This window comes from Pyruvatibacter sp. (assembly GCF_040219635.1).
Lineage (GTDB): Bacteria > Pseudomonadota > Alphaproteobacteria > CGMCC-115125 > CGMCC-115125 > Pyruvatibacter.
Window position 1 is genome coordinate 1 of sequence record NZ_JAVJSC010000006.1, and the last position, 54,752, is coordinate 54,752.

The 54,752-nt window shown below is 61.3% G+C and carries 60 protein-coding genes and 2 tRNA genes (1 of these 62 running past the window's edge); 49 read left to right on the forward strand and 13 right to left on the reverse strand.

The window, feature by feature from the left end; genetic code table 11:
* The first annotated feature begins 312 nt into the window (after nucleotides 1-312).
* The 12 genes from coxB (at nucleotide 313) to RIB87_RS11170 (ending at nucleotide 13,464) form a co-directional block, all read left to right on the forward strand.
* On the forward strand, nucleotides 313-1,230 hold the full coding sequence (gene coxB, locus RIB87_RS11115; RefSeq protein WP_350146589.1) for a cytochrome c oxidase subunit II: 918 nt from the start codon (nucleotides 313-315) through the stop codon (nucleotides 1,228-1,230).
* 45 nt (nucleotides 1,231-1,275) lie between these two features.
* On the forward strand, nucleotides 1,276-2,862 hold the full coding sequence (ctaD, locus tag RIB87_RS11120; protein WP_350146591.1) for a cytochrome c oxidase subunit I: 1,587 nt from the start codon (nucleotides 1,276-1,278) through the stop codon (nucleotides 2,860-2,862).
* 31 nt (nucleotides 2,863-2,893) lie between these two features.
* Nucleotides 2,894-3,874: a heme o synthase gene (locus RIB87_RS11125; protein WP_350146593.1), complete on the forward strand. Its 981-nt coding sequence runs from the start codon at nucleotides 2,894-2,896 to the stop codon at nucleotides 3,872-3,874.
* 13 nt (nucleotides 3,875-3,887) lie between these two features.
* Nucleotides 3,888-4,073, forward strand: a complete 186-nt coding sequence (locus tag RIB87_RS11130; protein WP_350146595.1) for a cytochrome c oxidase system small membrane protein — start codon at nucleotides 3,888-3,890, stop codon at nucleotides 4,071-4,073.
* A 17-nt stretch (nucleotides 4,074-4,090) separates the two neighbouring features.
* A complete protein-coding gene (locus RIB87_RS11135; protein WP_350146597.1) occupies nucleotides 4,091-4,684 on the forward strand; it encodes a cytochrome c oxidase assembly protein in 594 nt (197 codons plus the stop codon).
* Nucleotides 4,685-4,704: 20 nt separating this feature from the next.
* Nucleotides 4,705-5,556 carry a cytochrome c oxidase subunit 3 gene (locus RIB87_RS11140; protein ID WP_350146599.1) on the forward strand — a complete coding sequence of 284 codons (852 nt, stop codon included), beginning with the start codon at nucleotides 4,705-4,707 and terminating at the stop codon, nucleotides 5,554-5,556.
* A gap of 47 nt (nucleotides 5,557-5,603) precedes the next feature.
* Nucleotides 5,604-5,957 carry a DUF983 domain-containing protein gene (locus tag RIB87_RS11145; protein WP_350146779.1) on the forward strand — a complete coding sequence of 118 codons (354 nt, stop codon included), beginning with the start codon at nucleotides 5,604-5,606 and terminating at the stop codon, nucleotides 5,955-5,957.
* Nucleotides 5,954-6,679, forward strand: coding sequence for an SURF1 family protein (locus RIB87_RS11150; RefSeq protein WP_350146601.1), 726 nt, complete (start codon nucleotides 5,954-5,956; stop codon nucleotides 6,677-6,679). The genes RIB87_RS11145 and RIB87_RS11150 overlap by 4 nt, the downstream gene beginning before the upstream one ends.
* A 111-nt stretch (nucleotides 6,680-6,790) precedes the next feature.
* A complete protein-coding gene (thrC, locus tag RIB87_RS11155; protein ID WP_350146603.1) occupies nucleotides 6,791-8,182 on the forward strand; it encodes a threonine synthase in 1,392 nt (463 codons plus the stop codon).
* A complete protein-coding gene (locus tag RIB87_RS11160) occupies nucleotides 8,179-9,444 on the forward strand; it encodes a M16 family metallopeptidase (protein WP_350146605.1) in 1,266 nt (421 codons plus the stop codon). The genes thrC and RIB87_RS11160 overlap by 4 nt, the downstream gene beginning before the upstream one ends.
* A gap of 49 nt (nucleotides 9,445-9,493) precedes the next feature.
* Nucleotides 9,494-10,081: a GNAT family N-acetyltransferase gene (locus tag RIB87_RS11165; protein WP_350146607.1), complete on the forward strand. Its 588-nt coding sequence runs from the start codon at nucleotides 9,494-9,496 to the stop codon at nucleotides 10,079-10,081.
* Nucleotides 10,082-10,143: 62 nt separating this feature from the next.
* Entirely contained in the window at nucleotides 10,144-13,464 is a 3,321-nt protein-coding gene (locus RIB87_RS11170; protein ID WP_350146609.1) for a putative bifunctional diguanylate cyclase/phosphodiesterase, read from the forward strand.
* 75 nt (nucleotides 13,465-13,539) lie between these two features.
* Here RIB87_RS11170 and sppA read toward each other — a convergent pair whose 3' ends face one another.
* Both sppA and pip read right to left on the reverse strand, forming a co-directional pair.
* The gene (sppA, locus tag RIB87_RS11175; RefSeq protein ID WP_350146611.1) at nucleotides 13,540-15,318 is read right to left on the reverse strand and encodes a signal peptide peptidase SppA; all 1,779 of its coding nucleotides are present in this window, start codon (nucleotides 15,316-15,318) and stop codon (nucleotides 13,540-13,542) included.
* A 115-nt stretch (nucleotides 15,319-15,433) separates the two neighbouring features.
* Nucleotides 15,434-16,426, reverse strand: a complete 993-nt coding sequence (gene pip, locus RIB87_RS11180; RefSeq protein WP_350146613.1) for a prolyl aminopeptidase — start codon at nucleotides 16,424-16,426, stop codon at nucleotides 15,434-15,436.
* A 712-nt stretch (nucleotides 16,427-17,138) separates the two neighbouring features.
* On the opposite strand from pip, the gene RIB87_RS11185 reads away from it, so the two are divergent.
* Together RIB87_RS11185 and RIB87_RS11190 are read left to right on the forward strand one after the other, a co-directional pair.
* Nucleotides 17,139-19,052, forward strand: coding sequence for a ribonucleoside-diphosphate reductase subunit alpha (locus tag RIB87_RS11185; RefSeq protein WP_350146615.1), 1,914 nt, complete (start codon nucleotides 17,139-17,141; stop codon nucleotides 19,050-19,052).
* Nucleotides 19,053-19,089: 37 nt separating this feature from the next.
* A complete protein-coding gene (locus RIB87_RS11190) occupies nucleotides 19,090-20,052 on the forward strand; it encodes a ribonucleotide-diphosphate reductase subunit beta (protein ID WP_350146617.1) in 963 nt (320 codons plus the stop codon).
* A gap of 65 nt (nucleotides 20,053-20,117) precedes the next feature.
* On the opposite strand, the gene RIB87_RS11195 is transcribed toward RIB87_RS11190, so the two are convergent.
* Nucleotides 20,118-20,735: an NAD(P)H-dependent oxidoreductase gene (locus RIB87_RS11195; RefSeq protein ID WP_350146619.1), complete on the reverse strand. Its 618-nt coding sequence runs from the start codon at nucleotides 20,733-20,735 to the stop codon at nucleotides 20,118-20,120.
* An 82-nt stretch (nucleotides 20,736-20,817) separates the two neighbouring features.
* Between RIB87_RS11195 and RIB87_RS11200 the strand changes: the two genes are divergently transcribed.
* Nucleotides 20,818-21,417 carry a TetR/AcrR family transcriptional regulator gene (locus RIB87_RS11200; RefSeq protein WP_350146621.1) on the forward strand — a complete coding sequence of 200 codons (600 nt, stop codon included), beginning with the start codon at nucleotides 20,818-20,820 and terminating at the stop codon, nucleotides 21,415-21,417.
* A 58-nt stretch (nucleotides 21,418-21,475) separates the two neighbouring features.
* On the opposite strand, the gene RIB87_RS11205 is transcribed toward RIB87_RS11200, so the two are convergent.
* Nucleotides 21,476-22,372 (reverse strand): hydrogen peroxide-inducible genes activator, encoded by an 897-nt coding sequence (locus RIB87_RS11205; RefSeq protein ID WP_350146623.1) that lies wholly within the window; start codon nucleotides 22,370-22,372, stop codon nucleotides 21,476-21,478.
* Nucleotides 22,373-22,495: 123 nt separating this feature from the next.
* Here RIB87_RS11205 and katG point away from each other — a divergent pair, with 123 nt between their 5' ends.
* Nucleotides 22,496-24,745: a catalase/peroxidase HPI gene (gene katG, locus RIB87_RS11210; protein WP_350146625.1), complete on the forward strand. Its 2,250-nt coding sequence runs from the start codon at nucleotides 22,496-22,498 to the stop codon at nucleotides 24,743-24,745.
* Nucleotides 24,746-24,798: 53 nt separating this feature from the next.
* Here katG and RIB87_RS11215 read toward each other — a convergent pair whose 3' ends face one another.
* Nucleotides 24,799-25,872: a Gfo/Idh/MocA family protein gene (locus RIB87_RS11215; protein WP_350146627.1), complete on the reverse strand. Its 1,074-nt coding sequence runs from the start codon at nucleotides 25,870-25,872 to the stop codon at nucleotides 24,799-24,801.
* An 84-nt stretch (nucleotides 25,873-25,956) separates the two neighbouring features.
* On the opposite strand from RIB87_RS11215, the gene RIB87_RS11220 reads away from it, so the two are divergent.
* Nucleotides 25,957-26,877, forward strand: a complete 921-nt coding sequence (locus RIB87_RS11220; protein WP_350146629.1) for an aldo/keto reductase — start codon at nucleotides 25,957-25,959, stop codon at nucleotides 26,875-26,877.
* Nucleotides 26,878-26,890: 13 nt separating this feature from the next.
* On the forward strand, nucleotides 26,891-27,964 hold the full coding sequence (locus tag RIB87_RS11225; RefSeq protein ID WP_350146631.1) for an LLM class flavin-dependent oxidoreductase: 1,074 nt from the start codon (nucleotides 26,891-26,893) through the stop codon (nucleotides 27,962-27,964).
* On the opposite strand, the gene RIB87_RS11230 is transcribed toward RIB87_RS11225, so the two are convergent.
* Genes RIB87_RS11230 through RIB87_RS11240 form a run of 3 tightly spaced genes read right to left on the reverse strand, consistent with a single transcriptional unit; the run spans nucleotide 27,965 to nucleotide 30,712 of the window.
* Nucleotides 27,965-28,528 carry a cytochrome b gene (locus RIB87_RS11230; protein WP_350146633.1) on the reverse strand — a complete coding sequence of 188 codons (564 nt, stop codon included), beginning with the start codon at nucleotides 28,526-28,528 and terminating at the stop codon, nucleotides 27,965-27,967.
* Nucleotides 28,529-28,586: 58 nt separating this feature from the next.
* A complete protein-coding gene (locus tag RIB87_RS11235) occupies nucleotides 28,587-28,943 on the reverse strand; it encodes a rhodanese-like domain-containing protein (protein ID WP_350146635.1) in 357 nt (118 codons plus the stop codon).
* An 11-nt stretch (nucleotides 28,944-28,954) separates the two neighbouring features.
* Nucleotides 28,955-30,712, reverse strand: a complete 1,758-nt coding sequence (locus tag RIB87_RS11240) for an N-acyl-D-amino-acid deacylase family protein (protein WP_350146637.1) — start codon at nucleotides 30,710-30,712, stop codon at nucleotides 28,955-28,957.
* A 199-nt stretch (nucleotides 30,713-30,911) separates the two neighbouring features.
* Between RIB87_RS11240 and RIB87_RS11245 the strand changes: the two genes are divergently transcribed.
* The 3 genes from RIB87_RS11245 (at nucleotide 30,912) to RIB87_RS11255 (ending at nucleotide 34,187) form a co-directional block, all read left to right on the forward strand.
* On the forward strand, nucleotides 30,912-31,877 hold the full coding sequence (locus tag RIB87_RS11245; protein ID WP_350146639.1) for a haloalkane dehalogenase: 966 nt from the start codon (nucleotides 30,912-30,914) through the stop codon (nucleotides 31,875-31,877).
* Between the two features lie 432 nt (nucleotides 31,878-32,309).
* Nucleotides 32,310-33,740, forward strand: coding sequence for an aldehyde dehydrogenase family protein (locus tag RIB87_RS11250; RefSeq protein WP_350146641.1), 1,431 nt, complete (start codon nucleotides 32,310-32,312; stop codon nucleotides 33,738-33,740).
* 138 nt (nucleotides 33,741-33,878) lie between these two features.
* Nucleotides 33,879-34,187 carry a YXWGXW repeat-containing protein gene (locus tag RIB87_RS11255; RefSeq protein WP_350146643.1) on the forward strand — a complete coding sequence of 103 codons (309 nt, stop codon included), beginning with the start codon at nucleotides 33,879-33,881 and terminating at the stop codon, nucleotides 34,185-34,187.
* Nucleotides 34,188-34,344: 157 nt separating this feature from the next.
* Here RIB87_RS11255 and RIB87_RS11260 read toward each other — a convergent pair.
* Nucleotides 34,345-34,419: transfer RNA gene (locus RIB87_RS11260), tRNA-Thr, on the reverse strand.
* A 272-nt stretch (nucleotides 34,420-34,691) separates the two neighbouring features.
* Between RIB87_RS11260 and RIB87_RS11265 the strand changes: the two genes are divergently transcribed.
* The 6 genes from RIB87_RS11265 (at nucleotide 34,692) to RIB87_RS11290 (ending at nucleotide 39,229) form a co-directional block, all read left to right on the forward strand.
* The gene (locus RIB87_RS11265) at nucleotides 34,692-34,862 is read left to right on the forward strand and encodes a hypothetical protein (RefSeq protein ID WP_350146646.1); all 171 of its coding nucleotides are present in this window, start codon (nucleotides 34,692-34,694) and stop codon (nucleotides 34,860-34,862) included.
* Between the two features lie 87 nt (nucleotides 34,863-34,949).
* Nucleotides 34,950-36,326 (forward strand): UDP-N-acetylglucosamine 1-carboxyvinyltransferase, encoded by a 1,377-nt coding sequence (murA, locus tag RIB87_RS11270; protein WP_350146648.1) that lies wholly within the window; start codon nucleotides 34,950-34,952, stop codon nucleotides 36,324-36,326.
* A 17-nt stretch (nucleotides 36,327-36,343) separates the two neighbouring features.
* Nucleotides 36,344-36,778, forward strand: a complete 435-nt coding sequence (locus tag RIB87_RS11275) for a DUF2948 family protein (RefSeq protein WP_350146650.1) — start codon at nucleotides 36,344-36,346, stop codon at nucleotides 36,776-36,778.
* A gap of 25 nt (nucleotides 36,779-36,803) precedes the next feature.
* Complete coding sequence (hisD, locus tag RIB87_RS11280; protein WP_350146652.1) at nucleotides 36,804-38,114, forward strand: histidinol dehydrogenase; 1,311 nt, start codon at nucleotides 36,804-36,806, stop codon at nucleotides 38,112-38,114.
* 153 nt (nucleotides 38,115-38,267) lie between these two features.
* Entirely contained in the window at nucleotides 38,268-38,765 is a 498-nt protein-coding gene (locus RIB87_RS11285; protein ID WP_350146654.1) for a UPF0262 family protein, read from the forward strand.
* 5 nt (nucleotides 38,766-38,770) lie between these two features.
* The gene (locus RIB87_RS11290) at nucleotides 38,771-39,229 is read left to right on the forward strand and encodes an arsenate-mycothiol transferase ArsC (protein WP_350146656.1); all 459 of its coding nucleotides are present in this window, start codon (nucleotides 38,771-38,773) and stop codon (nucleotides 39,227-39,229) included.
* Between the two features lie 20 nt (nucleotides 39,230-39,249).
* On the opposite strand, the gene RIB87_RS11295 is transcribed toward RIB87_RS11290, so the two are convergent.
* On the reverse strand, nucleotides 39,250-39,645 hold the full coding sequence (locus RIB87_RS11295; RefSeq protein WP_350146658.1) for a GFA family protein: 396 nt from the start codon (nucleotides 39,643-39,645) through the stop codon (nucleotides 39,250-39,252).
* Between the two features lie 209 nt (nucleotides 39,646-39,854).
* Between RIB87_RS11295 and infA the strand changes: the two genes are divergently transcribed.
* The 5 genes from infA to RIB87_RS11320 all read left to right on the forward strand — a co-directional run bounded on the left by infA (nucleotide 39,855) and on the right by RIB87_RS11320 (nucleotide 42,781).
* Nucleotides 39,855-40,073 (forward strand): translation initiation factor IF-1, encoded by a 219-nt coding sequence (infA, locus tag RIB87_RS11300; RefSeq protein WP_043948365.1) that lies wholly within the window; start codon nucleotides 39,855-39,857, stop codon nucleotides 40,071-40,073.
* Between the two features lie 15 nt (nucleotides 40,074-40,088).
* A complete protein-coding gene (locus RIB87_RS11305) occupies nucleotides 40,089-40,685 on the forward strand; it encodes a Maf family protein (RefSeq protein ID WP_350146661.1) in 597 nt (198 codons plus the stop codon).
* Nucleotides 40,686-40,792: 107 nt separating this feature from the next.
* Entirely contained in the window at nucleotides 40,793-42,361 is a 1,569-nt protein-coding gene (locus tag RIB87_RS11310) for an Rne/Rng family ribonuclease (protein WP_350146663.1), read from the forward strand.
* Nucleotides 42,358-42,570 (forward strand): DNA gyrase inhibitor YacG, encoded by a 213-nt coding sequence (locus RIB87_RS11315; RefSeq protein ID WP_350146665.1) that lies wholly within the window; start codon nucleotides 42,358-42,360, stop codon nucleotides 42,568-42,570. Before RIB87_RS11310 ends, RIB87_RS11315 begins: the two co-directional genes overlap by 4 nt.
* Nucleotides 42,571-42,705: 135 nt before the next feature.
* Nucleotides 42,706-42,781, forward strand: a tRNA-Phe gene (locus RIB87_RS11320).
* A gap of 416 nt (nucleotides 42,782-43,197) precedes the next feature.
* Here RIB87_RS11320 and RIB87_RS11325 read toward each other — a convergent pair.
* On the reverse strand, nucleotides 43,198-43,626 hold the full coding sequence (locus RIB87_RS11325) for a hypothetical protein (protein ID WP_350146667.1): 429 nt from the start codon (nucleotides 43,624-43,626) through the stop codon (nucleotides 43,198-43,200).
* Between the two features lie 9 nt (nucleotides 43,627-43,635).
* On the reverse strand, nucleotides 43,636-44,346 hold the full coding sequence (locus tag RIB87_RS11330) for an XRE family transcriptional regulator (RefSeq protein ID WP_350146669.1): 711 nt from the start codon (nucleotides 44,344-44,346) through the stop codon (nucleotides 43,636-43,638).
* 77 nt (nucleotides 44,347-44,423) lie between these two features.
* Between RIB87_RS11330 and RIB87_RS11335 the strand changes: the two genes are divergently transcribed.
* From RIB87_RS11335 to RIB87_RS11395, 13 genes are read left to right on the forward strand one after another with little or no spacing between them, the layout of a single operon-like run.
* Nucleotides 44,424-44,723: a helix-turn-helix domain-containing protein gene (locus RIB87_RS11335; protein WP_350146671.1), complete on the forward strand. Its 300-nt coding sequence runs from the start codon at nucleotides 44,424-44,426 to the stop codon at nucleotides 44,721-44,723.
* Entirely contained in the window at nucleotides 44,720-46,864 is a 2,145-nt protein-coding gene (locus RIB87_RS11340; RefSeq protein ID WP_350146673.1) for a TnsB C-terminal domain-containing protein, read from the forward strand. The genes RIB87_RS11335 and RIB87_RS11340 overlap by 4 nt, the downstream gene beginning before the upstream one ends.
* A gap of 51 nt (nucleotides 46,865-46,915) precedes the next feature.
* Nucleotides 46,916-47,644: an AAA family ATPase gene (locus tag RIB87_RS11345; RefSeq protein ID WP_350146675.1), complete on the forward strand. Its 729-nt coding sequence runs from the start codon at nucleotides 46,916-46,918 to the stop codon at nucleotides 47,642-47,644.
* Entirely contained in the window at nucleotides 47,644-48,288 is a 645-nt protein-coding gene (locus RIB87_RS11350; RefSeq protein ID WP_350146677.1) for a hypothetical protein, read from the forward strand. Before RIB87_RS11345 ends, RIB87_RS11350 begins: the two co-directional genes overlap by 1 nt.
* A complete protein-coding gene (locus RIB87_RS11355; RefSeq protein WP_350146679.1) occupies nucleotides 48,285-48,671 on the forward strand; it encodes a transcriptional regulator in 387 nt (128 codons plus the stop codon). Before RIB87_RS11350 ends, RIB87_RS11355 begins: the two co-directional genes overlap by 4 nt.
* Nucleotides 48,661-48,894, forward strand: coding sequence for a hypothetical protein (locus RIB87_RS11360; protein WP_350146681.1), 234 nt, complete (start codon nucleotides 48,661-48,663; stop codon nucleotides 48,892-48,894). The genes RIB87_RS11355 and RIB87_RS11360 overlap by 11 nt, the downstream gene beginning before the upstream one ends.
* Nucleotides 48,891-49,280: a hypothetical protein gene (locus tag RIB87_RS11365; RefSeq protein ID WP_350146683.1), complete on the forward strand. Its 390-nt coding sequence runs from the start codon at nucleotides 48,891-48,893 to the stop codon at nucleotides 49,278-49,280. The genes RIB87_RS11360 and RIB87_RS11365 overlap by 4 nt, the downstream gene beginning before the upstream one ends.
* Nucleotides 49,277-49,891: a DUF3164 family protein gene (locus tag RIB87_RS11370; RefSeq protein WP_350146685.1), complete on the forward strand. Its 615-nt coding sequence runs from the start codon at nucleotides 49,277-49,279 to the stop codon at nucleotides 49,889-49,891. Before RIB87_RS11365 ends, RIB87_RS11370 begins: the two co-directional genes overlap by 4 nt.
* A complete protein-coding gene (locus tag RIB87_RS11375) occupies nucleotides 49,891-50,160 on the forward strand; it encodes a DUF2312 domain-containing protein (RefSeq protein ID WP_350146687.1) in 270 nt (89 codons plus the stop codon). The genes RIB87_RS11370 and RIB87_RS11375 overlap by 1 nt, the downstream gene beginning before the upstream one ends.
* Nucleotides 50,160-50,648: a hypothetical protein gene (locus RIB87_RS11380; protein ID WP_350146689.1), complete on the forward strand. Its 489-nt coding sequence runs from the start codon at nucleotides 50,160-50,162 to the stop codon at nucleotides 50,646-50,648. The genes RIB87_RS11375 and RIB87_RS11380 overlap by 1 nt, the downstream gene beginning before the upstream one ends.
* 1 nt (nucleotide 50,649) lies before the next feature.
* A complete protein-coding gene (locus tag RIB87_RS11385; protein ID WP_350146691.1) occupies nucleotides 50,650-51,033 on the forward strand; it encodes a hypothetical protein in 384 nt (127 codons plus the stop codon).
* A complete protein-coding gene (locus RIB87_RS11390; protein WP_350146693.1) occupies nucleotides 51,030-51,650 on the forward strand; it encodes a gp16 family protein in 621 nt (206 codons plus the stop codon). Before RIB87_RS11385 ends, RIB87_RS11390 begins: the two co-directional genes overlap by 4 nt.
* Nucleotides 51,640-51,885, forward strand: a complete 246-nt coding sequence (locus tag RIB87_RS11395; protein ID WP_350146695.1) for a hypothetical protein — start codon at nucleotides 51,640-51,642, stop codon at nucleotides 51,883-51,885. Before RIB87_RS11390 ends, RIB87_RS11395 begins: the two co-directional genes overlap by 11 nt.
* Nucleotides 51,886-51,919: 34 nt before the next feature.
* Here RIB87_RS11395 and RIB87_RS11400 read toward each other — a convergent pair whose 3' ends face one another.
* Nucleotides 51,920-52,684 (reverse strand): hypothetical protein, encoded by a 765-nt coding sequence (locus RIB87_RS11400; RefSeq protein WP_350146697.1) that lies wholly within the window; start codon nucleotides 52,682-52,684, stop codon nucleotides 51,920-51,922.
* A gap of 79 nt (nucleotides 52,685-52,763) precedes the next feature.
* On the opposite strand from RIB87_RS11400, the gene RIB87_RS11405 reads away from it, so the two are divergent.
* The 4 genes from RIB87_RS11405 to RIB87_RS11420 form a co-directional block, all read left to right on the forward strand.
* Nucleotides 52,764-53,147, forward strand: a complete 384-nt coding sequence (locus tag RIB87_RS11405; RefSeq protein WP_350146699.1) for a hypothetical protein — start codon at nucleotides 52,764-52,766, stop codon at nucleotides 53,145-53,147.
* A 94-nt stretch (nucleotides 53,148-53,241) separates the two neighbouring features.
* Nucleotides 53,242-53,826: a glycoside hydrolase family 108 protein gene (locus RIB87_RS11410; RefSeq protein ID WP_350146701.1), complete on the forward strand. Its 585-nt coding sequence runs from the start codon at nucleotides 53,242-53,244 to the stop codon at nucleotides 53,824-53,826.
* Between the two features lie 10 nt (nucleotides 53,827-53,836).
* Entirely contained in the window at nucleotides 53,837-54,412 is a 576-nt protein-coding gene (locus RIB87_RS11415; RefSeq protein WP_350146703.1) for a 3TM-type holin, read from the forward strand.
* Nucleotides 54,409-54,752, forward strand: partial view of a DUF2730 family protein gene (locus RIB87_RS11420; protein WP_350146705.1) — the 5' portion only. 79 nt of this gene lie beyond the right edge of the window; only the first 344 of its 423 coding nucleotides appear in the window; the start codon lies at nucleotides 54,409-54,411; the stop codon falls past the right edge of the window. The genes RIB87_RS11415 and RIB87_RS11420 overlap by 4 nt, the downstream gene beginning before the upstream one ends.

Sequence of the window (54,752 nt, forward strand, 5' to 3'; positions counted from 1 at the left end):
TCCCGAGGCCGGGTGCGAACCGCCGGGGCCAATCCCCGCGACATAATGACGCGGAAGCAGCACCGGGGGGGGCTGCACCGCCGGATTGCCCCGGCGTTTTTAGACAAAATCCATATATTTCAATGCAATAGGCAGTGCCGCGCCGGACGGGGCGGTGAAGCGCGGTGCCCACGCCAAGGCTGCGGCGATTGGTCCCTCCCGGCGGTGCTGGCGCCGGGACCGTGGGATTAGTAATACTTTCGCGTGCGAGTCGGCGCCGCAGGGCGTGCGGGCGCGCCTTTTTGGGAACGACCAGGAAACGGGTCTATCGGCATGTGGAATTCACGCATCTTTTTGATGGCGATCGCAGTGTTCGCCTCGGTCACGGCGCTGGCGGGATATGCCGACGCGCAAGGTTTTGTCGGTTCTTCTCATCCATGGGAAATGGGTCTGCGCGAAGCGGCCTCGCCGACGATGGACCGGATCAACAGCTTCCACAATTTCCTGCTGGTGATCATTACGGCCATCACGATCATCGTGATGGCGTTGATGGCCTACATCATGATCCGGTTCCGGGCGTCGCGAAACCCGAACCCCAGCCAGAATACGCACAACACGGTGCTTGAGGTGCTGTGGACGGTCGTCCCGATCGTCATTCTGGTGGTCGTCGCGGTGCCGTCGTTCCGGCTGCTCTATTTCGTCGACCGCACGGCCGAGGCCGAACTGACGGTCAAGGCGATCGGCAATCAATGGTTCTGGAGTTACGAATATCCCGATCACGACAACCTGACCTTCGATGCAGTCATGGTTCCCGATGAGGACATTCAAGAAGGACAAGTTCGTCTGTTGTCCACCGACAACGACGTGGTCCTGCCGGTCGATACCAACATCCGGATACTGACGACGGCGACCGACGTGATTCACGCCTTCGCGATGCCCAACCTCGGGCTTAAGCTCGATGCCGTTCCCGGCCGCATCAACGAAACCTGGGTGCGGATCGAACAAGAAGGCGTTTATTACGGCCAGTGTTCGGAGCTCTGCGGGAGCGGCCACGGCTTCATGCCGATCACGGTCCGGGTAGTTAGCAAAGAGGATTATGCCCGCTGGGTCGAGGACGCCAAGGAGAAGTTCGCCTACGACGGCAAGCCCGGCGCGCCGACCGATGCGGTCGCGGCCCGGGCGGAGAAAGCCCGCCAGATCGCGACGTACTACGAAGAAATCGCCGCGAGCGGCAAAGCAAACACCAACTAACATCGTCCGCGCACCCCGCGACAACACGCACGAAGAGGTCGAGTTATGAGTTACGGATCCGCCGCTGCCCACGATGACCACACGCCGCGAGGCTGGCGCCGTTGGGCCTATTCGACCAACCATAAAGACATCGGCACGATGTACTTGATCTACGCCATTTTCTTTGGCGTCGTCGGGGGCATCCTGTCGCTGCTGATGCGGATGGAACTGGCCGCGCCGGGGATGCAAATTTTTGGCACCGACTATCAGTTCTTCAACGCGGTGGTTTCGGCGCATGGGTTGATCATGGTGTTCTTCATGATCATGCCTGCCTTTATCGGCGGGTTCGGCAACTGGTTCGTGCCGTTGATGATCGGCGCGCCGGACATGGCATTCCCACGGCTCAACAACATTTCGTTCTGGCTGTTGATCCCGGCCGGTATCTTGATCGTCGCGTCGCTGTTCGTGGGCGAGGGGCCAGGCACCGGGTGGACGGTTTATGCGCCGTTGTCGACCACGGGCCATCCCAGTGCATCGGTCGATTTGGTGATCTTCGCGCTCCATCTCGCCGGCGCCTCGTCGATCTTGGGTGCCGTCAACTTCATTACCACCATTTTCAACATGCGGGCACCGGGCATGACCCTGCACAAGATGCCGCTGTTCGTGTGGTCGGTGCTGGTCACAGCGTTCCTGCTGCTGCTGTCGCTGCCTGTTCTGGCCGGCGCCATCACCATGCTGCTGACCGACCGTAACTTCGGCACAACGTTCTTTGATCCTGCCGGCGGCGGTGACCCGATCCTGTTCCAGCATCTGTTCTGGTTCTTCGGTCACCCGGAGGTGTACATCCTCATCCTGCCGGGCTTTGGCATGATCTCGCACATCATTTCCACCTTCTCCAAAAAGCCGGTGTTCGGCTATCTCGGCATGGCCTACGCCATGGTCGCCATTGGCGCGGTGGGCTTCATTGTGTGGGCACACCACATGTACACGGTGGGTCTGGACGTTGATACGCAGGCCTACTTCGTGTTTGCCACCATGGTGATTGCGGTGCCCACGGGCGTCAAAATCTTCTCGTGGATTGCCACCATGTGGGGTGGCTCCATCGAGTTCAAAACACCCATGCTGTGGGCCATCGGCTTCATCTTCCTGTTCACCGTTGGCGGTGTCACGGGCGTAGTGCTGGCCAATGCGGGCGTCGATCGCTCTCTGCACGACACATACTATGTGGTGGCGCACTTCCATTACGTGCTGTCGCTGGGTGCCGTGTTCGCCATCTTTGCAGGCTGGTACTACTGGTTCGGCAAGATGTTCGGCTATCAGTACTCCGAGTTCATCGGCAAGCTGCACTTCTGGGTGACGTTCATCGGCGTGAACCTGCTGTTCTTCCCGCAGCACTTCCTGGGTCTTGCCGGTATGCCGCGCCGCTATGCGGACTACCCGGATGCCTATGCCGGCTGGAACTACGTGTCGTCCATGGGCTCCTACATGTCTGCTTTTGCCGTTCTCATCTTCCTGTGGGGCGTTGCAGAAGCCTTCATGAAGAAGCGCAAAGTCGGCGACAACTACTGGGGCGAGGGTGCCACAACACTGGAGTGGACATTGTCCTCACCACCGCCGTTCCACCAGTTCTCAACACTGCCGCGCGTCAAGTAGCGCTGGCCTATTGATCGGATGACCCGCTGATATGAGCGACATCACATATACGCCGACAGGCGTGCCAAAGAACGGAGGCCCCAGCGGGGCCTCCGTTTCTGCGCCCGGCACATATCTTGAAGCCGACATCACAGATTATTTCGCGCTGCTGAAACCGCGCGTGATGTCGCTTGTGGTGTTCACCGGCCTTGTGGGCATGGTGATTGCGCCCGGTGATTTGCATTGGTTGACAGCATTCACGGCACTGTTGTGCATCGCCATTGGCGCAGGCGCGTCAGGTGCTCTCAACATGTGGTGGGATGCCGACATTGACGCCGTGATGGATCGCACGGCCAAGCGGCCGATACCCAAGGGCGTTGTCTCCGCAAATTCTGCGGCAGCCTTCGGTGGCCTGTTGTCGGCCGCGTCCGTGTTCGTTATGGCGGCGCTCGTGGGCTACCTGCCCGCAGCGCTGCTGGCCTTCACCATCGTGTTTTATGTCGTCGTCTATACAATGTGGCTCAAGCGGGCGACCTCGCAGAACATTGTTATCGGCGGACTTGCAGGCGCGTTGCCGCCTGCGATCGGCTGGGCCTCCGTCACCGGCAGCCTGGCCGTTGAACCGCTGGTGCTGGTTGCCATCATCTTCATGTGGACGCCGCCGCATTTCTGGGCGCTGGCACTTGTACGCAACGACGATTATGCCCGCGCAGGCGTGCCCATGTTGCCGGTGGTCTCTGGTCCCGACGCCACGCGCACGCAGATTTTGTTGTATTCGCTGGCGCTCGTGCCGCTCGGCATGGCACCGCTGGCGCTTGGTTTTGGCGGCATCCTCTATGCCACGGCCTCCATCGGTCTTGGCGCGGGCTTCCTGTTTTGCGCAGCTCAGGTTTTCCGCCACCGCGAGGGCGATGTGGCCAAAACGATGGCGCTGCGGCTGTTCGGCTTTTCCATCTTCTATCTGTTCGCGCTTTTCGCGGCCCTTTTGATCGAGCGCATGGCGGGTCTCGCCCCGTTTGCGCCATGGATGTAGGGGCACGCGAACAATGACACCTGATCCCAAGACAAACAGCGATTTTGATGTTGAAGCAGTCAAGCTCACCCCGGAGCAGCAGGCCCGCCTGCGCCGCCGCAACATTGCCGTCGCCGTTTCGCTCGTAGCCTTGGTTGCCTTGTTCTTTGCCATGACACTGGTGCGTCTGGGCGGCAACGTCGCCGACCGCACGTACTAGCGAGGAAAGAGTTCAAAATGACCGCGACAACAGCCTCTTCCGGTCTCGCCAAGCGCGAAAAACAAATTGTGCTTGCCTGCGCCATCATCGTTGGCGGCATGGTCGGCATGGCCTATGCAGCGGTGCCGCTTTACGATCTGTTCTGCCGCGTCACCGGCTACGGCGGCACCACGCAGGCATCATCTGAGTTTTCAGATGTGGTGCTCGACCGCATGGTGACCGTGCGCTTTGACGCCAACACCTCGCGCGACCTGCCCTGGGGCTTCCGCCCGCAGCAGGTTTCCACCGACATCAATATCGGCGCTGATGGTCTGGCATTTTACACGGCTGAAAATCTGTCCGACAAACCTGTTGTCGGCACCGCCACCTACAATGTGACGCCGCAAAAAGCGGGTGTCTATTTTGCCAAGGTTGAATGCTTCTGCTTTACCGAGCAGGTTTTAATGCCCGGCGAAAGCATCGACATGCCGGTCTCGTTCTTCGTGGACCCGGCGATTGCTGATGATCCGAACATGGATGATGTCTCAACCATCACCCTGTCATACACGTTCTTTGAAAAAGCAAATCCGACCACGCCTATTCCAGCTACGCCCGTTACACTCTCAAACTAACCGACACCGGGGACACCATCATGGCCGACGCACACGCCAAGAATCACGACTATCATCTGGTTGATCCCAGCCCGTGGCCGTTTGTCGGCTCAATCGGCGTGTTCATCATGATGTTCGGCGGCGTTGTCGCCATGCAGGAAGGCACGTTTGGCCTTTCAGGCCCGTGGGTGTTCTTCATTGGCCTTGCCATGGTGCTCTACACGTTTGTGGGGTGGTGGCGCGATGTCATCAAGGAAGCCGAGCATCAGGGTCATCACACCCCCGTTGTGCAGCTTCATCACCGCTACGGCATGGTGCTGTTCATTGCCTCCGAAGTGATGTTCTTCGTTGCGTGGTTCTGGGCCTATTTTGATGTCGGCCTGTTTGCCGGCGAGGTTGCGCAGTATCAGCGCTTTGAAGCGACGGGCGGCGTCTGGCCTCCGGTTGGCATCGAAACATTTGATCCGTTCCACCTGCCGTTGATGAACACGCTGGTGTTGCTGACATCCGGTACCACCGTCACCTGGGCACACCATGCGTTGCAGACCGGCGATCGTCAGGGCCTCAAATGGGGCCTGATCTGCACGGTTGTGCTCGGCGTGCTGTTCTCGGCGTTGCAGGCCTATGAATACAGCCACGCAGCCTTTGGCTTCTCCGGCAACATCTATGGCGCCACCTTCTACATGGCCACCGGCTTCCACGGCTTCCATGTGATTATCGGCACCATCTTCCTCGCCGTGTGCCTTGGCCGCGCCTATGCGGGCCACTTCACCGCCAAGCACCATTTCGGCTTTGAAGCGGCGGCCTGGTACTGGCACTTTGTGGATGTGGTGTGGCTGTTCCTGTTTGCCGCCATCTATGTATGGGGCGCAGGCACACCGGCAGCCCACTGACCGAGTTCGAACGCGACATCAACAGCGCCTCTGCGGTCTCGCCCATTATGGCGGGGCTGTGGGGGCGCTGTCCGCGTTGCGGCACCGGCAAACTGTTCAGCGGGTTTTTGACCGTGGCTCAGAGCTGCCCGACGTGCCGTCTCGACTTTTCAAAAGTTGACCCTGGCGATGGTCCCGCCGTGTTCATCATTCTCATCGCAGGCTTTCTGGTTGTCGGCCTGGCGCTCATTGTCGAGGTCACCTACCAGCCATCCTACTGGCTACATGCCGCCGTGTTTTTGCCGCTGGCGCTTGGTGTGCCGTTAAGCCTGCTGCGCCCGTTCAAGGCAACGCTGATCGCGCTTCAGTTTCATAACCGCGCCCACGAAGGTCGCCACAGCAGCGGGGACGACGCCAAATGATTTTCCGCCCGATGCTCGTGCCGACGCTGCTCACGGTGCCGGCCCTCATCATTTTGGTGTTTCTGGGCAACTGGCAGATGCAGCGCCTCGCCTGGAAAGAAAACCTGATCGCGCAGGTGGAAGCCGGGCTGGCGTCAGATGCCATATCCTTGCCCGCACCTGATGTCTGGGCGACGCTCGACATTGAAGCCCTGCGCTACACCCCCGCCACCGTAACCGGCCGCTTCGTTCACGACAGCGAAGCCCACATCTACATGCAGTCGCTGGACAGCCAGCCCGGCTACCACGTGGTCACGCCTTTCGAGCTTGCGTCCGGCGGCTTCGTGCTGGTTGATCGCGGCTTCGTCCCGATCAACCGCAAAAATGCCGATACCCGTCCGCAAGGCCAGATCGAGGGTGATACAACTCTGCGCGGTATTCTGGTGACACCGGACGAGGCCAACAGCTTCACGCCTGATCCCGACCTGACGCAAAACATCTGGTATCACCGCCCGATCCGGCAGCTGGCAGACGTCGCCGAAATTGCCCCGGTGTTCCCGATGATGCTGGACGCGGACGCCACGCCGAACCCCGGCGGGCTTCCGGTTGGCGGCCAGACCCGCGTCGTCCTCAATAACCCGCATCTGGGCTACGCCATGACCTGGTATGGCCTTGCCGCGACCCTCATCATCATTTGGCTGGCCTTCCACATTTCCAGGGGTCGTTTGGGTTTGCGCGGCTGACCGACGACTTCATCAACCTGCCTCCCGTTTGACGCCCACTTGCCCCGCCAAACCCATGCGGCCTATGGTGCGCCGCTTCCCAACCAGCCCAACCACACGTGAACCAAACCAATGCGTTACGTATCGACCAGAGGCGACGCGCCCGTCCTTGAGTTTGAGGATGTTCTGCTGTCGGGCCTTGCCCGTGACGGTGGCCTCTATGTGCCTGAAGCATGGCCAACGCTGAGTGCTGACGCGTTCGCAGACCTTGCGGGGCGTCCGTACACGGACGTCGCTACGCGCATTGTCCAGCCGTTTGCACCGTCGCTGGCAGAGAATGACATCAGGCGCATGGTTGAAGCTGCTTACAGCACCTTCACGCACCCCGCCGTAGCGCCGCTCACCCAGCTCGACAGCAACGAGTTTCTGCTCGAGCTGTTTCACGGGCCAACGCTGGCGTTCAAGGATCTGGCGATGCAGCTGCTCGGCCAGCTCTTTTCCCATGTGCTCAAACAGCGCGGCCGCAAGGTAACGATTGTTGCCGCAACCTCCGGCGATACCGGCGGTGCCGCCATTGAGGCCTTTGCAGGGCTTGATGCGGTTACCATTGTTGTGCTGCACCCCAAAGGCCGCGTCTCGGACGTGCAGCGCCGCCAGATGACGACAGTCAACGCCCCCAACGTCCACAACGTCGCGATTGACGGCAACTTTGATGATTGCCAGGCGCTGGTCAAAGCCATGTTCAACGATCTGGAGTTCCGCGACCGGGTCAGCCTTGCCGCCGTCAACTCCATCAACTGGTCGCGCATTCTGGCGCAGGTGGTTTATTTCGTCACCGCCGCCACCAGCCTTGGCGCGCCGCACCGCGCGGTTTCGTTCAGCGTCCCCACCGGCAATTTCGGTGATATTTTTGCAGGCTATGTCGCCAAGCAGATGGGCCTGCCGATCGACAAGCTGGTGATTGCCACAAACATCAACGATATTTTGCACCGCACGCTCACTACCGGCAGCTACACGGTGGAAGGCGTCACCGCCACCGATGCGCCTTCGATGGACATTCAGGTGTCGAGTAATTTTGAGCGCCTGCTGTTTGATGCCTATGGCCGCGATGCCGCCAGCGTGCGCGCGGCCATGGCATCGCTCAAGCAGTCCGGCAGCTTTGATGTTGCCCCCGCAGCGCTGGACGCAATGCGCGCTGACTTTGCGTCTGCCCGCGTCAGCAACGAGGCCATGCACGCCACAATGAAGCAGGCGCAGGCGCAGCTTGGCATGTTGATTGATCCGCATACGGCGGTTGGTGTTGCTGCGGCCCGTGAAACACGCGACCCAGCCGTTCCCATGGTCACGCTGGCAACCGCGCACCCCGCCAAGTTTCCTGCGGCTGTTGAAGCTGCCACCGGCCAGCACCCGGCCTTGCCGCACCATTTGTCAGACCTGTTCGACCGCGAAGAGCACATGAGCGATCTGGCAAATGATCTGGCGGTAGTTGAGCGCTTTGTCGAAGACAAGGCCACCCGCGCATGACCGTAGAGGTTTCCCGCCTTGCAAATGGTCTGACCGTTGTCACAGACCCGATGCCGCATCTCAAAACGGCCGCTGTTGCGCTCACGGTCAATGCCGGGTCGCGCCATGAAACACTGGCACAGCACGGCATCGCGCACATGCTGGAGCATATGGCATTCAAAGGCACGACCACGCGCTCGGCTGCCGACATAGTCGGTGCCATTGAAGATGTCGGCGGCTCGCTCAACGCGGCCACCAGCCATGAAAACACCGTTTATGCGGCGCGCATTCTGGCCGGTGATGTGCCGCTTGCCGTGAACCTGATTGCCGACATCATCGAAAACTCGCGTCTTGAGCACGACGAACTCACCCGCGAGCAGGGCGTAGTGCTGTCTGAAATCGGCGAGGCGGAAGATACACCTGATGATCTGGTGTTCGAGATGATGTCGGAAGCAGCCTTTCCCGATCAGCCTCTTGGTCGCCCGATCCTTGGCACCCGCGACAGCGTGCGCGCCATGACACCGGATAGCATTCGTGACTACCTCACAGACCACTACAGACCGGGCGCGATGATTTTGAGCGCGGCGGGCGCGGTGGATCACGCGGCCTTTGTTGCCCTTGCCCAACGCGCTTTCGCAACAACAGACACCACACCGCCCAGCCCGTTTGACACCGCAACCTATGCAGGCGGCATGACCGCGCGCGCCCGCGATATTGACCAGACGCATCTGGTTTTGGGCTTTGAAAGCGCTGCCACCGGCACGGCGGATTTTTTCACCGCTGAAATAGCTGCAACGGTTCTGGGCGGTGGCATGTCCTCGCGGCTTTTTCAGGAAGCCCGTGAAAAGCGCGGCCTGTGCTACTCGATCTACGCCTTCAACTGGGGCTTTGCCGATACCGGCCTGTTCGGCATATATGCCGGCGCCGACGCCAATGACGCCGACGAGCTTGCCAATGTCATTCATGGTGAGGCCGCCGCCATGGCGGGTAACGTGTCGGCGGACGAAATCAGCGCGGCGCGCGCGCAAGCCAAGGCGGGCCTGCTGATGAGCCTTGAATCCTGTGCGTCCCGCGCCGAGCAGATTGCCCGGCATCTGGTGGTGTTCGGCCGGGTTCTGGAGGCGGATGACCTGGTGGCCCGTGTTGAGGCGGTGGAGGAATCTGATGTGCGGCGTTTCATGGCGCGGCTGACACAAAGCGCTGTTCCCACGGCCTCGGTTGTTGGTCCCGACGCCTCTCTTGCCAGTGCCCATAGCCTCGCGGCACACTTTACCCGGTCCTGATTGTTACCTGGGCCTGATTGCTCACTTTCAATTTTTGCGGCGCATCTCCATGGCCCTTCTGCGCACCCTTTCGGCAAGTGACGACGCCTATGTGATTGAAGGCGAGGGCGTGATGCTGCGCCTGCCGCGCCTTGCTGACTATGCCGAATGGGCAGAACTGCGTACCCGCAGCCGTGCTTTCCTCACGCCCTGGGAACCGACATGGCCTGTGGATGACCTCACCAAGACCGCCTATCGCCGACGCCTGCGCCGCTATGCACGTGATGTGCGCGACGATCAGGCATATCCGTTTTTCGTGTTTTCCAGCCGCACCGGCAGTCTGGTGGGTGGCTGCACACTCTCCAATGTGCGCCGGGGCGTGGCGCAGACCTGTTCGCTTGGCTACTGGGTGGGCGCGCACCACAAGCAGCAGGGGTTTACCAGCGCTGCGGTGAAGGCGCTGGTGCCGTTCGTGTTCGATCATCTCAAGCTGCACCGTCTTGAGGCCGCCTGCCTGCCCACCAATGATGCCTCGCGGCAGCTACTGGTGTCGTGCGGTTTCACTCAGGAAGGCTTTGCCCGCAATTATCTGCGGATTGACGGGGCGTGGCGCGACCACCTCCTTTTCGCCATGCTCTCGACCGATCCTCGCAAATAGAGCAGGTTTTGACGCCTTGTCATGAGCGGCAACGGGCGGCTACCAAGGAACCTGCACACGCATTGGCGCTGGCGGTGATTCGTCCGTGCCCGCCAGCATTCCAGGGGGGTGCATTCATCTTCACGAACACCACCACCAGCAGACAGGGCGAGCAGGGCACGTCAGCGCGTGGCGCGCTCGCATTAGCTGCCGCACTGGTGCTTGCGGCACTGGTGCTTGTGGCCGGGTTCATAGCGCCCGCATTTGCGCAGGCCGTGCCGCAGGGTGTGCCGCAGGATGTGTCGCAGGCTGAGCAACTGTTGCCGCCCGCAGACAATGAGACCGAAATCGCTGATCCCGAAGACGCTGATCCGAAAGACGCTGCGGCACAGTCGGAACCCGATGCCCCCGCTCACGTTCTCAACGGCGACAAGCAGGCTGTGCCGGTTGTTGTGGTTGATCCCGCCCAACCCCAGGTGGACCTGACAAGCGTTGTCGTCACGTTGCGGGCAGACCGTGAGGCACTGCTGCCCGACGGCACGGCGCTGGTTCTCAGTGATGACGAAGTGCCTTTCGCCCGCGTATGGAAAGTCATCGCGCTGCAAAACAATACGGATGAAACACAGCAGCGCATTGTGTCGATTGACAGGTCGGCGGTGTGGGGCGCGGGCATTGCGCCCGTACGCAGCGGCCTGAGCCAGCTTGGTGCATGGCGCGCGGCATCGGATGCATCACAAGACCTGGCGCCACAGCCCATTGTGAACTCCGCGCGCGCGCGCGCCGGCGAAATGCGCTACCTGCTCACCCTGCCGCCCGATACCACCGCCAGCTTCGCCATTCCGTTTGGCTCGGCGGCTGAGACCCCCGTTCAAATGTGGCGTGCGGATACGCTGGCGGCGGCGGATGCAGGCCGTGCCGCCTTTTCCGGCCTTGTCATCGGCGCGCTGGCCATTGCCTTTGCGTTTTTCGCCGCCCAATGGGCCGGGCAGGCCACGAGCCTGACGCGAGCGGGCACGTCTGCCGGCTCTGGTGTCGGCTCTGGGGCCGGCTCTGGGGCGTTGCGCCTTGCGGCCTTGCTGACCAGCGCCGCCCTTGCCTATGAGCTGTCGGCGCAGGGATTTTTTGCAGCTGCGTTTGGCTGGTCTGCCGCGTGGGACGCCCGCCTTGGCGGGGTGTTGCTGGCGCTTGCCACGGCCGCCGCCGCCCATGTGCTGGCTGCTGAACGTATCCGCGCGCTGTCGCCGGATCGTGAGCGGCTGGCGCGGCTTGCCGGTTGGGTGGCGCTGGCCGCAGGCCTGTTGGTGCTGGTGGCACCGTCTGTCGGGCTGCCTTTCGCCCGCCTCGTCGCCTTTGCCGTGGCGCTTGGTGGCCTTGCCGCGTTGACCGCAGGGCGCGGTGGTGATGATGACGCGCAGGTGCCAACGCCTGCTGCGGGCGAACTGCGCGCCGGGTGGGCACTGCTGGCGATCACGGCCCTTCTGGCCGCGCTGTCATCCCAGGGCTTCATGCCGCGCAGCCCGGCGGTGGACATGATCCTTCATGCGCTCGCCATTCTGGGTGTGCTGGTTGTGGCCTATGCCCTGGCCGGGCCGGTTGCCGTCAGCGTGGCCCGAACGGCAGCACGCCGGTCGCTGGCGCTGGGGCGTGGTGCCACTGGCATTGCCCCTGCCCGTGAACAGCATCTGCCCGACGAAACCGCCATCCGTGCCGAACAGCGCAACGCGCTGGCGCTTGCCGGTGCCAGTGAAGCGGTGTGGGATCTCGATGTGGCGTCCGGCACGTTGTATGTGGACCCCTCGCTTGAGGCGCATCTGGGCCTTGTCCCCGGCTCCCTGTGCGGCCGCCTTGAAACGTGGATGGCGCGGGTGGACCGCGACGACCGCCGCATGGTGTCGCAGGTGCTTGATGAGAATGTCGCGCTGGGCAATGCAACCTTCAGCCTTGATATGCGCCTTGCCCATGCAGACCCCGCGCAGGGCAGCCGCTGGCTGGAACTCAAGGCCACGTGTTTTGCCGGTGACGATGGCAGCGCCCGGCGCTGCGTCGGCACTGTTGGCGACATTACCCAGCGCCGCGAGGAGCAGGCGGGGCTGGTGCGCGAGACCCTGCACGATCCGCTGACAGGCCTTGCCAACCGCCCGTTGTTCACGGATCGGCTCAATCGCGCCTGCCGCCGCGCCCGTGGCACCCACGAACGCATTGCGCTGGTGCTTGCCGACCTTGACCGCTTCAAGACGGTGAATGAGAGCCTGGGCCATGCCGCAGCCGACACGGTGCTGGCAGCTCTTGCGCAGCGCCTGAGTGCGCTGATCGCGCCTGAAGACACGCTGGCGCGCATCGACGGCGACACATTTGCGCTGCTGATTGCAGGCTGGTCCGATGACACCGGCCCCGCCGATATTGCCGAGCTTGTGCGCGAGGCCATTGCCCAGCCGCTGGAGGTTTCAGGCCGGGAGATTTTTCCAACCGTCTCCGTCGGCTTCACTTTGCGCGAGCCGCACCACGAAAGCGGTGAGGCGCTGTTGGGGGAGGCTGATATTGCGCTCAGGCTCGCCAAGCGTCAGGGCGACACGGTGCAGCAATACCACCCGGACATGCGCCCCGCGGCGGACGAACTGGCAACCGAGTCGGGCCTGCGACGCGCCCTTGAGCGCGGCGAGATACATCTGGCGTATCAGCCGATCATGGAGCTTGCCACCGGCCGACTGGCGGGGTTTGAGGCACTGATCCGCTGGCATCACCCGACGCGCGGCATTATTTCGCCGGACGACTTTGTGCCGCTGGCCGAACGCACCGGCATGATTGTTCCGCTTGGCAGTTTTGTGCTCGACCGTGCGGCAGAGGATCTGGCGGTGTGGCAGCGCGACTTCCCGCAGACACCGCCGCTGTTTTCAAGCGTCAATGTCTCCAGCCGTCAGTTGCTGGATGATCTTCCCGGCAAGGTCGCCGCCGTGCTGGAACGCTGCGCTCTGGCTCCCGGATCGCTGCGCCTTGAGGTAACGGAAAGTCTGGTGATGGACGACCCGCACCACGCAGAGCGCATTTTGTCAGCCCTCAGGGACACCGGCGTCAAACTGGCGCTGGATGATTTTGGCACCGGCTATTCGTCTCTCAGCTATTTGCAGCAGTTTCCGTTCGATGTGGTGAAAATCGACAAGAGCTTTGTGCAGCGTATCGGGGATGCCGCCGTTTCAACGCCCGCAGGCGGAGACGGCGCGATCGTGCGGTCGGTGCTCTCACTCGCCAGCGAGCTTGAACTCGACGTTGTGGCGGAAGGCATTGAGGATGACGCCGCACGCGCCCAGCTTCAGGCGCTTGGCTGCACCTACGGGCAGGGCTATCTGTTTGGCCAGCCCATGGAAGCCTCAGCCGCGCATGATTTTATCGCCCGCGCCATTGATTAGGTGCTCCGGGGATTAGGTGCTCCGGGGATTAGCTGCTCCGGGGATTAGGTGCTCTGGGGCGAGCGCCTGATCTGCCTACTGAACAACAGGTACCCGGGCGCGGTGCTGCACCTGTGCGCTGTCGCGTGCCGTTATCTCGCGTACCAGGGCCGATACTTCGGGGTGATCTGCAAGCGCTGACATCAGCGTCAGCGTCCTGACGGCGGCTTCCGCATTGAGGGCCAGCCCGAACAGTTCTTCCTGAAACGTTTTTGGCTTGGGGAACGCGCGCAGTTCAACAGGCGCATCCACTTCCAGCCCGGCAAGCTCGCGGGCGGCGGCGAGGGAGGTGGAAAAGCCGCCCAGCCGGTCCACAAGGCCTTTGTCACGCGCATCCATGCCGACCCAGATACGGCCCTTTGCAATACTTTCGGTTTCAGCGGGTGACAGCTCGCGGCCCTCCGCCACGCGCTGCTTGAAATCCTCGTAGGCGGTTTCAAGCCACGCGGAAAACCGCTGCCGCTGTTCGTCCGAGAACGGTATGTCCGATGCCCAGATGTCAGCATTGGGATTGCTGGAGACCGCATCCACATTGACGCCGATTTTCTCAAGCAATCCGCCAAGCGAGAACTTGGCGCCGATCACACCGATTGATCCTGTGACGGTGGTGGGGTTGGCAATGATAAGGTCAGCCCCGGCGGGAATGTAGTATCCGCCTGATGCAGCGACAGACCCCATGGAGGCAATCACCGGAATGTCCTTGGCCTGCGCGGCGCGGATGGCGTCCCACACCTGGTCCGACGCGGAGGCGGATCCGCCCGGTGAATTGATCCGTACAAGGATGGCTTTTACGTCTTCGTCCTCTGACGCATCCAGAATGGCGTTGGCCATGGTGTCCGACCCGATAGTCGCCTCGCCGCCAAACGGGCTGACCGGCGTGCTCTCGCCGGGCATGATGGCGCCTTCGCCATAGATGACGGCAATCACGCCTGCATTTGCGTCCCTGGTGGCGGTCGCGCGGCTGGCTGCGTAGTCTGCGAGGGCTACAAAATCAGCCTCATCACTGAGCCCTTCCATCACCACGTCCAGCACCTGCCGCTCATAGGCCAGGTCATCCACCAGACCTGCCGTGCGGGCCTGGTGCGCACCGAAGGGGGCTGCCTCAAGGGCTGCATCCAGATCAGCGGCGGCAAAGCCGCGGCCTTCAGCTATGCGGGTGGCAAGGTTTGCGTAGATCATATCCACCATCCGCTGGTTGGCCTCGCGCTGGGGGGCGCTCATTTGCGTGGCGGTAAAAATATCCATCGCGCCTTTGTATTCGCGAAATGCGACGGCATCCGCCGTGATGCCAATTTCGTCCAGGGCCTGTTTTGCATAAGGCAGACGGCCTGAAAGCCCTGCCGGCATGAAGCTGCCGGTGGGCTGCATCCAGATGGTTTGGGCCTGCGCCAAAACCTGATAGTCAGCCAGTCCGGTTTCCAGAATGTCCTGCGCAAATCCGTAAACGGGTTTGCCCGCTGCCCTGAACGGCGCAAGGGCTTCAACGATTTCGTCAGCGGTCGCAGCATTCACAAACCCGTCGCCGCCGCGGATATAAAGCGCTGCCACCGCATCGTCCGCCGCCGCACGCTTCAGACCGGCATGAAGGTCTGCGAGGGTCAGCGTTGTGTGCGTGTCGGCAAACGCAAAAAACGGCGTGCGCTGCTGCACAATGGGTGTGGACAGATCAAGGGTGACAACCATCTGGTCGGGCAATGGTTCTTCGGCCGGGGCAAAGCTGCTGGCCACCATGGCCACGATGATGACCGGAACAACGAACACGGCGATAATCAGCGCAGTCAGAACACCGGCCACCGTTATGAAGAACTGACGCATGATACTCACCTGTTGTTTGTAAGGCCGTGCCTTACTGGTGTTGTTTGTAAGGCCGTGCCTTACTGGTGTTGTTTGTAAGGCCGTGCCTTACCGGTTTTGTTTGTAAGGCCGTGCCTTACCGGAAACTGTCTGTCGCCGTTACGAACTCATGGATGATGCCTGGCTCCGTCGCCGTATGACCCGCATCGGTGACAATTTTGAGGTCTGCATCCGGCCATGCCTGTTTGAGCGCCCATGCTGTCATAACAGGCGTTACCACGTCGTAACGGCCCTGAACCATGACGCAGGGAATGCCGTGCAGTCTGTGGGCGTTGGCAATGAGCTGATCGTCGCGCTCAAAGAACCCGTGATTTATGAAGTAGTGACACTCGATGCGGGCAAACGCCTCGGCAAAGTCGTCCGCGCCAAAGCGTGCCTCGCGTTCGGGGTCGGGCAGCAGCGACAGTGTTGAGCCTTCCCACGTGCTCCACGCCCGGGCTGCTTCAAGCCGCACGCTTGCGTCGTCACTGGTGAGGCGCGCGTAGTAGGCTGAAATCATGTCGTGACGCTCGTCCGGCGGGATCGGCGCCACATATTTTTCAAATGCTTCGGGAAAAAGCGCGCCGGTGCCGTTTTGGCCCGCAAGGCCCGCGTAAAACCAGTCCAGCTCCACCTTGCGCAGGGTAAAAATGCCGCGCAGCACCATTTGCGTGACCCGGTCCGGGTGCGTTTGCGCATAGGCCAGCGCCAGCGCCGAACCCCATGAGCCGCCCGTCACCTGCCAGCGCTCAATGCCCAGATGCTCCCGCAGCCGCTCAATGTCCGCCACCAGATCCCAGGTGGTGTTGTCGCGCAGCTCCGCGTACGGCGTTGAGCGCCCGCAGCCGCGCTGATCAAACAGAATAATGCGGTAATGGTCCGGGTCATGGCTGCGGCGCATGGTAGGGTTTGAGCCACCGCCGGGTCCGCCATGCAGCACCAGCGCAGGCGTGCCGAGCGGATTGCCGGATTGCTCGTAATAAATCTCGTGCAGATCGCTGACTTTGAGGCGACCGGACGCGTAAGGCTCTATCGGCGGATAGTTGTCACGCCGGGGCGGTGTCTCATACATGCGGCTGCCAAGTGTCATGTGTCTGCGAGGAATATAGGAAACATATAGGAAACAGTGCCCAGTTTTGCACGGTTTTCGCGTCCGGTCTCACCCGCAAGCTGTGGCAGATGACCCGGTGCCGTGGCGGCCTGTGGATAACCCGCCGCCGACTCGCACGTCATGCGTCTCGACAGGTGATTTGCATCGTCAGAATGCGTTTTGGCCTCGCCACACACCCACTATATGTAGTGCTGAGGTCTCAAAGAGCCTGCGTCATGTGGTATGTTGTTAACGAATTGACGGCGCCGCCAAAAAAAGTTTTATCCCCAATTCCCGTTAACCATGCGGCGGAGCGCTGATTTGCCAGCCTGTCAATGGGCTTGTCGGTGTCTTTTTTCGTTAACGTGCTGACACAATCGCTTGACGGTTTCGACCGCGGGGATACTATATCTCGTACTGAAGCCGTGCGGCGCTGCCTCCGGGGTTAACTCCGGGTTTAAGGAGTTGCAGCAGGGGAGGACGACAGTTTTTCCCACGTACGGTCTGTCAGATCGGCCAGAACGGCCGTTTCACAGAGGTTCGGGCGTGTTTTTCGGGGCGGTTTTCCCGAAGCGGGAGAGGTTTGCGTGGCGTTTGCCTGAGTCTTAGGGCGGGCCCCGCGTTTTTTCCCCGGCTTTTTCGCCGGGGGCCACGGATAGGGCGGGCACAGCGCTCGCGTTCGCGGTACCATTGAGGGGGAGCAGAAGAAGTCATGTTTCAGACGCAGGCAGTACAGTTTGAAAAGCGCGGCCGGGTTGAGGTGGATCGTTCACGCGATGCCCTGCTGACGGATTTTGGCCGCGAAACCCTGATCGACCGCTATTTGATGCCCGGTGAGGGGTTTCAGGACCTGTTCGCGCGCGTTGCCTCGTTTTATGGCGACGACGACGCCCACGCCCAGCGCATTTACGATTACATTTCCAATCTGTGGTTCATGCCCGCAACGCCGGTGCTCTCCAACGGCGGCACCGAGCGCGGCCTACCGATTTCGTGCTTTTTGAACGAAGCCAATGACAGCCTCGACGGCATTGTCGGCCTGTGGAACGAAAATGTGTGGCTGGCGGCCAAGGGCGGCGGCATCGGCTCCTACTGGGGCAATCTGCGCTCCATCGGTGAGACGGTCGGCGGCGTTGGCAAGACATCCGGCATCATCCCGTTCATTCGGGTGATGGATTCGCTCACGCTGGCCATTTCGCAGGGGTCTTTGCGTCGCGGGTCGGCGGCTGTGTATCTCGACATCAACCACCCGGAAATCGAAGAGTTCATCGAGCTGCGTCGTCCCACCGGCGGTGACCCCAACCGCAAGACGCCCAACCTGCACCACGGCGTTGTCATTTCCGACAAGTTCATGCGCGCTGTTGAGCAGGACGAGGAATGGGCGTTGCTGAGCCCGAAAGACGGTGCGGTCATCCGCTCGATCGGCGCGCGCGATCTGTGGATCCGTCTGCTGATGGCCCGCATTGAAACCGGCGAGCCCTACATGATCTTTGGCGATCACGTGAATGACGCAATTCCTGAGCATCACAAGCTGGCCGGCCTCAACGTCAAGATGTCCAACCTGTGCTCGGAAATCACCCTGCCCACCGGCATTGATCATCTGGGCGAGGAGCGCACGGCTGTGTGCTGTCTGTCGTCGGTCAACGCCGAAAAATACGACGAATGGGTGAACGAGGAGATGTTCCTCGAAGACATCATGCGCTTCCTCGACAATGTGTTGCAGGACTTCATCGACCGTGCGCCCGACGCCATGTCGCGCGCCCGCTATGCCGCCCAGCGCGAACGCTCCGTTGGCCTTGGCGTCATGGGCCTGCACTCGTTCTTCCAGGCCAAGATGATCCCGTTTGAAAGCGTGATGGCGAAGGTCTGGAACAAGAAGATTTTCAAGCACATTGATGAAGGTGTGTCGGCAGCCTCCGTCAAGCTGGCGCATGAGCGCGGGCCGTGCCCGGATGCGGCTGACTACGGCATCATGGAGCGGTTCTCCAACAAGACCGCGGTTGCGCCCACGGCCTCCATCTCCATCATCTGCGGTGGCACGTCGGCGGGCATTGAGCCGTTTGCCGCCAACGCCTACACCCACAAGACCCTGTCGGGGTCATTCAGTGTGCGGAACAAATATCTCAAGCAGCTGCTGGCTGAAAAAGGCCGTGACGATGCTGACACATGGTCGTCCATCACCATCAATGGCGGCTCGGTGCAGCACCTTGATTGCCTGACGCAGGACGAAAAGGACGTGTTCAAGACAGCGTTCGAACTCGACCAGCGCTGGGTTGTGGAGCACGCGGGCGACCGCTCGGAATATATCGACCAGTCACAGTCGGTGAATGTGTTCCTGCCCGCAGACGTGCACAAGCGCGACCTGCACCAGATCCACATGCTGGCGTGGAAGCGCGGCGTGAAATCGCTCTACTATTGTCGCTCGCTGTCGATCCAGCGCGCCGAAAAGAAAGAGGAAGCCCCCCTCGTCACGGCAACCCCGGACGTGGCCAAGCTGCCCCTGCGCCAACTCGACGACCTGCCGCTTGCAGCCGCCGCTGAAAGCGCCGCCAAGGCGGCCACCCAGCCTGGCGTGGCTATCAACCCTGCTGAAACCAACGATTACGACGAGTGCCTCGCCTGCCAGTAGGCGGGCAAAACACTTGCGTCCAGAAAAGACGATACACATGACCCTTCTCGACGAACGCCTCACCTACAAGCCCTTCCGTTATCCGTGGGCCTATGAAGCCTGGCTCACCCAGCAGCGCATTCACTGGCTGCCGGAAGAAGTGCCGATGGCCGAAGACGTCAAGGACTGGCACCACAAGCTGGACGACAAGGAGCGCAATCTGCTGACGCAGATTTTCCGCTTCTTCGTGCAGGCCGATGTGGAAGTGAACAACTGCTACATGAAAAACTACATGGGTGTGTTCAAGCCCACGGAAGTTTTGATGATGCTGTCGGCGTTCTCCAACATGGAAACCATCCATGTGGCCGCCTATTCCCACCTGCTCGATACACTGGGAATGCCGGAAGTCGAATACGAAGCCTTCCTCAAATACGCCGAGATGAAGGACAAATACGACTTCATGCAGGAGTGGGGCACGGAAACAAAATCAGACGTCGCCAAGACGCTGGCGGTGTTCGGCGGCTTCACCGAAGGCGTGCAGCTATTTGCATCGTTCGCCGTGCTGATGAACTTCCCGCGCTTCAACAAGATGAAAGGCATGGGCCAGATCGTCACGTGGTCAGCCCGCGATGAGAGCCTGCACTGCAACTCCATCCTGCGCCTGTTCCGCACCTGGGTTGATGAGTTCCCGGAGTGCTGGGACGAGCAGACCCAGCGCGATGTGTACAAGGCGTGTGAAACCATCATCCACCATGAAGACGCCTTCATCGATCTGGCGTTCGAAATGGGCGGCGTCGAAGGCCTCGATGCGCAGGGCGTGAAGGATTACATCCGCTACATCGCCGACCGGCGTCTGGGACAGATCCGCCTGCAACCCATCTACGGCATCGACAAAAACCCGCTGCCCTGGATGGACGAAATGCTCAACGGCATTGAGCACACCAACTTCTTCGAAAACCGCGCCACGGAATATTCCAAGGCCTCCACGCGCGGTAGCTGGGAAGACGCCTTCGCGGACTAGGCCTAGCTCTCAAAAACAAAACCATGAAGAACCCGGCCGGTGCATCACCGAGCCGGGTTTTCCATTTATGCCGCCAGTTTGCCCAGCCGCTCCGCCTTGCCGATCCAGCGGCTGATCTTTTTATCGCTGGCGAGTTTCACTGAGCCGAACTGCACCACGTTCTTTGATTTGATGCCGCAGAAATCCAGTACCTGGTTCTTGATGACCCGGCGACCGGGGCTGCGATAGAGCAGGGTGTCGAGAAGGGGCGGGGTGTCGGAGGTGATGATGGCATCTGCCGTCTTGCCCGCCAGCAGCTTGTCCCATTTGACGCCGCGCTGGTGATATTTGAACGCAAAGCCTGGTGTCAGCGCGCGGTCGAGCACGGCCTTGGCCTTGGTCGGCATCGCGCCCCACCAGTAGGGGTGCACGATCATCACGTGATCTGCCCAGCGCATGTTGGACTGCCACTGCATCAGGTCAGGCTCCAGCGCACCGTTGGCGTCGGACTTCTTGCCATCCGCATACGGATCTTTGTAGCCCTCAAAGTTGAGGTCAAAGCTCATGTCACTCAGGTTCATCCGGCGGACCTGCGCGCCCTGGGCAATGGCCCCGGCTTCATAGGAGTCCGCAAGGGCGCCGCACAAAGATGTGGCTTTGGGGTGCGCGACCCAGACAAAAATCTTCTTTGCTGATGCAGTCATGGCTACGGCCTTTCGTGGTAAGGTTGGCGTGCTTGACACCGCGTCAAGTTGACATGCTGACAAGTAGGCGGTACTTGACACTATGTCAAGTGATCCATCCGAAACAAAAACCAGGATTCTGTCCGCCGCCCTTTCCCTGCTGGAAGGCGGGGATGTGTCAATCCGCATGGCTGACGTTGCCAGGGCAGCAGGCATCAGCCGACAGGCGCTGTATCTGCATTACCCAAACCGGGCTGATCTGTTGATCGCAACCGCCAAATATATCGAGGATGTGGAGGGCATGGACGCGCGCCTTGCACCAAGCCGTGCTGCCACATCAGGGCTGGTGCGCCTTGATGCCTACATAGATGCCTGGGCCGGGTGGCTGCCGGTCATCCACGGCACCGCTGCAGCGCTTTTGGCCATGTTGCCCACCGACGAAGCCGCCGCAGCCGCGTGGAGCGACCGTATGCGCGCCCACCGCGAAGGCTGCGAGGCGGCCGTAAAGGCATTGGCAAAAGACGGCAACCTGACGCCCGATTATTCGGTGCGGCAGGCAACGGATGTTCTTTGGACGCTGCTCTCGATGCACAACTGGGAAACCCTGACCCAAAAATGCGGCTGGTCGCACAAGCGCTATGTCACCGCAACCAAGGACATGGCCCGTATCCTGCTGACCCATGGCGCGCCCTCCAGCGTGTGAGGCGCAGTGTGGCGGCCCATGTCAGACAAGCCATAATGACCTGCAGCGGTGCCGGGCTTCAGGCGGGTGTTTTTCGCCGCACATCCTTGATCAGCGTTGCCAGTGCCTCAAAGTCAGCTTTGAGGGGTGATGCCTTGCGAAACGCCAGGCCGATTGTCCGCGAAGGTTCAGGCGCCTGAAACGGCTGCACACGCACGTCGTTGCGCGAGGCTTCAACGGCCACACTCATTTCAGGCAGCAGGGTCTGTCCCATGCCAGCGGCCACCATCTGCACCAGCGTGGAGAGGCTGGACGCACCAAACGAGTCCGCGTTGTCGATGCTGCGCAGGGAGCAGAAGTTCAGTGCCTGTTCGCGCAGACAGTGACCTTCCTCAAGCAGCAGCAGCGGCGCAGCCTCAAGGTCATCCAAGGTTGCTTTGCGGCGGCCGGGCTTTGAACCGCCTTTGGGCGTCGCCAATAAGAACCGGTCCCCGAACAGTTCAATGGTGTCCAGGCCGGGGGCATCCACCGGCAGGGCGAGCAGCGCCACGTCCAGTGTGCCGTCATCCAGTTGTGCCAGCAGATAATCCGTCAGCGTCTCGCGAATGCGCAACTCAAGCTGCGGGTAGTGTGCCTGCACCTGCGCCAGAACCGCCGGCAGAATGTATGGGCCGATGGACGGAATGACCCCTAACCGCATTTTGCCTGTCAAAGGCGCACGCCGGGTCGCCGCGAACTCCGTCAGCCCGTTGATCTGGTCAAGAATGTGCGCCGTGCGGGCGGCAACCTGGGTGCCTGCGTCCGTCAGCCGGATGGTGCGTCCGCGCTCCACCAGCACCACGCCCAGTTCGCGTTCCAGTTCCTGTATCTGCATGGAAAGAGCCGGCTGCGTGATCGCCCGCTCCTCGGCCGCCCGGCCAAAATGCTTAAGCCGGGCCACCGCATCAAAATACATGAGTTGCTTGGTCGAAATCATATTAGATAAGATATTCTTATTGAAAAGAGAAGTAAATACGATTGGAGCTTATTTATCTACTCGCTACACTGGCGGCATCGGTCATCTGCACGATGGCCCCATCTGTTTGGAGGAGACACTCTTATGAGCGACACCACAGCACCCGCATCCGGCTGCCCCTTTTCCGGCGGCGCCGTCATTTCAAATATCAACAGTTCCGCAGGGGCACGCGGCAACGGCGACTGGTGGCCCAACCAGTTGAACCTCAAAATCCTGCACCAGCATTCCGCCAAGTCAGACCCGATGGATCCGGACTTCGACTATGCTGCCGCCTTCAAAGCGCTGGATCTGGATGCGGTGAAGCAGGACATTTTTGACCTGATGAAAACCTCCCAGGACTGGTGGCCTGCTGATTATGGCCACTACGGACCGCTGTTCATCCGCATGGCGTGGCACTCAGCCGGCACCTATCGCATTGGCGATGGGCGCGGCGGCGCGGGCACCGGCACCCAGCGGTTTGCCCCGCTCAACAGCTGGCCCGACAACGGCAATCTTGATAAGGCGCGCATGTTGCTGTGGCCGATCAAACAGAAATACGGCAAGGCGCTGTCCTGGGCGGACCTGATGATTCTGGCGGGCAACTGCGCCATTGAAGACATGGGGCTGAAGCCTTTCGGCTTTGCCGGTGGCCGTGTTGACGTGTGGGAACCCGAAGAGGACATCTACTGGGGCTCCGAAGACACATGGCTCGGCGATGAGCGCTACAAGGGCGACCGCGAACTCGACAACCCTCTGGCCGCCGTGCAGATGGGCCTCATCTATGTGAATCCTGAAGGCCCCAACGGCACGCCGGACCCGATCGCATCAGGCCGTGACATCCGCGAGACGTTTGCGCGCATGGCCATGAACGATGAGGAGACCGTGGCGCTTGTGGCAGGCGGTCACACCTTCGGCAAGGCGCACGGCGCAGGCGATGCGGCGCTCGTTGGCCCTGAGCCGGAAGGTGCGCCCATTGAGGCACAGGGCCAGGGCTGGCTTTCAACCCACAAGAGCGGCAAGGGCGTCGATACCATTACCAGCGGCATTGAAGGCGCATGGACGCCGACGCCCACTACCTGGGACATGAGCTACTTTGACGTGCTGTTCGGCTATGAGTGGGAACTCACCAAGAGCCCCGCAGGTGCCAACCAGTGGGCGGCCAAAGACCTGGCTGAGAAGGACCACGCCCCTGAGGTGGATGGCTCCGGCAAAAAAGTGCGCCTGATGATGACCACGGCCGACATGGCTATGCGCATGGACCCGGCATATGAAAAAATCTCCCGCCGGTTCCACGCCAACCCGGATGAGTTTGCGGATGCGTTCGCACGCGCCTGGTTCAAGCTCACCCACCGCGACATGGGGCCAAAGGCGCGCTATCTGGGCAAGGATGTGCCTGCCGAAGACCTGCTGTGGCAGGACCCCGTGCCGCCGGTTACCCATGCGCTGGTTGACGCGCAGGACATTGCCGACCTCAAGGCGAAAATCCTCGCCTCAGGCCTCACGGTGTCGCAACTGGTCTCCACCGCCTGGGCCTCTGCCTCCACCTTCCGTGGGTCAGATATGCGCGGCGGTGCCAACGGTGCGCGCATTCGTCTGGCCCCGCAAAAAGACTGGGAGGTAAACCGGCCCACGCAGCTTGCGCAGGTTCTGCAGACTCTCGAAGGCATTCAGCAGGCTTTCAACAAGGCCAGCGCGGGCGGCAAGCTGCTTAAGGCATTCAGCAAATCGAGCGCAAAGCAGGTGTCTTTGGCAGACCTGATCGTGCTGGGTGGCTGTGCAGCCATCGAGAAGGCGGCAAAGGATGCGGGCCATACCGTAACCGTGCCATTCACGCCGGGCCGCACTGACGCGACGCAGGAACAAACGGATGTTGAGTCATTTTCCGTGCTTGAGCCCGCCGCTGACGGGTTCCGCAATTATCTCAGGGGCAAATACAGCGTATCGGCGGAAGAACTGTTGGTGGACCGCGCCCAGCTCATGACGCTGACAGCCCCTGAAATGACCGTCCTCATAGGCGGTATGCGGGTGCTGGGCACAAATGCCGACGGCTCACACCACGGTGTGCTCACAGGCACGCCCGGCACACTGACGAATGACTTTTTCGTCAACCTGCTCGACATGGGCACAACCTGGGCGGCGACATCAGACGACGACGCGGTGTTTGAAGGCCGCGACCGCGCGACGGGCACGGTGAAATGGACAGGCACCCGCGCGGACCTCATCTTCGGCTCCAACTCGCAGTTGCGTGCGTTGGCTGAGGTTTATGCAACCGACGATGCCGGCGAGAAGTTTGTCACTGACTTTGTGGCCGCATGGACCAAGGTCATGGAGCTGGATCGCTTCGACCTCGCCTAGAGCGGCATGTACAAAACGACAGTGAGGGCGGGTCGAAAGGCCCGCCCTTTTTTCTATAAACCGAACTCAGCCATATCCACCACGCGCTTTTCATCAATCGCACGGTGCGCCGCCAGTCCCATGGCGACGGACCGCAGTCCGTCGTCAACCGTTACCAGTGGCGGGGTTTGCGCCCTGATGGCATCCTGAAACGCCAGGTGCTGGTAATAGGACGCCCCATGATGATGGCCTGCATCAAGTACGCGCTGGTCAACATCAATCTTTGTACGGATTGTTTCATTGCCGGTGTTGAGCGTATGCGCCAGTTCGCTTTGCGGAATCAGCACTTCAAGCGCGCCTTTGGTGCCGGTTACCGTCAGGTGTTCGCGCTGCTCAAGCGCTGTCACGAACATGCATAGTTCGTGACAGGCCCGCACGCCGTTATCAAACTCAACAATCACGAAGGCGTTGTCCATGATGTCCGGCATTTCGCCGTCATAGCGCTCATCAAAATGGTTCACGTCATGGCCGCCGGATGCCATCACCCGGCGCGGCTCAGAGCCGATGATGTGACGCATCAGATCAAAGAAGTGACAGCTTTTTTCCACCAGCGTGCCGCCTGAGTTGCGGTTGAAGCGGTTCCAGTCGCCGATCTTTTGCAGGAAGGGAAACCGATGCTCGCGGATGGTGAGCATTTTCACGTCACCCGCAGCGCCGGCGCGTACCTGTTCCACAAAGCGCGTCACCGGCGGCATCCACCTGTATTCAAGCCCCATCCACACCACGCCGGGGTAGCTGCGCGTTGCAGCCTTCACCCATTGGCAATCTTCGAAAGTGGTGCACAGGGGCTTTTCAATCAGCACATGTTTGCCGGTGGCAAACACATCTTCCAGCACCGCGCGGTGGGTGTGATTGGGGGTGGCGATAATGACGGCGTCAAACGTGTCAGCGGCCGCCAGCATTTCGTGGTAGTCCGCATAAAGCGCAATCGGCGCATCGCCCATGGTGAGCCTGGCCCAGTCGCGCGAACCTTCGTGCGGGTCGGCGGCGGCCACCACCTGCGCGCCGTCAATAATCGCAATATTGCGGATGTGCTCATTGCCCATCATGCCCGCGCCAATAATCGCGTAGCGTAGTGTGTCGCCCATACCGTCGCACTCCAGCCTGTGTTAAGGGAGCAGTCTTACGCGACCAGCCAGAGCGAATGCCAGAGGAAATACCAGAGGAAATAAATGTCTGATCTCGTCATTGCAAAAGGCCCCCGCCGGTTGGGCCAAAGCGACCTGCATGTCGCCCCCATTGCCTATGGCATGTGGCGCTACGCGGGCACGGATGTGCCCACGGCCGCCGCAAAGGCGCAGGCCGCTCTTGATGCAGGCATGACGTTGTTTGATACAGCCGACGTCTATGGTCTGGACAGCGACATGCATTTTGGTGCCGCCGAAGAGCTGCTGGGCGAGGTTCTGGCGGCCACGCCCGGCCTGCGGCACAAAATCGTGCTGGCCAGCAAGGGCGGCATCATTCCCGGCACGCCGTATGAGAGCAGCGCGGACTATCTGCGTGCTGCCTGCGAAGCGTCACTCACCCGGCTCAAAACAGATGTCATCGACCTTTATCAGGTGCACCGGCCCGATGTGCTGACACACCCCGCCGAACTTGCCGATACGCTGATGGCCCTGCGCACGGAGGGCAAGATCCGCGAGTTCGGTCTGTCCAATGTCACAGCGTCGCAGATTGCCGCCCTTCAGGCCCATCTCGATCACCCTCTGGCGACGCAGCAGCCGGAGCTTTCAGCCATCGCCATTGAGCCGGTTTCAAATGGTGTGCTGGACGCATGTATGGCAACCGCCATGACGCCGCTGGCGTGGAGCCCGCTTGCCGGGGGCCGCCTGATGCTGGATGCGGGGGAGGCTTCCACCACGCAACTGGCCGATGTCATCACGGCGCTCAACAAGATCGCCCGCACCCATGCCACCACCCGCACCGCCGCAGCGCTTGCCTTCGTGCTGGCCCATCCGTCAGCCCCTATCCCCATCATCGGCAGCCAAACACCCGCGCGCGTTGCGGAGGCCATGAGCGCACTGGACATCACGCTCAGCCGCACTGAGTGGTATTCCGTTTACGAGGCGGCCCTCGGCCAGCCGCTTCCTTAAGAGGCCCCACGCCATGACCACACCCGTTGAAATCTCCTGGTTCTCGGCCCTGTGTGACGACGATGCCGAGTTTCTGGGCACGCAGGATCCGGCCTTTCTCTCCACGTTCGAGCACTGCAAAAAAATTGTCGATGCGGCGCAGGCGGGCGGCTTCGACAACATTTTGCTGCCGTCCGGCTTTTCGCTGGGCATTGACCCTGTGGCCTTTGCGGCGGGCGTGGCGCCAACTGTTAAAAACATGCGGCTGTTGCTCGCAGTCCGCTGCGGTGAAATGTGGCCGCCACAACTTGCCCGGCAGATCGCCACGCTGGACCAAATGCTCGGCGGCCGCCTGACAGTCAACATCATTTCTTCCGACATGCCCGGCCAGACGATGGACTCAGCCCCGCGCTATGGACGCACGCTGGAAGCCATGGAGATCGTCCGTACACTGCTTGATGGCAAGTCCGTGGACATTGATGGCGAACACTACCAGATGCAGCTTGACCCCATGCGTATCGGCACGGTGTCCGGCAAATGCCCGCCGTTCTACTTTGGCGGCATGTCACCCGCAGCGCGCGAAGTTGCCGCCAAGGGCGCTGACGTGTTCCTCATGTGGCCCGACACCAAAGACAAGGTGCAGGATCTGCTTGACGATATGCGCAAGCGCGCCGCCGCCCATGGCCGCGAACTCAAATTCGGCTACCGCGTGCATGTCATTGTCCGCGAAACCGAAGAAGAGGCGCGCGCCCATGCCCGCCATATCATGTCGAAACTTGATGTGGAGGAAGGTGAAAAGCTGCGCGCCCGCGCGCTGGACGCCACATCCGAAGGCGTGCGCCGTCAGGCCATGATGCGCGACGGTGCCGACGACGAAGGCTTTGCGGAAGAAAACCTGTGGACGGGCATCGGCAAGGCCCGCTCCGGCTGCGGTGCTGCTATTGTCGGCAACCCGGATCAGGTAGCTGCCAAACTTGAGATGTACCGCGAGATGGGCTTTTCAGCGTTCATTCTCTCCGGCTACCCGCACGCCAAAGAGGCCGAGTATTTTTCCCGGCTGGTGCTGCCTAAGATCAGCCACGGCCCGCTGGTGGATGTGCGCAGTTGATTAAACCCGGCCAAATGGCAGCATACGCTGAAAGACCTTGTCCCGGTCAATGAGCCAGTGCTTCATGGCGGCGGCCACATGCACAATGATGAGCGCGGACAGCGCCAGCCCGCCGATGCCGTGCAAGGCATGAAAAACCTGCGTTACGGCTGCATCTGATGGTGCGAGGCCCGTCAGATTGAACAGGCCGTATGGCACGATGTTCCCGTCAACATAGGTCAGCCCGTGGACGATGCCGATGATCGGCTGATAGATCAGCAGCGCATACAGTCCGTACACGTTCCATCTGGAGGCTGTCTTTTGCCACTCCGGCATGGTGGCCGGGTAGGCGGGTGGCGTGTGGGTGCGCCGGTACCGGATGCGGTACAGCGTCAGCGCCAGCACCAAAATGCCGTTGCCGGAGTGAATCATCAGGGTCTGCAGGCGCTCGTCCAGCGGCATGCCTTCAAAACCGGGTGGAATGACGCCGAATGAAAACAGGATGGCGACAAGCACCAGCAGGGCCGTGATCCAGTGCAGCGTCTTTGCTGTACCGCTGAACTTTTCGGGTGGTGCGCCGGTCATGTTGGTGTTCTCCCAGGTGCCTTCCGGCTTTGCGGATGGTTGCGCGTATGTGTGCTGGCTAACTTCTGAGCGTTGGCTGCCCCGTCTCAGGGTCCGTCACGATCAGTGGCAGTCCCGCCTGTTTCCATGCGCCAAGGCCGCCGGCCATATGAGTTGCTTCGGCAGCGCCGCCTTCAAAGCATTTTTGTGCGGCCATGGCTGAGCGTTTGCCGACACCACAATGCAGGATGATCTCCTTGCCGCCGGTCGGCAGGGCAAAGGCATCAAACGTCGACAGCGGAAAGTTCAGCGCTCCGGGAATGCGCTCGCCGCCATATTCTTTGGGCTCACGCACATCAATCACCACCACGTCGCCCGCATCCATGCGCGCTTTGACGTCTGCGGGGGATAGCTCGTGCAGAGTTTTATCAGTCATAGTCGGTTTCCTTATTCAGCCGCTGCCTGCACGCCCGCGGCCGCAGGGCGTGCCTGGCTGCCGCGAATGAGCTTGCCGCCCAAGGCACCTGTCGGCTCGCCTTCGCGGAAAGCCACAACGCCAGAGACAATAGTAGCGGTGTAGCCGCGCGTCTTTTGCACAAAGCGCTTGCCGCCAGCAGGCAGGTCATACACGATTTCAGGGCGGCTCATTGTGAGGTTTTCAAAGTCGATGACGTTCACGTCCGCCTTCATGCCCGGTGCCAGCACACCCCGGTCATACAGACCCACAAGTTCAGCGGTGCGTTTTGTCTGTCCACTGATGATCCACTCCAGCGGCAGCTTTTCACCGCGTGTGCGGTCGCGGCCCCAGTGGGTGAGCAATGTGGTGGGAAAACTCGAATCGCAGATGATGCCCACATGCGCTCCGCCGTCGCTCAGGCCAAAGGCCGTATTGGGGTGCTTGAGCATCTGCTCGACAAATGACAGATCGCCCGGCAGGTAGTTCATCAAAGGGAAATAGATCAGCGCCTTGCCGTCATCTTCCGCCATCCAGTCCAGCAATACCTCGCGCGGGTCACGGCCTTCGCGTTCGGCATGGGCGGCCACGCTGTCCTCAGGGGCCGGTTCATAGTCGGGCGGGCTGCCCAGCCTGAACATCTTGTGGAACCACGAGAACAACTGGGTGGAAATCTCGCCTTCCTTGTATTCGACATTTTCTGCGAGCAGTCGGGCGCGGAAATCAGGGTCATTAAGGGCAGCCACCTGCGCATCAAGCGTACGCGGCATGATTTCGTGGAAGGTGGAATACAGCAAGAACGGGTTGATCGAGGCCGTCAGCCCCATCACCACGCCGGTGGCACGTGGCGGTACCTGCCCGCGCATGGGCAGGCCGTCGTTGTTGGCTTCGGCAATCTTGTCCAGCACCTGGTGCCAGATATCCGGGTGTCGGTCGTCCTGCTCGATGGTGAGCGACAGTGGCCTGCCGGACACTTCAACGACCTTGCGCAGCAAATCGAACTCCCAGTCGATGTCGCGGAAATCCGCAATCAACTGAAAGACGCCCTTGCCCTCGCCGTTGCCCGCGCGCTTCATCGCTTCGGCAATGCCGGTAAGCTCCATCTCTTCGGCTTTGTAGGTGGGCGTATGCTCGCCATCCTTGTCGCGGTGCTTTTCCGTGCGCGATGTTGTCACGCCCAGCGCGCCCGCGTTGAGTGCGTCTTCCACCAGCGTCGCCATCTTGTCGGTGTCTTCACGGGTTGCAGGCTCAAGCCGCGCGCCGCGTTCACCCATCACATAGGCGCGCAACGCGCCGTGGGGCAGTTGCAGGCCCACATCAATGGCCAGCGGTGAGGCTTCCACTGCATCCATGTATTCGGGAAAACTCTCCCAGTTCCACTTGATGCCCTCAAAAAGCGCCGTACCCGGAATATCTTCCACGCCTTCCATCAGGCCAATGAGCCAGTGGTGACGATCAGGCGCGCAGGGCGCAAAGCCCACACCGCAATTGCCCATCACAGCGGTTGTCACGCCGTGAAATGTCGAGGGCTGCAAATAGGGGTCCCAGGTGACCTGACCGTCATAGTGGGTGTGCGGATCAACAAAGCCCGGCGTCACGATCTGCCCTGCGGCGTCAATCTCCTCACGGCCCGCGGCGCTAACCGTGCCAACCGCGGAAATCACGCCGCCATCTATTGCCACGTCAGCTTCGTAGGGTTTGCCGCCCAACCCGTCATAAACCAGGCCGTTCCGGATCACGAGATCATGCATCGGGGTCTCCTCCACACAGGCGTATATATTTGTTTGCACGGGAGTTTAGCGGTTCCCGGCGTCTCATCAAGCGGCACGGTTCGTCGCCCCAGATGCAAATCCCATAATGCGCGGCTTGACGAAAAATATAGCGCTTGCGCAATCAGCGTCGCATGGCCACCTTTTGCGCACAGCATCGCCGCAGAGAGGATTTTTCAACGTGTCGCAGCCGAAAACAACCATCATCCGCACGCCCGCCGAACGGTTTGAAAACCTGCCGGACTATCCCTTTGCGCCGCACTATCAGAGTGTCGCGCCGGGCATTGAGATGCATTACGTGGACGAAGGCCCGCGCGACGGCAGGGTGGTATTGCTGCTGCACGGCCAGCCAAGCTGGAGCTACCTCTACCGCAAGATGATCCCGCCGCTGGTCGCCGCCGGATACCGCGTCATCGCGCCCGATCTTGTGGGTTTTGGCAAGTCCGACAAACCCACTGCCAAGGATGCCTTCACGTATTCAGGCCAGGTCGCATGGATGCGCGCCTTTATTGAAGGTCTGGACCTCAAAGACATCAACGTGTTTGTGCAGGACTGGGGCGGTCTGATTGGTCTGCGTGTGGTGGCTGAAATACCGCAGCGTTTTGCATCCATCATCGCGGGCAATACGGGTCTGCCCGCAGCACCGTTCCCCATGTCGGCGATCGGCCGCTGGCTGACGCGCTTTCAGGCGTGGCGCAAGGGCGACAGCATCACCAGCATGGACAAGATCAACGGGTTTCCAGACTGGATTGCCCACGCCCGCTATGCGCGCGAGTTCAACCCCGGCGCGACGCTGCAATCCGCAACAATCAGCACACTGAGCGATGACGAGATTGCCGCCTATCAGGCCCCATTCCCCGACGAACCCTATATGGCAGGCCCGCGCGCCATGCCGTGGCTGGTGCCCAGTGAACTTGGTCAGGGCCACGCCGCATGGAAAAAGCTGGAGAAGCTGGACACACCCGTGCTGCTGGTGTTCTCGGATAGTGACCCTGTGACGGCCGGTCAGGACAAGGTCTTTGCCAAACGCTTCAAGGGTGCCAAAGGCCAGCCGCATAAAACCATCCAGAACGCCGGCCACTTCCTGCAGGACGACAAGGGCGAGGAGATCGCCGCGCATATGATTGAATGGTTGCGGACACTCTAGGTTGCTGCGGTTCGTGCCGTGCCGCTCTGGGCCCCGCGACCAAGTCGCGGGGAGGCAATCCGGAAGTCAGACCGGCCCTGAAGATACAGGTTGCCGTAGAGCGCTGCCGTGCGCCGTCCAGCCAGGCGCGCGACCGCGCGTCGGCCGGTCAGGCCGCCCCCGCGGAGGCGCTACCCGCCGTGAGCGCAAAAATGACCGAATCTGAGGGGTCCACAGCACTAGCGACGCGGCGGGTGTTTGTGCAAGAGTCCGCCCCGGATACGGGTTCAGCGCAAAAAAGAGCGGGAAAATTGCCTTTTGCCAGCGGCCCGCCCCCATATGCCAGAGGGGGAATTGAGCGCGACATTCTTGGTGGCGCGCTCGCCTCAGACACAGTTTGCGAAACGCGGGCACCCGGTCACAGCGCCGCCCCCGCACTACGGGAGAAAACACGTGAAAGAAGCCCTTCAGTTTTACATCAATGGTGCCTGGGTTGACCCCGCCACCCCCAAGACGCTGGATGTCATCAACCCCGCCACCGAAGAGCCCTGTGGCAAAATCTCGATGGGCTCAGCGGCTGACGTGGATGCGGCGGTTGCCGCCGCCAAGGCCGCGTTCCCCGCATGGTCCAACACCACACGCGAAGAGCGCATTGCCGTTTTTGAAAAGATCATTCAGGTCTATCAAAGCCGCTATGACGAGATTGCTGAAACCATCGCGACTGAAATGGGCGCGCCGATCTGGCTGTCCAAGGCAGCGCAGGCTGCAACCGGCCTTGGCCACTTCACAACAAATCTCGAAATCCTGAAAAACTATCAGTTCGAGGAAACCCGCGGCACCACACAGATCAGGAAGGAAGCTGTGGGCGTGTGCGGTTTCATCACGCCGTGGAACTGGCCGGTGAACCAGATCGTCTGCAAGGTGGCACCCGCGCTGGCCGCTGGCTGCACAATGGTGCTCAAGCCGTCTGAAGTAGCGCCGCTCAACGCCATTCTGGTGGCTGAAATCCTGCATGAAGCAGGCGTGCCCAAGGGCGTGTTCAACCTTGTAAATGGCGACGGCCCCAGCGTGGGTGCGCCGCTTTCAAGCCACAAGGATGTGGACATGGTGTCGTTCACCGGCTCCACCCGCGCCGGCATTCTGGTGGCCAAGGCTGCCGCCGACACGGTGAAGCGTGTGGCACAGGAGCTGGGCGGCAAGTCCCCCAACATCGTGCTGGAAGATGCAGACATTCAGGCAGCCGTTGCCGGTGGCGTGCAGGGCGTGATGATGAACTCAGGCCAGTCATGCAACGCCCCCACGCGCATGTTTGTGCCCGCGTCCAAGAACGACGAAGCCAAGGCTGTGGCCAAGGCCGCTGCTGAAGGCGTGAAAGCCGGTGACCCGTTCGCCGAAGGCACAACCATCGGCCCGGTTGTCTCAGAGGTTCAGTTCAACAAGATCCAGGATCTGATCCAGAAGGGCATCGACGAAGGCGCAACACTGCTGACCGGCGGCACGGGCCGTCCTGATGGTCTCAACAAGGGCTACTATGTGCGCCCGACGGTGTTTGCCGATGTGACGCCGGACATGACAATTTCCCGCGAGGAGATTTTCGGCCCGGTGCTCTCCATCCTCACCTACGAGACGGAAGAGCAGGCCATCGAGATGGCCAACGACACCGAATACGGTCTGTCGTCTTACGTGCAGTCCGGCAACATCGAGCACGCCCGCGAAGTGGCCGGCAAGATCCGCGCCGGCAACGTGCACCTGAACGGCGCTGGCCCGGACTTTAATGCCCCGTTTGGTGGCTACAAACAGTCCGGCAACGGCCGCGAATGGGGCGAGTTCGGCTTCGAAGAGTTCCTCGAAGTCAAAGCCGTCCTCGGCTACCAGGCCGCCTAACACCAAGGCGTCAGACGCGACAAACAAAGCCCCGGCGGAACACTCCGCCGGGGCTTTTTTATTGACTTCGACGGAAATTCCTCCCCACCCCGTTGAAGATGTCGTGAGTGCCCTGCTTGTTCAGTCAGGAGAACAGTTATGACGTCTTCTATCCGAGTTTCGCGCCGTGCTTTTTCTGCCGCCGTCATTACCGCGTGTGCGCTGGTGGCGGGAACGGCGTTTGCGCCGTCTGAGGCTGCTGCTGCGCCGCGCCATGTGGTTGCCAAGGGTGTTGCAGCAAAGGCTGTGGTTGTGAGGCCAAACGTGGTTGTGCGCGTGGCACCGCCGGTACGCCGGGTGGTGACTGTGCGACCGGCGCGCCCAAGCGCCTTTGCTGTTTGGACCGACGGGTATTGGCGCTGGAACGGCGCGCGGCATGTGTGGGTGGCGGGCCACTGGCGGCACTAACGCAAGGCCTCGATCAGGCGTCGGCGCTTTTGCGCTGCCCCGCCGGAGCGCTGCGCATGTGAGGTAAAGGCTTCGCACCCCAAACACCCGACCGGGTGTCGGCGCTAGTGCGCCGCCCCGCCGGAGCGCTGCGCGCGTGAGGCAAAAAGACAAGAAATGGTGCCGCGAGGGAGAATTGAACTCCCGGCCTCACCCTTACCAAGGGTGCGCTCTACCACTGAGCTACCGCGGCGTGTTGCTGGCGGAAGCATCGGGGAAAACCAATCAAATTGGGTTAACGGCCCGCCAGGCGAGGGCGGAAACTGCCATATGCGGTTGCCCCCCGCAATACCGCTTTTCACCCGCCACACACGCGGCCACACATGCGGCCAAACACGCGGCCAAACACCCGGTATGCCGCAGCGGACCTTGACCCTGGGCGCGCAGCTTTGCAGGATCGCGCGCAATTCGGCCCGGCACTGCATTTTGCAGCCTGTCGCGCGCTCTCAAAAAGGCTCTGACCACATGAAATCCACCAAAAAATCCGGCGCTCGTGAGCGCGGTGCGCCTGACGCGGGCCTGTCGGACCGGCAGGCAAAGCAGGCGGCTGCTCTGAAAGCCAACCTCCAGCGCCGCAAGCAGCAGGCGAAGGCCCGCGCAGCAGGCACCACGTCATCGGCCACCAAAGACGCTTAATCTTTTCGCCTCACCAGCGCCTTATTAAATGGCGTATTAGACGGCGACACACCGCTGTTTCGCGTTTCACTCAGGATATGCCCGCTCATGGACAGGATCAGGCTTACCGGCGGCACGGCGCTGCATGGCGAAATCCCCATTTCGGGCGCCAAGAACGCCGCCCTGCCACTGATGATCGCCAGCCTGCTGACGGATGAGCCGCTGGTGCTCACCAACCTGCCGCGCCTCACCGATATTGCAACGCTCGCCCGCCTGCTCGCGCAACTGGGTGTCGAGATTGATGTGCTCAACGGCAACGATGAGTGGGAGCCGCTCACCACGCGCACCGAGGGCCGGTTGTCGCTGGGCGTGGAGCAGGCCAAACGGCTGGCGGGGTTCGGGCCGGACGCGAAATACCGCCCCGGCGGCCGCACCATCCGGCTCACCGCGCGCACCATAGAAAGCACGCACGCGGACTATGAGCTTGTATCGAAGATGCGCGCCAGCTTCTGGGTGCTTGGGCCGTTGCTGGGCCGCTGCGGCGAAGCGGATGTGTCGTTGCCTGGCGGCTGTGCCATCGGTACGCGGCCGGTTGACCTGCATTTGCAGGGGCTGGAGAAACTCGGCGCAACCATTGAGCTCGACAAGGGCTACGTCATTGCACGCGCCAAGGACGGGTTGCGGGGTGCCGAAGTGCGGTTCTCCATGCCCTCTGTCGGTGCCACCCACAATGTGCTGATGGCCGCTGTTCTGGCCAAAGGCGAGACAATCATTGAAAACGCCGCCCGTGAGCCGGAGATCACCAATCTGGCTGAATGCCTCGTGGCGATGGGCGCGAAGATTGACGGGCTGGGCTCCTCCACATTGCGCATTACCGGCGTGGACAAGCTGCACGGGGCGCAGGTGGCTGTCATCTGCGACCGTATCGAGGCCGGCACCTATGCCATGGCGGTGGCAATGGCCGGCGGTGACGTGACGCTGACCGGCGCCGACCGCAGCCTGTTTGAGGCGCCGTTGCAGGCGCTGTCCGCGGCCGGCATCACGATCGAGGATGTGGATGCGGGCCTTCGCGTGGCGCGCAACGGCACGCCGGTGACGCCGGTTGATATTGTCACCCAGCCTTACCCCGCGTTTCCCACAGACCTGCAGGCCCAGTTCATGGCGCTGATGACCATGGCCGACGGCAATGCGCAGATGACCGAAACGATTTTTGAAAACCGCTTCATGCATGTGCAGGAGCTGGCCCGGCTGGGGGCGCTTGTGTCGCTGCATGGCGACCGCGCCATTGTGTCCGGCGTCAAGGCGCTGCGCGGTGCGCCGGTGATGGCAACAGACCTGCGGGCGTCGGTGTCGCTGGTGATCGCGGGCTTGGCGGCGGAGGGCGAAACGGTTATCTCTCGCGTTTATCATCTGGATCGCGGATTTGAGCGCCTGGAAGACAAGCTCTCGAACTGCGGTGCGGATATTTCCCGGCTGGCCGGTTAAGACGTTTTGGACTGCTCATGAAACCCCTGCGCCTGCGCATCGAAGACGCTGATGATCTTACTGTTGCATCTACCCATCTCCAGGATGCGGTGACGCTGGTGGGCGACTTTGCCTATGAGAAAAAGCGCCGCCGCTTCGCTGCCGTGTTCAATCGCTTCCGCTGGGAACAGGATACAAAGCGCGGGCATTCGCGTATCCGCACAGGGCTGCACTTTGACGACGTGCTGGCCGTCCGCTCGCAGAATATAAAGCTGGATGCAAAAGACGCGGTGGTGGAGTTGCTGGCCATCCGCTTTGCCCCGGACGGCGAAGACAACAGCCCCGCAGGCACAATTACGCTTGATTTTGCCGGTGGCGGCACGATTGCACTGGACGTGGAGTGCATTGAGGGCCATTTGACCGATATCGGCACGGCGTGGGAAACCACCTCAAAGCCCGCCCACGACCTTTAGGCCTGCAACCCGGTTTGACCTGCACATGACTGACCGCACCCAACCACGCCGCCTTGACGCGCGCGCCGCCGACTTTGAGGCGCAGTTTGCCGACCTGTTGACCGCAAAGCGCGAAACTGCCGTGGACGTCAACACAGATGTGGCCGCGATCATTGCTGACGTGCGTGCGCGCGGCGATGCGGCGGTCATTGAGCTCACAAACAAGTTTGACCGCGTGTCGCTGACAGGTGCGGATGATCTGCGAATCCCTCAGTCGCGTCTTGATGCGGCTGCCGCCAACGTGCCTGCACACACAATGGACGCGCTGAAACTCGCCGCAGCGCGCATCGAGGCGTTTCATGCCCGCCAGATGCCGCAGTCGATGCGCTTCACGGACGACGCAGGCGTGGAGCTTGGCCACCGCTGGTCGGCGGTGGACGCTGCGGGTTTATATGTGCCCGGTGGCACGGCGGCCTATCCGTCATCCGTTTTGATGAACGCCATACCCGCCCGCGTGGCAGGTGTTGAGCGCGTGGTGATGGTGGTGCCAACGCCAGACGGTATCGAAAACCCGCTGGTGCTTGCCGCAGCAAAGCTGGCGGGCGTCACCGAGGTGTATTGCATCGGCGGCGCGCAGGCCGTGGCCGCGCTGGCATTTGGCACGGATAGCATCGCGCCGGTGGACAAGATCGTTGGCCCCGGCAACGCCTATGTGGCGGCTGCCAAGCGGCAGGTATTCGGCACGGTCGGTATCGACATGATCGCCGGGCCATCTGAAATCCTCGTGGTGGCTGACGGTGAAAACGATCCTGCATGGATTGCGGCAGATCTTCTGAGTCAGGCCGAGCATGACCCGTCGTCGCAGTCTATTCTGATAACTGACAATGCAACGTGTGCGGACGAAGTGGCGCTGGCGGTTGAAAGCCAGCTTGGGATGTTGAGCCGCCAGACTACCGCTGCGGCAAGCTGGTATGGGTATGGTGCCATCATCACGGTGGCGTCGCTTGAGGATGCCGTGCCGCTGGTCAACCGGCTGGCGCCCGAACACCTGGAGCTTGCGGTAGCCGACCCTGAACCGTTGGCAGACAAGATCCGCCATGCCGGTGCCATCTTCCTGGGCCGCTATACGCCGGAAGCCGTCGGCGATTATGTGGCCGGTACAAACCACGTGCTGCCGACCGCCCGCTCGGCGCGGTTTTCGTCAGGGTTGTCGGTGCTGGATTTCATGAAGCGCACATCGCTGGTGAAATGCGATGCCGCAAGCCTTGGCCGCATCGGCCCGGCAGCCGTCGCGCTGGCAGACGCTGAGGGGCTCGAAGCCCACGGCCGCTCGGTATCGATCAGGCTCAACAAATAGCCCAGCCGCCCAAACGCCGTCACCCCGGACTTGATCCGGGGTCCACTCTCATTTGCGACGGGGTGAGGCACGGTTAATGTGCGGCAGCGCGCACTAGGAAGACCACGTTCAACACCATAGACTGCCGACAAGTCTTTTAACTGCGGCACACACATGACCGACGACGCATCAGCACCCGTTGACCCGAAAAAGCGCATCGCTTCCATCGTGCTTGATGAGGCGTCGGTCGTGCGCCGGTCGCCGGAAATCGAGCACGAACGCAAGGTCGCGATTTTTGACCTTCTGGAGGACAACACCTTTGCGCCCGAGGGCAGCGATGCGGGCCCCTACAACCTGCATCTGGCGATCGAGGAAAACCGGCTGGTGTTCGACATCCGCGACGCAGCCGAAGAGCCGCATGGCAAAGTCATCTTGTCGCTGACGCCGTTCCGCCGCATCATCAAGGACTATTTCCTGATCTGCGAAAGCTATTACGAGGCCATCAGGTCGGCGTCGCCGTCAAAGATTGAAGCCATCGATATGGGCCGCCGGGGCCTGCACAATGAGGGCGCGAGCCTGCTGACAGAGCGTCTGGCGGGTAAGATCGCCATCGATCACGATACCTCCCGGCGGCTGTTCACGCTGATTTGCGTCCTGCACATGAAGGGCTGACGCATATGCGTGGCCCCCATGGTGAAGACCTGCCCGATGCTGTGCTGTTTGCCTGCAGCCAGAATGCCGTGCGCTCACCAATGGCGGAGGGCCTCATGAAACACCTGTTCGGCCGCCATGTGTTTGTGGAGTCGGTGGGCGTGCGGGCGGGCGAAGTGGACCCGTTTGTTGTGACGGTGATGGATGAACTGGGCATCGACCTCACCAAACACAAGCCTCGCAGCTTTGAGGAACTCGAAGACACGAGCTTTGATCTCATCATTTCGCTGACGCCCGAAGCCCAGCACAACGCCGTGGACCTGACCCGCGCGATGGCTGCCGACGTGGAGTACTGGCCCACCCATGACCCCACGCTCGTGGAAGGCTCCCGCGAGCAGTGCCTCAATGCCTACCGCGAGGTGCGTGACGCATTGATGGAGCGGATAAAACAGCGCTTCGGCTGGCGCGCGGCACCAAGTGGCTAGGCAGCCAGCGGCCGGCTCATCTAGCTGCTTGTCGGGTGCCCTTCAAACTGCTTCGCGTCATCCGCGATGTCATACCAGACGGGCTTCTCAGCCACGAACTCATGAAATGCGTTTCGCACGCCGGGATCATCATCCAGCACATGGGCGTTGATCGGAAAGCTCGCTTCGTCCGACAATATCTCCCCCAGCGACGTGCCACAGACACGGCAGAAGCACCGGGTATATTTGTGCGGCGGTTCAGGCTGGTATTCTTGAACCTTGTCGCGCCCGCTCAGCCACGTGATGTCGTCTTTTTTGACAAACACCAAAGCGCTCGCGCCCACCTTGCGGCATCGGGTGCAATGGCATGTTCCCATCATGGAAGGCGGCGCGGTGAGTTCAAATCTCACAGCGCCACAGCAACAACTTCCCTGCATTTTGTTTCTCTTTCCTGATGCTTACGTTGTGGAACAATAGGTGAACATTTGTGCTTTCGTCAACGCACCTGATCCTGTTTGCGCGCCACCTTGATTTTACCGCCCCAAATGCCCATTCTCCGGCGCAATTCACGGGGGCGGGCGTTGAACGCGGCATCTTGTCGGCATTCCGCCGCACCCTGCATGGTTGAGAAACTGGAAAGGCCGCAATGGCAAAAGAAGAACTGCTTGAGTTTCCGGGCACAGTTGTTGAACTGCTCCCCAATGCCACCTTCCGGGTGGAGCTTGAGAACGAGCACCAGATTATCGCCCACACCGCCGGCAAAATGCGCAAGAACCGCATTCGCGTGCTGGCGGGCGATAAAGTGCTGGTCGAGATGACGCCCTACGACCTGACCAAGGGCCGCATCACCTATCGCTACAAATAGCATTAAGGCGGCTGCATGAGCGCGCCCGCCCCACGGCTCATTCTTGCCAGCGCCTCGCCGCGCCGCCTTGAATTGCTGGCGCAGATCGGCATCGTGCCGGATTTGGTGGCACCGGCTGACATTGACGAAACCCCCGGACCAACCGAGCAGCCCCGTCCGTATGCGGAGCGTCTGGCGTGCGAGAAAGCCCGCACGGTCGCATCCGTGCACGCAGATGCCTATGTGCTGGCGGCCGATACGGTGGTGGGTGTCGGGCGGCGCATCCTGCCAAAAACGGAAGATGAAGCCTCAGCCCGTCGGTGCCTTGACCTGCTGTCGGGGCGCGCGCACCGGGTGTTTACGGGCGTGTGTATCATTGCGCCTGACGCCCGCGTGAGCGTTCGGGTTGTGGAGGCGCGGGTGAAGGTCAAACGCCTGACCCAAGCCGACATAAACACCTACATCGCCAGTGGCGAATGGCACGGCAAGGCGGGTGGCTATGCCATTCAGGGCCGGGCCTCAGCCTTTATTCCCGCCATAATCGGCTCATACACCGCCATAGTGGGCCTGCCGCTGGCAGAAACGCACGCGATGCTGGCCGGTGCAGGTTACGTCGCGGCATCAACGCTTTAATCCGCTTTTTGCGGCCTGTGTGTCTGGCCATGCATCCCCTGCGCGGCTTAGACTTGCACATAGCCTGCAACCAGAATCGTCACACAGAGTTATCGGCGCAGTTTTCCATGAGCGAAGAAATCCTCATCAATGTCGGCATCGGCGAGACGCGCATCGCATTGATGGATGACGGCGTGCTGCGTGATCTGGTGATTGAACGCAGCATTGACGACAGCGCCCAGGGCCCGTGCTCCGGCGGCACCACGGGGGCAAGCCTTGTGGGCAATCTCATGGTTGGCCGTGTTGAGCGTGTGTTGCCGGGTATGCAGGCGGCGTTCGTTGATATCGGTCTGGCCCGCTCCGGCTTTTTGGGTGTGCGTGAGGCGCAATGCCTGTGTGAGCTGATGGGCCTTCGCGATGCCGGCAAGATGCCCCGCATCAACGACTGTGTGCGCGAAGGCGAAAAAATCGTCGTGCAGGTGTTGAAAGACCCGATCGGCGACAAAGGCCCGCGGCTTTCAGCCAACGTCACCATTCCCGGCCGCCTGCTGGTGCTGGTGCCGCACCAGCCCGGCGTTGCCTTGTCGCGCCGCATCGAGGACGAAGACGACCGCGCCCGCCTGACTGAGCTGGTTGAGCGTGTGGGGGCAGACGTCGCCGCATCAACCCCTGATGATGACGTGAGCAAGTGCGGCTGGATCGTGCGCACGGCGGCCCTCAATGCGGACGAAGCCGCCGTCGAGCGCGACGCCCGCCATGTGCTGGAAATGTGGCGCGAAGTGCGCGAGCGCGCCAGGGGCACCACAGCGCCGGCCACAGTGTTCCGCGAGCTTGGCCCGGTGCAGCGTGTGCTGCGCGATCATCTCAACGAAGACACAAAAGCCGTGCTGATTGATGACGCGGATGCGTTCGTCAAGGCGCGCGCCTATTGCGATGCGGTGATGCCCGGCTTTGCCGCCACGCTCAAGCATCACGCGTCGCGCACGCCTTTGTTTGCCGAGCGCGGTGTGGACGCTGAAATAGAAACAGCCTTGTCGTCGCGTGTGGACCTGCCGTCCGGCGGCTGGATCACCATAGAGCGCACCGAGGCGCTGACAGCGGTGGATGTGAACTCCGGCAGCTTTACCGCCGCTTCAGACCTTGAGCAGACCAGCCACCGCATCAACCTTGAATCGGCTGATGCGATTGCCCGTCAGGTGCGCCTGCGCGGTGTCGGCGGACTGGTCATCATTGATTTCATTCACCTGGCCGAAGAATCCCACCGCGAAGAAGTGGTGGCGCGTCTTGAAGCAGGCTTTGAAGGCGACCGCACGCCGACGCAGATTTTGCCCATGAGCGAATTCGGCACCGTTGAGATGACCCGCAAGCGCGTGCGCGAACCGCTTGATCGCCTGCTGCTGGACCCGATCCGCCGCGATGCCAACAAGACCAAAGCCACCATGGCCTACACCGTGTTGCGCGCCGCACAAGCCGCCGCTGCTGATGCGCCGGGCAAACCGCTGACGCTGCACGCCGCAGACGATGTGGTGGCGTGGCTGACGGCGTCCGGCCTCATCCCTCAGCTCAAGGCGCGCCTTGGCGTGGAAATCACGCTTGCTCCGGCAACCGGCGTGCCCCGGCAGTATGTTGACGTCAGCACACCCACAGCCGCACCCGCACGCACGCCAACACCAACAAGCGCAGATATTACCGCATGAGCAAGACCGCCAAATGCACCAACTGCGGCAAGCCCGTTGACCTGACCTACCGCCCGTTCTGCTCAAAGCGCTGCGCCGACGTGGACCTGTCGCGCTGGCTCGGCGGCAAATACGCGATCCCCGCCGTGGAACCCCCGGACGAATGGGACATGGCTTCGGCGGTGGCAGAGGCAACGTCCAAAAACGAGGACGACATCACCCGCCACTAAGCCCAGTCTCCAGCGCGCAAAATCAACCCGCGCACAGGCTGGACTTAACCGCCGTATTTGCCTATAAACCGCCGCCTTGGCCCCGGTTTCCAACCGGCTCCGCTCACCGCGGAAACACACCATCCGGCCAGGCACGCCCAGGTAGCTCAGTTGGTAGAGCATGCGACTGAAAATCGCAGTGTCGGTGGTTCGATCCCGCCCCTGGGCACCATTGTTTTCAAATGTTTAGTAGAGTTTCCATCGTGGCTTTATGTAGCGCGTGTACCGCGCCACATAGTTACGGTGTGTGCTGAGTAATCCGGGATTAGGCGGGAAAAGGCGGGAATGGGCGGTAGATCAAGGGCTTAGATGGGGTCATCCCAAAAATCGCGCAATGATCGGCGTTGCATAAAGACGCCCGGTGCGCCACTTAGTTTGCGGAGGCCGGATCGCGCTAAAGCCTTGATGCACATAGGGCTTCGCGTTTTGTTCTAGTCGGAAAGTTTCGGCAAGATGAATGGCAAACGTTCATCTTGTGTTGGCGCCGTGAGAAGTTGAAAAACCTAGCGATGCCCGGCATTTATCGTTTGTGGGTGCCCGGCAACGCCTTCGCTAAAGATGAATGCTGAAAGCGGGTTTGAATGGCCCTTATCGTTCGGCGAGTTCGAGGCTTTCCAGCGTCCAGATACTGCGGTCTCTGTCGAGGCTGACAGTCGCGTCGAAACGGGTTCGGATCATTGCGCCAAATCCGTTTTGTGAATCGACAAAAGAGCGAACGCTGTATCGGCAGTCTGGCAACACCGTCACCGCCACACCGTCATATCCAAGTACGCCGAACTCGGCGGTCGCTGGCGCGCGAAGGGTGTCTCTAACGAAGCCTTGGGCAGCCACGAGACCAGTGATCTGGTTCTCGCAATCCCCCCGATACGCAGCGGCGTCCCGCTCCGCTTTGGTGGGTTCAGAGCTAAAGATGCCGAGCGCCCAAGCGAGGAAAATAACAACAAAGATGCCGAAAAACGTGCCCGCAATCTTCCATTGCGTCCGTAGGTCGAGTTGATCTTCAGGCTGCTTTTCCATGACCTGCCTCTATAGAGTTCTGCCGTGCCAGCGGACGCGGCCGACGACGTGGAGTTGGTCGGCATCGGCGGCGCCTATCCGCTCTTCAGCGTACAGGCTGTTGTCGCTCTTCACCAATACCGTTCCGTCAATCAGCCTTTGAACGCGCTTCAAGAGCACCGCGCCGTGAAGGCTCAGGACATAGATGGCGTTGTCCATCACAGTCTCGATGCCGGTATCCACAAGCAACAGATCGCCATGTCTTATGGTCGGCTCCATTGAATCCCCGGCCGCGATGAGTGTCATGGCGCGCGCGGGCGAGACGCCGATTGACCGCAGCCAGTCGCGGCGGAAGGCAACATCTTCAAGTGCCTGCTCTGCCAGCGCCTGACGCCCAGGCCCCGCTGATGCCTCGACCGCATATCGGGGGATGGCAACAAAATCGTCACTGGACCCAGCCTCATCGGCAAAACCAGTCTCGACAATTCTTGAGGTTGTGGTGAGACCGTCTCGGTTGGGTCGTCCGCGTCCCGAAATCAGCCACGATTCTTCGACACCAAGCAGCTCACAAAACCCTCGAATAAACGCGACATCGGGCCGTGTCTGTCCTCGCTCGTATCGACCATACGTGTTCTTCGGGACCCCCAGCTGCTGAGCCATTTCGGTCTGGCTTTTTTTGCCGCGGGCTTCGCGCAGGCGGTCCGCAAAGACCTGGTCCGCAGCGTCGATTGCATCATCCATCGATTTTATCGTTGACAAGACGCCCCATAATTGTGTCCATAGTTCCATAAATGGAACCATTAGGACCAAAAAACGTTATGTCGGCCCATTCTAAGAGCCATGTGAAGCCCGCAGACTGGCAGTGGCCTGATGTGAAGGCGGCCTTGGAAAAGGCAGGCAGCAGTCTCGCGCAGATCGCGCGTGACAGCGGCGTCGACATTACGGCCATTACAGGTGTCAAGAACCGGCACCTCCCCACATCCCAGAAACGCATCGCCGATGTTATCGGCATGTCGCCTCGCGACATCTGGCCATCGCGATACCAAAACGCAGATCGAGCCAGAAAGACCCGGACTCGTAGCATGACCTGCACCCGCAAGGGGAGTCAGGCGGCATGAGCTGGTACACCGCGAAGGAGCTGGCTCGGCTGGACCTGCCGGGGTTGCCCAATACGCAGCAGAACATGAAGCGTCGCGCTCATTCTGAGGAATGGGTCTCCCGACCTCGACGGGCGCGGGGTGGCGGCGACGAATACCACATCTCATCGCTGCCCGAAGTCGCACGCATCGCGCTCGCGCGCCGAGCGGTTAATGCGGATGCGCCGTATGTGGCGCAGCGCGATGACGCGACCTTCACGCCCTGTGTTCGCGGCAAGCGGAACCGGGGTCAGGCGCGGCTGTATGTGGTCAATCTGTTTCGGGTGTTTGCCGACGCCGCCTCGCTTCAAGGCGGGCACGCGCGGGCAGCGTTTTGCCACCTCTATAACAACCCTTCAAAAGAGGCCGCAGCTGCAGGCGATGTTGAAATACCTGAATGGGTTCGCGACTACGTCTATCGCGTCAATGCGCGTACGCTGGAAAGCTGGGTGCGCAAGGCAAAACGCGAGGGCATTGAAGCGCTCGAAGGCAAGTACGGACACCGCAAGGGCTCCGGCACGATCGACAGCCAGCCAGCTATGCGCGACTTCGCCGCCACCCAATGCGAGACGCGCCCGCAGCTGACAGCCAACCAGCTGATGCGCGCCATCGAAACACAGTTCGGCGAGACGCTGCCCAAGCGCACCGTTCAGCGCTGGATGGCCACATTCAAGGAAGAGAACGCAGCGCACCTGCTGTCGCTGCATGATCCCGACAAGCACAAATCAAAGTTCCGCTCTGCCTTCGGATCATCGAGCGAGAACGTGGTTGCGCTCAATCAGATTTGGGAGATCGACGCCACGCCCGCCGATGTGATGACCGTCGAAGAAGACGGCAGCCGCCGTCGCATGAATATCACCGGCGTGATCGACGTTTATTCCCGCCGTGTGAAGGTGCTGGTCACTGAGACACCGCGCGCCGTCGCCGCATCAGGCGTCATCCGAAAAGCCATCCTTGAATGGGGTGTTCCAGACACCCTGAAAACCGACAACGGCAAGGATTTTGTATCGGCGCATTTCACACGCGGCCTTGCTGACCTGTCCATCCGGCACCAGCTTTGCCCGCCGTTCACGCCGGAAGGCAAGCCGCATATCGAGCGGTTCTTTGGCACCATGGCGCGCGACCTGCTTGCGTTGCTGCCCGGCTTTGTCGGCCACAGCGTGGCAGACAGAAAAAGCATTGAGGCGCGACGGTCATTTGCGCAGCGCTTTGGCAGTTCCGACCAGGTGCTCGACGTTCAACTGTCCGGCGAAGAGCTGCAGCAAATCTGCGACAGCTGGATTGAAACCCAGTACGAGCGCGAACCGCATGCCGGCCTCAACGGCAAGTCGCCATTTGAAACCGCCATGCAATGGACCGGCGGCATTCAGGCAGTGCGCGACGAGCGCATTCTCGACACGATGCTGATGGAAGCGCCCGACAAGGACGGCATTCGCGTCGTTGGCAAAAAGGGTATCCATGTCGAACGGGCAGCCTTCATTGCCCCGGAACTTGGACCGCTGGTCGGCAGCCGCGTACATGTGCGTCTTGACCCCTGCGACATGGGGTTCATCCACGTCTATGCGATGGACGGCGCATTCATCTGCGTTGCCGAATGCCCGGAACGGTCCGGTGGCGACCGCAGGCAGATCGCGGTTGATGCGCTCAAGCGCCAGCGCGAAGTGCTGAACGAGGGCCGCGTCGATGCCCGCCGCCGTGCGCGCAAATACAAGCCGCACCTGCTGGCTGACAGGTTGCGCGAGGAAAGCGCCCGTCGCGCCGACACCGTTCTGGCTTTTCCCAAAACAACAACACCGCATGACACACCCGCGACCCGTGCTGCGGAAGACAACCTGCGCGCCATGAGTGGCGACATCGAAGAACAACACGTGAGCGCCGAAGACGAAGCGCTGGCCGCACAGGCGTTTGCTGATCTTGAGGCGAAGGACGCCGAGATCGTGCGCATCCAAGACGCGCGCTTTGCCGGCGACCCCGAACCCGACGGCAATGGCTACGAGTGGGTGATGTGGGCGCAACGCCACCGCGACCAGCTCAACGAGACTGACCGCAAGTTCCTTGAGGAAGAAGAGGCAGACCCGGAAATGCAGCTGCTCCTCACCATTGCAAAGGACTTGACGTCATAGGAGGCGGCCAGCCGTGGGCCAGTGCGCGGCGCTAGAAAAGGACTGAATGAGATGCGGAACCGGTTTGTTAAAACCAGCAATGTGATGGCCTTCATGGCCGGCGTCGAGCGTGTCAAAGCGCGCGGTGCCGTTGAGGCATCATGGCAGCTTGCCGAAGGTGTCCCCGGCCTGGGCAAGACACGCACGCTGACGTGGTGGGCAGCCAAAAACGAATACGTACTTGTGCGTGCCAAAAAGGGGTGGACGGTCAACTGGGCGCTGCGTGATCTGATGTCGCAGCTGGGCGAACCGCCCGCGCGCTCAACCGAAGTCATGCTCAACGCGGCAATCGCCAGCATATCCGTCAGCGGTCGGGCGCTGATTGTTGACGAGGTCGAACACGCCATGGCCGGCGGCATCATTGAGGTGCTGCGCGACATCTCGGACTTCACCGAAAGCCCGATCATCATCGGCGGCATGCAGGGTGTTGCAGCACGGCTCAAGCGCTACCCGCAGATTTATTCGCGCATCGCGGATGTGACGGTGTTCAAACCCGCCACCCTTGCTGACGTAAAGCTGTGCTGTGATGAGCTGGCGGACGTGCCCATCGCAGAAGACCTTGTGAAGGCCATTCATGCGCAGACCGGCGGGCGCTTCCGCGAGGTGATGAACGCCATCGCTTTTGCGGAGCGTGCCGGTCGTCGGGCCAATGGGCCGGTGACGCTGGAACACATCTCCGCCAAAGACCTTACCAATGACCGTCGGCCGGAGGCGCGTGCTGCCAACGCGAAGGCGTCCTGATGGGTGGGGTAGTTAACCTTAACGCTCCGCAAGCGGACGAAACCAACCAGTGCCGCACGCCCGGCAACGGCCTGCGTGCCCGGCTGGTTGCAGCGCTCGCAGCGGTGCAGCACCCGGTCAGGCTGGATATTCTTGAGCGGCGCTTGAAGAAGCCCCGCAACGAGATCACCGCCGCGCTGAGCGCACTGGTGACGGCGGGCGATGTGCGGCGCATTGAAAAGGGTCTGTACGAGGCCACGCCACAGGGCCGCGAGCGTGCAAACAAGCGCGTTGTCAGCGGACCGCGCAAGCCTCACAGCGGCCCCGGCAAGCAGCGCACCGGCACATTCCGCGCCCGTCTGTGGAAGGTGCTGCGCATCGCGCGCAAGTTACCGCTGAGCGAGCTGGTGATGCTGGCGCGCGATGACGCAGACAAGAACCCTGAAACCAATGCGCGGGCGTATCTCAATGCGCTCGAGAAGGCGGGCTATGTGCATCGCTTTCCACAGCGCCAGCCTTACGACGGGTCAACGTCAAACGGCTTCGCCCGCTGGGGGATACTGAAAGACACAGGGCCAAAGCCGCCGGTGTTCAACCCGGACAAAAAGACCCTGCGTGATCCCAACACAGGCGAGACGCTTGATCTTGCGGGAGGTGACGCATGAGCGCCTCAGCCATTGAGCGCGCGCGGGTCGCATGGGGTGCCGGCATGCCCGAATGGGTGCGGGTGCTGGCCGAGCAGGCCGACGCCACCAGCCAGAACCGCGTTGCGCAGGCGTTGGGCTTTTCAGCCGGCATCGTGTCGCAGGTGCTCAGCAACAAATACCCCGGCCGTCTGGACCGGATCGAGCAAAGCGTCAGCGGGCTGTATCTCGGCGCCACTGTCGAGTGCCCGGTGCTTGGCGAAATACGCCGCGACCATTGCGCCCGCGAGCAGAAACGCGGGCTGACCTTCGAGAACCCCATACGCCCCAAGGTCTATCGGGCCTGCCGCGATGGCTGCCCGCATAGCCGCCTCACCCTGAAAGGAGAGAACGATGATCAGTGACCGGATTACCGCCAGCGTGAACCGAATGGTGGATGCCAATATCGACGGGAACCTGCTGGAGCGGGATTTTCAGGCGGAGATGCGCGAGCTGCGCAAGATCGCCCGCGATGTGCGTGCGCTTGAAACACAGGCCATGGCCGGGCCGAACGTTGTGCCGTTCACGTCCCGCACCAGTCGCGATGACACGCCCTACTCGCCGTGGACGCCGGGAGGTGCGGCATGAACTACCGTATTGATCCAGCGGAACTTGCCCGCAGCATTCGCGACGATGGCCGCATCATGCTGCGGCCATGTGAGGAACGTGCCCTCGCCATTCGTCTGCTGACGCTGGAAGGCGTCTGTAGCGCCGCTGAACGGCACCGCGATGCGGTGGTGCTGGCCAATGCCCTCAAGGGCGGCGGCGACACAACCCGCGACGTGCAGCGATCGTTCGAGACCCTGCGCGCTCAGATCGAGGTGGCCGACAAGACGGCTGCCGCGATGCGCGCTGCCCGGCCTCGAAACATCACGACATCACCGCGTCGCAATCATCCGCTTCGGCAGCTGACGCGGTGGTGGCGGACCATGCTTCTTTCAAAACCAAAACCAAAACTCAGGAGGTCGATATGACCCAGACCCCTATCCCCGAAGGCTACATGCAGGACGGCACCGGCAAGCTGGTGCCGGAGCATCTGGTGAAGCCGATCGACAAGCTGCGCGACGAGCTCGTGCGCTCAATCATCAAGCAGGCGAAATCCCTGCAGGATGAAGTGCGCAGCTTCAAGTTCAAGACGTTCGAGAATGTAGAGACCTTCGTGGACATGTCGGCGGAGCGCTACGACGTGGAGCTCGGCGGCCGCAAGGGCAACGTTTCACTCACAACCTTTGACGGCAGGTACAAGGTGCAGCGTGCCGTCGCCGACCTGATCACCTTCGATGAAGGTCTGCAGGCAGCCAAGGCGCTGATTGACGAGTGCATTGAAGAATGGGCCGGCAGCGCCGACGCGAAAATCAAGGTGCTGGTCGATGATGCGTTTCAGGTCAACAAGGGGCGCATCGATCATCAGCGCGTTCTCGGCCTGCGGCGTCTCGACATTGATGACCCGAAATGGAAGCGGGCGATGGATGCCATCTCCGACAGCGTGAAGGTGCAGGGCACGCGGCAGTACATCCGCCTGTATGAGCGCATCGGCGACAGCGACCAGTTCCGACAAATCTCGCTCGACATGGCGGCGCTGTGATGGCTGAGGGAAAGGGACACAACTCGCTGGCGAAGGGCCAACTGCGCGCCTATGCCGAGCGCATCGAGCGGCTTGAAGAAGAGCAGGCCGCGCTGGGCCGTGACAAGGCCGAGGTCTATGCCGAGATGCGCGGCAACGGTTATGACGTGAAGGCGATGAAGGCCGCCATTCAGGCGCGCCGGATGGACCGAGCAGAGTTCACCGAACGCCGGGCCATACTCGACCTCTATCTCAATGCTCTGGGCTTGATCGGTGGGGAGGGCGACTGATGTCACAAAACATCTTGCACTTGCCCCCCAAATCGTTGCACGCGCGCGCGGGCGCGCCCGCGCGCAAAAGCTGGTCGGATGATCTGGATCAGCGTCTGCTCGATGTGCTGGAACGCGTATGTGTCGCCAGGTGGATCACTCCAACGCGACGCGACCTGTCAGCGAATCTTGACTGTGGCTTCGATGATCTCGTGGCATCGTTGCACCGGCTTGAAGCGCGCGGTGCCATCCAGATCAGATGGCGTGACGGTCTGCCCAACCAGGCACCCTATCCGTTGAAGTACAAGGCGGCCGGAAACTGGTCGCGCGTCAAGTCAGTGTACGCGGTGCCGGGCGATCTGAACGACCTGAGCTCCCAGCACAAGGCGCGTAGCTGTCTGAGGTGCGAGACGCGCTTCATGTCGGAAGGGCCGCACAATCGCATGTGCAGCCATTGCCGTTCTGTCAGCTACGCCGATGCCGTTGAATCTTACCCGGTCGGCACCTGAGATGCAGCGCTCCCCTGTCCATAGCGCGCTTGAACAGCTTTGCTTTGCGGTGATGCCGCTGCGCGATTGCCTGCGTGGCCACCGGCGGGCGCAGCTGATGGCGGCGCTGCGGGCTGCGACGCGAGTGCTGGCAGGGCATGAGGCCCGCGTGCCGGAAGGCCGGGGCACGCCGCGCCAGCGCTGTGCGGTGGATGTGCATCTGGCAGCGCTTGATCTGGCCTTGGCGCTGGGCGTTCCGCGCGCGGAGCTGGTGCCGCATTTCACAAACCGCGTTGAGACAGGTGCCGGGCCATTGAGCCCTGAGCTGGCAATACAGCGGCTGCATCAGGCTCTGGACGCCACCGCCGCTGAACATCTTGAAGCCGAAAAGGACACCTGGTCATGAGCCGCACTCAACTCATCAGGAAAATCCATGTCGGCAAGCGCGAGCTTGGGCTGGATGACGATACCTACCGCGACCTTGTGGAACGGGTGACGGGCAAGCGGTCAGCCGCTGATTGCGACGTGAATCAGCTCACCCTCGTTGTGGACGAGATGAAGGCGCGCGGGTTTCACGTGAAGCAAATGGGCCAGCACAAAGGCCAGCGCAAAGGACCGGCACAACTCGCCAAGATGCGGGCGCTGTGGATCACGGCATGGTGCCTGCGCATCGTTCGCGATCGGCGCGACAGCGCGCTGCTGGCCTTCACCGTGCGCCAGACCGGCCGGCCCGTGGGCGCGTTGCATTGGGTGACGCCGGATGATGCCAACAAAGTGATTGAAGCGCTCAAGGACATGTGTACCCGCGCAGGCTTTGACGTGCCCGCCAACGGGCAGGAGGCAAAGCACCACCTTGCGGTTTGGCTGGCGGCCGAGCTGCGCACGGGTGGATACAAGGTGCCGTTCAGCCGGGCTGACCTTGATCGCATGAGCGGCACTGATCTCGACCATGCGAACATGGCGATGCGCCAGCTGCTGGGAGAAACCCCGGCCCAACCATTCGGAGGGGGTGATGCCTCATGATGCGCTGCGCACCCTTCGCTGTCATGCCCATTTCGTCCGTCGCGCGCGTGAACGTGGCGTTGGCCTGGACACGCCGGACATCGCGCGTATCGAGCGTCTGCTCGCGGCGGCCGCTGATCTCTACACTCCGCGCCCGGATGGCCGCGTTCTCGTGGCGCTTCGCCAGGGCCGTGACCGGCTGCGCATCGTCTGGGATGCGACCCATGGCTGCGTCATCAGCGTCTGGCGCTCGTAATGAATTGATGAGCATGATTCTTAGGAAGCTGGACTCAAGCCTGGTCGTAACTCGTTCGAGAATCGCGCAGTGCATTTACCAGCTTCTCGCGCTCGCCAAAAAAATTAGCCAATGCAAGAGCGTCATCGTAATTGGCTTTTCCATCGTCCGAAGATACGGAAAAATCAAGGTGTCTGACGACATCTCGAACGCAGCCGAGAATCGAGCTCCCACCGAACGAACCTTCATCTGGAAAATCCTCCCTTACGGCGAGATACGCATAGAGGGCGTTGAGTACGATTTTGGCCCCACTCTTCGTAATATGTTCGTACATTTCTTTCGACGTTTCCATTCCTCCTTCGGCGGCTACCTTAATTACAGCCTCAAATCTATCTGCTGTGTGGTATGCGGTCAGGATTCGGGCGGCGCATTTGTAGGAGAACTGCCCAAGCCCCGTGGCGATGAGAGAAAAATTCGTGGGTTCCCCGCTGTAGCCCAGCAAAACGGCGCGCTTGAACTTCTTGTGCGGGTCATCGCCATCGCTGTTGATCACGTCCAAGAAGCCGCTTGTGCGCTCAGCGCAATCCACCAAAGCGCGGAATATAACCGGCAGCTGGTCCTTCTTGGAGTTGTAGCGGTCTCGTCGGTGGTTTCTTTCGGCGTGATAGATCGCGCCTGCGGCAACAAGAATAGCGACAGTGGGTGCGACCACCGGCGCCCAGAGAACAACCTCGGACGGCCACCCGGGCGGCACCACAAGACCCATCAAAAAAACGCCGAGAAAAAATCCCGCCAGAATACCTATCGCCAAGTCGATCATGACGTGTACCCGCTCTCGCTTGAGGAGACTGAACGCCAATACTACGTGATTCCTCTGTGCCGGTGGCGGACTGCCGGGCATGAATGAAATAAACAATCAGCTGCCGGACCTGTTGGCACGCATCGCGGACGCGGTGGGTGAAGAGGCGGCGTTGCTGGTTGCAAAGGAATGGGGCGGGCGTCGTCTTTACATTCCCCAGCACGTGCCGCCGGGGCACCGGCTTGTGCAGGTGCTTGGCCGGCCGCGCGCTGAAAAAGTGGTTGAGACGCTGGGCTATGGTCAGGTGGTTGTGCCGCTTGGTCCGGAGGCGGACGGGGCTGCCAGGCGCGCCATGATCCGGCAACTGCTGGACGAAGGTGTGTCGCAGCACACGATTGCCCGCCGGGTGCGGGTTCATATCCGCACGGTGGAGCGCGAAGCACAGCGATGCCGCGCCGCGCAACAGCCCAATCTGTTTGGGTAATCCCGACACCTGTCGGGCTGCTTAATTTCGGGATCAGCACAGATGGTGGGCGGGATTAAGCGCACCCGTTTGACCCTGAAAAGCATCCCCGGCCATGACCCCCGATACAAAGTTTGATGCAGCGATTGAGACAGTGCTCCGCCATGAAGGCGGCTATGTCAATGATCCCGTTGATCCCGGTGGTGCCACCAACTGGGGCATCAGCCTGCGGTTCCTGCTGTCGCTTGGGCGGCTCGATGCGGACGGCGACGGGCGGCATGATTTTGATTTCGACATGGACGGCGACGTTGACCCGGCCGACATGAAGCTGCTGCCGCGCGCGGATGCGATTGCGCTCTACAAAAAATACTGGTGGGACAAGTTTTCCTACGGCGACATGCCGGAGCTCACGGGAGCCAAGCTGTTTGACCTGTCGGTCAATATGGGCGCGCGCCAGGCGCACCGGCTGTTGCAGCGCGCTCTCAGGGCGAACGGGCAGCGCTCGCTGGAGGATGACGGCCTGATCGGGCGGCACACGCTGCAGGCGCTCAATGCCGTGGCCAAATACTCGGCTCAGGGCGACTACGCCGCCACCGTGGCGCTGCGCTCGGAAGCGGCCGGCTTTTATCGCGGGCTCATCATTTGTCGCCCGGTGTTCAAAAAATATGAAGGCGGCTGGCTGCGCCGCGCCTACGCATAGGAGTTGTTTGATGGACTGGGGTGATATTGGGCGCAGGGTTGCAAAGTCTGCACCGCTGATCGGCGGGTTGCTGGGCGGCCCGGCGGGCGGTGCCGTCGGCGGCATCATTGCCTCTGTGCTTGGCACTGAGGCAAAGCCCGATCAGGTGGCGGCCGCGTTGAGCACGGACCCGGCCGCGCTGGCAAAGGTCATTGAGGTTGAAGCACAGCAACGCATTGAGCTGACGCGCATGACGCTGGAAGCGCAGACGGCGCAGTTCGGTCAACAGCACGAGACGATCCGTGCGGAGCTCGCGAGCGAGAACATCTGGAAATCGGGATGGCGCCCGTTCTTTGGCTGGTGTGTTGCGCTGGTGTGGCTGCTGATGGGTACGGGCATTGTTTACATCACGGTGTTTCAACCGTCGGAGGCAAAAGACATCATGGAAGGCATCGCCAGCCTTACCGGGTTGTTTGGTATCGCGCTGGCGGTGCTCGGTGTGAACATCCAGCAGCGCAGCCAGGACAAACGGCGTCTGCTTGGCCAGCCGGATGACTCGGTGATTGGCCGTCTGGCGAGTGGCTTTAGCGGGGCGAACAGCCTGTGACCGACTGGATAAAAGTAGGTCTGGATTTTGTGGCGCTGGTGATTGCCGTTGTCAGCATCCTGTTCGCCTGGGTACGCACACGCGACGCATCCAACCGCAGTGAAATGAAAGCGATTGAGGGCAACATCGAATCTGTGAGGAGCGAGGTATCTGTGGAGCGAGATGAACGCCGCCGTTCACTGGAAAATGAACGCAAGAGACGCGCGGATTCAAACGGTGAGTTGAAGGATCGGATGACGGCTGTTGAAGAGCACGTGAAGCACCTGCCGACGATTGAGCATCACTCCGATCTACACCGCGACCTCAACAAGCTGGAAGGCCGCTTCGATGCGATGTCCGC

Coding starts and splice junctions, on each gene's coding strand:
- RIB87_RS11160 (WP_350146605.1), top strand. CDS start 8,179: ATGACCGTAGAGGTTTCCCGCCTTGCAAATGGTCTGACCGTTGTCACA.
- RIB87_RS11380 (WP_350146689.1), top strand. CDS start 50,160: ATGTCACAAAACATCTTGCACTTGCCCCCCAAATCGTTGCACGCGCGC.
- RIB87_RS11195 (WP_350146619.1), bottom strand. CDS start 20,735: ATGACTGCATCAGCAAAGAAGATTTTTGTCTGGGTCGCGCACCCCAAA.
- ctaD (WP_350146591.1), top strand. CDS start 1,276: ATGAGTTACGGATCCGCCGCTGCCCACGATGACCACACGCCGCGAGGC.
- RIB87_RS11285 (WP_350146654.1), top strand. CDS start 38,268: ATGACCGACGACGCATCAGCACCCGTTGACCCGAAAAAGCGCATCGCT.
- RIB87_RS11165 (WP_350146607.1), top strand. CDS start 9,494: ATGGCCCTTCTGCGCACCCTTTCGGCAAGTGACGACGCCTATGTGATT.
- katG (WP_350146625.1), top strand. CDS start 22,496: ATGAGCGACACCACAGCACCCGCATCCGGCTGCCCCTTTTCCGGCGGC.
- RIB87_RS11265 (WP_350146646.1), top strand. CDS start 34,692: ATGAAATCCACCAAAAAATCCGGCGCTCGTGAGCGCGGTGCGCCTGAC.
- RIB87_RS11330 (WP_350146669.1), bottom strand. CDS start 44,346: ATGGATGATGCAATCGACGCTGCGGACCAGGTCTTTGCGGACCGCCTG.
- RIB87_RS11360 (WP_350146681.1), top strand. CDS start 48,661: ATGATCAGTGACCGGATTACCGCCAGCGTGAACCGAATGGTGGATGCC.
- RIB87_RS11335 (WP_350146671.1), top strand. CDS start 44,424: ATGTCGGCCCATTCTAAGAGCCATGTGAAGCCCGCAGACTGGCAGTGG.
- RIB87_RS11340 (WP_350146673.1), top strand. CDS start 44,720: ATGAGCTGGTACACCGCGAAGGAGCTGGCTCGGCTGGACCTGCCGGGG.
- RIB87_RS11415 (WP_350146703.1), top strand. CDS start 53,837: ATGGACTGGGGTGATATTGGGCGCAGGGTTGCAAAGTCTGCACCGCTG.
- RIB87_RS11390 (WP_350146693.1), top strand. CDS start 51,030: ATGAGCCGCACTCAACTCATCAGGAAAATCCATGTCGGCAAGCGCGAG.
- sppA (WP_350146611.1), bottom strand. CDS start 15,318: ATGCGTCAGTTCTTCATAACGGTGGCCGGTGTTCTGACTGCGCTGATT.
- RIB87_RS11230 (WP_350146633.1), bottom strand. CDS start 28,528: ATGACCGGCGCACCACCCGAAAAGTTCAGCGGTACAGCAAAGACGCTG.
- RIB87_RS11395 (WP_350146695.1), top strand. CDS start 51,640: ATGCCTCATGATGCGCTGCGCACCCTTCGCTGTCATGCCCATTTCGTC.
- thrC (WP_350146603.1), top strand. CDS start 6,791: ATGCGTTACGTATCGACCAGAGGCGACGCGCCCGTCCTTGAGTTTGAG.
- RIB87_RS11370 (WP_350146685.1), top strand. CDS start 49,277: ATGACCCAGACCCCTATCCCCGAAGGCTACATGCAGGACGGCACCGGC.
- RIB87_RS11215 (WP_350146627.1), bottom strand. CDS start 25,872: ATGGGCGACACACTACGCTACGCGATTATTGGCGCGGGCATGATGGGC.
- RIB87_RS11295 (WP_350146658.1), bottom strand. CDS start 39,645: ATGCAGGGAAGTTGTTGCTGTGGCGCTGTGAGATTTGAACTCACCGCG.
- RIB87_RS11235 (WP_350146635.1), bottom strand. CDS start 28,943: ATGACTGATAAAACTCTGCACGAGCTATCCCCCGCAGACGTCAAAGCG.
- RIB87_RS11190 (WP_350146617.1), top strand. CDS start 19,090: ATGACCCTTCTCGACGAACGCCTCACCTACAAGCCCTTCCGTTATCCG.
- murA (WP_350146648.1), top strand. CDS start 34,950: ATGGACAGGATCAGGCTTACCGGCGGCACGGCGCTGCATGGCGAAATC.
- hisD (WP_350146652.1), top strand. CDS start 36,804: ATGACTGACCGCACCCAACCACGCCGCCTTGACGCGCGCGCCGCCGAC.
- RIB87_RS11205 (WP_350146623.1), bottom strand. CDS start 22,372: ATGATTTCGACCAAGCAACTCATGTATTTTGATGCGGTGGCCCGGCTT.
- RIB87_RS11325 (WP_350146667.1), bottom strand. CDS start 43,626: ATGGAAAAGCAGCCTGAAGATCAACTCGACCTACGGACGCAATGGAAG.
- RIB87_RS11240 (WP_350146637.1), bottom strand. CDS start 30,712: ATGCATGATCTCGTGATCCGGAACGGCCTGGTTTATGACGGGTTGGGC.
- RIB87_RS11225 (WP_350146631.1), top strand. CDS start 26,891: ATGACCACACCCGTTGAAATCTCCTGGTTCTCGGCCCTGTGTGACGAC.
- RIB87_RS11145 (WP_350146779.1), top strand. CDS start 5,604: ATGGCGGGGCTGTGGGGGCGCTGTCCGCGTTGCGGCACCGGCAAACTG.
- RIB87_RS11305 (WP_350146661.1), top strand. CDS start 40,089: ATGAGCGCGCCCGCCCCACGGCTCATTCTTGCCAGCGCCTCGCCGCGC.
- RIB87_RS11125 (WP_350146593.1), top strand. CDS start 2,894: ATGAGCGACATCACATATACGCCGACAGGCGTGCCAAAGAACGGAGGC.
- coxB (WP_350146589.1), top strand. CDS start 313: ATGTGGAATTCACGCATCTTTTTGATGGCGATCGCAGTGTTCGCCTCG.
- RIB87_RS11130 (WP_350146595.1), top strand. CDS start 3,888: ATGACACCTGATCCCAAGACAAACAGCGATTTTGATGTTGAAGCAGTC.
- infA (WP_043948365.1), top strand. CDS start 39,855: ATGGCAAAAGAAGAACTGCTTGAGTTTCCGGGCACAGTTGTTGAACTG.
- RIB87_RS11310 (WP_350146663.1), top strand. CDS start 40,793: ATGAGCGAAGAAATCCTCATCAATGTCGGCATCGGCGAGACGCGCATC.
- pip (WP_350146613.1), bottom strand. CDS start 16,426: ATGACACTTGGCAGCCGCATGTATGAGACACCGCCCCGGCGTGACAAC.
- RIB87_RS11405 (WP_350146699.1), top strand. CDS start 52,764: ATGAATGAAATAAACAATCAGCTGCCGGACCTGTTGGCACGCATCGCG.
- RIB87_RS11220 (WP_350146629.1), top strand. CDS start 25,957: ATGTCTGATCTCGTCATTGCAAAAGGCCCCCGCCGGTTGGGCCAAAGC.
- RIB87_RS11185 (WP_350146615.1), top strand. CDS start 17,139: ATGTTTCAGACGCAGGCAGTACAGTTTGAAAAGCGCGGCCGGGTTGAG.
- RIB87_RS11315 (WP_350146665.1), top strand. CDS start 42,358: ATGAGCAAGACCGCCAAATGCACCAACTGCGGCAAGCCCGTTGACCTG.
- RIB87_RS11355 (WP_350146679.1), top strand. CDS start 48,285: ATGAGCGCCTCAGCCATTGAGCGCGCGCGGGTCGCATGGGGTGCCGGC.
- RIB87_RS11135 (WP_350146597.1), top strand. CDS start 4,091: ATGACCGCGACAACAGCCTCTTCCGGTCTCGCCAAGCGCGAAAAACAA.
- RIB87_RS11350 (WP_350146677.1), top strand. CDS start 47,644: ATGGGTGGGGTAGTTAACCTTAACGCTCCGCAAGCGGACGAAACCAAC.
- RIB87_RS11365 (WP_350146683.1), top strand. CDS start 48,891: ATGAACTACCGTATTGATCCAGCGGAACTTGCCCGCAGCATTCGCGAC.
- RIB87_RS11150 (WP_350146601.1), top strand. CDS start 5,954: ATGATTTTCCGCCCGATGCTCGTGCCGACGCTGCTCACGGTGCCGGCC.
- RIB87_RS11410 (WP_350146701.1), top strand. CDS start 53,242: ATGACCCCCGATACAAAGTTTGATGCAGCGATTGAGACAGTGCTCCGC.
- RIB87_RS11275 (WP_350146650.1), top strand. CDS start 36,344: ATGAAACCCCTGCGCCTGCGCATCGAAGACGCTGATGATCTTACTGTT.
- RIB87_RS11375 (WP_350146687.1), top strand. CDS start 49,891: ATGGCTGAGGGAAAGGGACACAACTCGCTGGCGAAGGGCCAACTGCGC.
- RIB87_RS11345 (WP_350146675.1), top strand. CDS start 46,916: ATGCGGAACCGGTTTGTTAAAACCAGCAATGTGATGGCCTTCATGGCC.
- RIB87_RS11400 (WP_350146697.1), bottom strand. CDS start 52,684: ATGATCGACTTGGCGATAGGTATTCTGGCGGGATTTTTTCTCGGCGTT.
- RIB87_RS11140 (WP_350146599.1), top strand. CDS start 4,705: ATGGCCGACGCACACGCCAAGAATCACGACTATCATCTGGTTGATCCC.
- RIB87_RS11290 (WP_350146656.1), top strand. CDS start 38,771: ATGCGTGGCCCCCATGGTGAAGACCTGCCCGATGCTGTGCTGTTTGCC.
- RIB87_RS11200 (WP_350146621.1), top strand. CDS start 20,818: ATGTCAAGTGATCCATCCGAAACAAAAACCAGGATTCTGTCCGCCGCC.
- RIB87_RS11385 (WP_350146691.1), top strand. CDS start 50,650: ATGCAGCGCTCCCCTGTCCATAGCGCGCTTGAACAGCTTTGCTTTGCG.
- RIB87_RS11255 (WP_350146643.1), top strand. CDS start 33,879: ATGACGTCTTCTATCCGAGTTTCGCGCCGTGCTTTTTCTGCCGCCGTC.